This is a genomic window from Burkholderia sp. D-99, assembly GCF_011605345.1.
In the GTDB taxonomy this organism is placed as follows: Bacteria; Pseudomonadota; Gammaproteobacteria; order Burkholderiales; family Burkholderiaceae; genus Burkholderia.
Window position 1 is genome coordinate 115344 of record NZ_JAAOXM010000003.1, and the last position, 56654, is coordinate 171997.

52 protein-coding genes and 1 riboswitch (1 of these 53 only partly in view) are annotated in these 56654 nt (G+C 67.5%); of the genes, 27 read left to right on the forward strand and 25 right to left on the reverse strand.

The window, feature by feature from the left end:
- The 5 genes from tolA to HAV18_RS14490 all read right to left on the reverse strand — a co-directional run.
- Positions 1-1001, reverse strand: the 5' portion of a protein-coding gene (gene tolA / locus HAV18_RS14470) for a cell envelope integrity protein TolA (RefSeq protein WP_166956966.1). It extends 55 nt beyond the left edge of the window; 1001 of the gene's 1056 nt are visible here — the first part of the coding sequence; the start codon lies at positions 999-1001; the stop codon falls past the left edge of the window.
- Entirely contained in the window at positions 998-1447 is a 450-nt protein-coding gene (gene tolR / locus HAV18_RS14475; RefSeq protein WP_031399575.1) for a protein TolR, read from the reverse strand. Before tolR ends, tolA begins: the two co-directional genes overlap by 4 nt.
- A 10-nt stretch (positions 1448-1457) precedes the next feature.
- Positions 1458-2135, reverse strand: a complete 678-nt coding sequence (gene tolQ / locus HAV18_RS14480; RefSeq protein WP_021157170.1) for a protein TolQ — start codon at positions 2133-2135, stop codon at positions 1458-1460.
- Positions 2136-2265: 130 nt separating this feature from the next.
- Positions 2266-2751: a tol-pal system-associated acyl-CoA thioesterase gene (gene ybgC / locus HAV18_RS14485; protein ID WP_166956968.1), complete on the reverse strand. Its 486-nt coding sequence runs from the start codon at positions 2749-2751 to the stop codon at positions 2266-2268.
- 102 nt (positions 2752-2853) lie between these two features.
- Complete coding sequence (locus HAV18_RS14490; RefSeq protein ID WP_166957865.1) at positions 2854-3600, reverse strand: SDR family NAD(P)-dependent oxidoreductase; 747 nt, start codon at positions 3598-3600, stop codon at positions 2854-2856.
- Positions 3601-3780: 180 nt separating this feature from the next.
- Positions 3781-3881, forward strand: a riboswitch (ZMP/ZTP riboswitch).
- A gap of 137 nt (positions 3882-4018) precedes the next feature.
- On the opposite strand from HAV18_RS14490, the gene glyA reads away from it, so the two are divergent.
- The 7 genes from glyA (at position 4019) to HAV18_RS14530 (ending at position 8806) form a co-directional block, all read left to right on the forward strand.
- Positions 4019-5266 (forward strand): serine hydroxymethyltransferase, encoded by a 1248-nt coding sequence (gene glyA, locus HAV18_RS14500; RefSeq protein ID WP_166956970.1) that lies wholly within the window; start codon positions 4019-4021, stop codon positions 5264-5266.
- A gap of 6 nt (positions 5267-5272) precedes the next feature.
- Positions 5273-5752: a transcriptional regulator NrdR gene (gene nrdR / locus HAV18_RS14505; RefSeq protein ID WP_006476792.1), complete on the forward strand. Its 480-nt coding sequence runs from the start codon at positions 5273-5275 to the stop codon at positions 5750-5752.
- Between the two features lie 153 nt (positions 5753-5905).
- Positions 5906-6469, forward strand: coding sequence for a GspH/FimT family pseudopilin (locus HAV18_RS14510; RefSeq protein ID WP_166956972.1), 564 nt, complete (start codon positions 5906-5908; stop codon positions 6467-6469).
- Positions 6466-6876 (forward strand): hypothetical protein, encoded by a 411-nt coding sequence (locus tag HAV18_RS14515; protein ID WP_166956974.1) that lies wholly within the window; start codon positions 6466-6468, stop codon positions 6874-6876. Before HAV18_RS14510 ends, HAV18_RS14515 begins: the two co-directional genes overlap by 4 nt.
- Positions 6866-7699, forward strand: coding sequence for a PilW family protein (locus tag HAV18_RS14520; RefSeq protein WP_166956976.1), 834 nt, complete (start codon positions 6866-6868; stop codon positions 7697-7699). Before HAV18_RS14515 ends, HAV18_RS14520 begins: the two co-directional genes overlap by 11 nt.
- Before the next feature lie 202 nt (positions 7700-7901).
- Positions 7902-8363, forward strand: coding sequence for a hypothetical protein (locus tag HAV18_RS14525; RefSeq protein ID WP_166957867.1), 462 nt, complete (start codon positions 7902-7904; stop codon positions 8361-8363).
- Positions 8360-8806, forward strand: coding sequence for a type IV pilin protein (locus tag HAV18_RS14530; RefSeq protein ID WP_166956978.1), 447 nt, complete (start codon positions 8360-8362; stop codon positions 8804-8806). The genes HAV18_RS14525 and HAV18_RS14530 overlap by 4 nt, the downstream gene beginning before the upstream one ends.
- A 54-nt stretch (positions 8807-8860) precedes the next feature.
- On the opposite strand, the gene HAV18_RS14535 is transcribed toward HAV18_RS14530, so the two are convergent.
- The 3 genes from HAV18_RS14535 to HAV18_RS14545 form a co-directional block, all read right to left on the reverse strand.
- Complete coding sequence (locus tag HAV18_RS14535; RefSeq protein ID WP_166956980.1) at positions 8861-9304, reverse strand: DUF3318 domain-containing protein; 444 nt, start codon at positions 9302-9304, stop codon at positions 8861-8863.
- A gap of 43 nt (positions 9305-9347) precedes the next feature.
- Positions 9348-9737 carry a phage holin family protein gene (locus HAV18_RS14540; RefSeq protein WP_166956982.1) on the reverse strand — a complete coding sequence of 130 codons (390 nt, stop codon included), beginning with the start codon at positions 9735-9737 and terminating at the stop codon, positions 9348-9350.
- Between the two features lie 123 nt (positions 9738-9860).
- Entirely contained in the window at positions 9861-10163 is a 303-nt protein-coding gene (locus HAV18_RS14545) for a YqjD family protein (protein WP_166957869.1), read from the reverse strand.
- A 318-nt stretch (positions 10164-10481) separates the two neighbouring features.
- Between HAV18_RS14545 and HAV18_RS14550 the strand changes: the two genes are divergently transcribed.
- The gene (locus HAV18_RS14550) at positions 10482-11120 is read left to right on the forward strand and encodes a peroxiredoxin (RefSeq protein WP_166956984.1); all 639 of its coding nucleotides are present in this window, start codon (positions 10482-10484) and stop codon (positions 11118-11120) included.
- Positions 11121-11270: 150 nt separating this feature from the next.
- On the opposite strand, the gene HAV18_RS14555 is transcribed toward HAV18_RS14550, so the two are convergent.
- Positions 11271-12458, reverse strand: a complete 1188-nt coding sequence (locus HAV18_RS14555; protein ID WP_021157157.1) for an acyl-CoA dehydrogenase — start codon at positions 12456-12458, stop codon at positions 11271-11273.
- Positions 12459-12573: 115 nt separating this feature from the next.
- On the opposite strand from HAV18_RS14555, the gene HAV18_RS14560 reads away from it, so the two are divergent.
- Together HAV18_RS14560 and HAV18_RS14565 are read left to right on the forward strand one after the other, a co-directional pair.
- On the forward strand, positions 12574-13365 hold the full coding sequence (locus HAV18_RS14560; protein WP_166956986.1) for an IclR family transcriptional regulator: 792 nt from the start codon (positions 12574-12576) through the stop codon (positions 13363-13365).
- A 152-nt stretch (positions 13366-13517) separates the two neighbouring features.
- Positions 13518-13928 carry a GFA family protein gene (locus HAV18_RS14565; protein ID WP_166956988.1) on the forward strand — a complete coding sequence of 137 codons (411 nt, stop codon included), beginning with the start codon at positions 13518-13520 and terminating at the stop codon, positions 13926-13928.
- Between the two features lie 149 nt (positions 13929-14077).
- Here HAV18_RS14565 and HAV18_RS14570 read toward each other — a convergent pair whose 3' ends face one another.
- The gene (locus HAV18_RS14570) at positions 14078-14881 is read right to left on the reverse strand and encodes an EAL domain-containing protein (protein WP_166956990.1); all 804 of its coding nucleotides are present in this window, start codon (positions 14879-14881) and stop codon (positions 14078-14080) included.
- 364 nt (positions 14882-15245) lie between these two features.
- Here HAV18_RS14570 and HAV18_RS14575 point away from each other — a divergent pair, with 364 nt between their 5' ends.
- The 5 genes from HAV18_RS14575 to fahA are packed head-to-tail and all read left to right on the forward strand — an operon-like array spanning position 15246 to position 21175.
- Positions 15246-16907 carry an FAD-dependent oxidoreductase gene (locus HAV18_RS14575; protein WP_166956992.1) on the forward strand — a complete coding sequence of 554 codons (1662 nt, stop codon included), beginning with the start codon at positions 15246-15248 and terminating at the stop codon, positions 16905-16907.
- A 28-nt stretch (positions 16908-16935) separates the two neighbouring features.
- Complete coding sequence (locus HAV18_RS14580; RefSeq protein ID WP_166956994.1) at positions 16936-17166, forward strand: DUF2783 domain-containing protein; 231 nt, start codon at positions 16936-16938, stop codon at positions 17164-17166.
- Positions 17163-18524 (forward strand): MFS transporter, encoded by a 1362-nt coding sequence (locus HAV18_RS14585; protein ID WP_166956996.1) that lies wholly within the window; start codon positions 17163-17165, stop codon positions 18522-18524. Before HAV18_RS14580 ends, HAV18_RS14585 begins: the two co-directional genes overlap by 4 nt.
- Positions 18525-18539: 15 nt before the next feature.
- Complete coding sequence (gene hmgA / locus HAV18_RS14590; RefSeq protein ID WP_166956998.1) at positions 18540-19874, forward strand: homogentisate 1,2-dioxygenase; 1335 nt, start codon at positions 18540-18542, stop codon at positions 19872-19874.
- Positions 19871-21175: a fumarylacetoacetase gene (gene fahA / locus HAV18_RS14595; RefSeq protein ID WP_166957000.1), complete on the forward strand. Its 1305-nt coding sequence runs from the start codon at positions 19871-19873 to the stop codon at positions 21173-21175. Before hmgA ends, fahA begins: the two co-directional genes overlap by 4 nt.
- Positions 21176-21412: 237 nt before the next feature.
- Here fahA and HAV18_RS14600 read toward each other — a convergent pair whose 3' ends face one another.
- Complete coding sequence (locus HAV18_RS14600; RefSeq protein ID WP_166957002.1) at positions 21413-22573, reverse strand: MFS transporter; 1161 nt, start codon at positions 22571-22573, stop codon at positions 21413-21415.
- A gap of 113 nt (positions 22574-22686) precedes the next feature.
- Between HAV18_RS14600 and HAV18_RS14605 the strand changes: the two genes are divergently transcribed.
- Positions 22687-23820 carry an RNA-guided endonuclease TnpB family protein gene (locus tag HAV18_RS14605; protein ID WP_166957004.1) on the forward strand — a complete coding sequence of 378 codons (1134 nt, stop codon included), beginning with the start codon at positions 22687-22689 and terminating at the stop codon, positions 23818-23820.
- A gap of 165 nt (positions 23821-23985) precedes the next feature.
- Here HAV18_RS14605 and HAV18_RS14610 read toward each other — a convergent pair whose 3' ends face one another.
- From HAV18_RS14610 to HAV18_RS14625, 4 genes are all read right to left on the reverse strand, one after another.
- Positions 23986-25155, reverse strand: coding sequence for an MFS transporter (locus HAV18_RS14610; RefSeq protein WP_166957006.1), 1170 nt, complete (start codon positions 25153-25155; stop codon positions 23986-23988).
- A gap of 238 nt (positions 25156-25393) precedes the next feature.
- Positions 25394-26155 carry a 5,6-dimethylbenzimidazole synthase gene (gene bluB / locus HAV18_RS14615; RefSeq protein WP_166957008.1) on the reverse strand — a complete coding sequence of 254 codons (762 nt, stop codon included), beginning with the start codon at positions 26153-26155 and terminating at the stop codon, positions 25394-25396.
- Between the two features lie 180 nt (positions 26156-26335).
- Positions 26336-27334: a 2-hydroxyacid dehydrogenase gene (locus HAV18_RS14620; protein ID WP_166957010.1), complete on the reverse strand. Its 999-nt coding sequence runs from the start codon at positions 27332-27334 to the stop codon at positions 26336-26338.
- A 30-nt stretch (positions 27335-27364) separates the two neighbouring features.
- Positions 27365-28348 (reverse strand): LysR family transcriptional regulator, encoded by a 984-nt coding sequence (locus HAV18_RS14625; RefSeq protein WP_166957012.1) that lies wholly within the window; start codon positions 28346-28348, stop codon positions 27365-27367.
- Positions 28349-29105: 757 nt separating this feature from the next.
- Between HAV18_RS14625 and HAV18_RS14630 the strand changes: the two genes are divergently transcribed.
- Entirely contained in the window at positions 29106-30317 is a 1212-nt protein-coding gene (locus HAV18_RS14630; RefSeq protein ID WP_166957014.1) for an alanine--glyoxylate aminotransferase family protein, read from the forward strand.
- Positions 30318-30344: 27 nt separating this feature from the next.
- Here HAV18_RS14630 and HAV18_RS14635 read toward each other — a convergent pair whose 3' ends face one another.
- Entirely contained in the window at positions 30345-31280 is a 936-nt protein-coding gene (locus HAV18_RS14635; protein ID WP_166957015.1) for an AraC family transcriptional regulator, read from the reverse strand.
- 137 nt (positions 31281-31417) lie between these two features.
- Here HAV18_RS14635 and HAV18_RS14640 point away from each other — a divergent pair, with 137 nt between their 5' ends.
- Positions 31418-32308 (forward strand): DMT family transporter, encoded by an 891-nt coding sequence (locus tag HAV18_RS14640; protein ID WP_166957017.1) that lies wholly within the window; start codon positions 31418-31420, stop codon positions 32306-32308.
- A 121-nt stretch (positions 32309-32429) separates the two neighbouring features.
- Here HAV18_RS14640 and HAV18_RS14645 read toward each other — a convergent pair whose 3' ends face one another.
- Entirely contained in the window at positions 32430-33644 is a 1215-nt protein-coding gene (locus HAV18_RS14645) for an MFS transporter (protein ID WP_059529154.1), read from the reverse strand.
- 344 nt (positions 33645-33988) lie between these two features.
- Here HAV18_RS14645 and xdhA point away from each other — a divergent pair, with 344 nt between their 5' ends.
- The 4 genes from xdhA to HAV18_RS14665 all read left to right on the forward strand — a co-directional run bounded on the left by xdhA (position 33989) and on the right by HAV18_RS14665 (position 39252).
- On the forward strand, positions 33989-35533 hold the full coding sequence (gene xdhA / locus HAV18_RS14650; RefSeq protein WP_166957019.1) for a xanthine dehydrogenase small subunit: 1545 nt from the start codon (positions 33989-33991) through the stop codon (positions 35531-35533).
- Positions 35534-35551: 18 nt separating this feature from the next.
- On the forward strand, positions 35552-37915 hold the full coding sequence (gene xdhB, locus HAV18_RS14655; RefSeq protein ID WP_166957021.1) for a xanthine dehydrogenase molybdopterin binding subunit: 2364 nt from the start codon (positions 35552-35554) through the stop codon (positions 37913-37915).
- 229 nt (positions 37916-38144) lie between these two features.
- Complete coding sequence (xdhC, locus tag HAV18_RS14660; RefSeq protein WP_166957023.1) at positions 38145-38762, forward strand: xanthine dehydrogenase accessory protein XdhC; 618 nt, start codon at positions 38145-38147, stop codon at positions 38760-38762.
- Positions 38763-38850: 88 nt separating this feature from the next.
- The gene (locus HAV18_RS14665; protein ID WP_166957025.1) at positions 38851-39252 is read left to right on the forward strand and encodes a nuclear transport factor 2 family protein; all 402 of its coding nucleotides are present in this window, start codon (positions 38851-38853) and stop codon (positions 39250-39252) included.
- 106 nt (positions 39253-39358) lie between these two features.
- On the opposite strand, the gene HAV18_RS14670 is transcribed toward HAV18_RS14665, so the two are convergent.
- The 3 genes from HAV18_RS14670 to HAV18_RS14680 form a co-directional block, all read right to left on the reverse strand.
- Entirely contained in the window at positions 39359-40306 is a 948-nt protein-coding gene (locus tag HAV18_RS14670) for a LysR family transcriptional regulator (protein WP_166957027.1), read from the reverse strand.
- 70 nt (positions 40307-40376) lie between these two features.
- Positions 40377-41015 carry a DsbA family protein gene (locus HAV18_RS14675; protein WP_166957029.1) on the reverse strand — a complete coding sequence of 213 codons (639 nt, stop codon included), beginning with the start codon at positions 41013-41015 and terminating at the stop codon, positions 40377-40379.
- Between the two features lie 94 nt (positions 41016-41109).
- Complete coding sequence (locus HAV18_RS14680) at positions 41110-42552, reverse strand: TAXI family TRAP transporter solute-binding subunit (RefSeq protein WP_166957031.1); 1443 nt, start codon at positions 42550-42552, stop codon at positions 41110-41112.
- 424 nt (positions 42553-42976) lie between these two features.
- On the opposite strand from HAV18_RS14680, the gene HAV18_RS14685 reads away from it, so the two are divergent.
- From HAV18_RS14685 to HAV18_RS14695, 3 genes are all read left to right on the forward strand, one after another.
- Positions 42977-43342: a BON domain-containing protein gene (locus HAV18_RS14685; RefSeq protein ID WP_011351113.1), complete on the forward strand. Its 366-nt coding sequence runs from the start codon at positions 42977-42979 to the stop codon at positions 43340-43342.
- A gap of 138 nt (positions 43343-43480) precedes the next feature.
- Positions 43481-45571: a D-(-)-3-hydroxybutyrate oligomer hydrolase gene (locus tag HAV18_RS14690; RefSeq protein WP_166957033.1), complete on the forward strand. Its 2091-nt coding sequence runs from the start codon at positions 43481-43483 to the stop codon at positions 45569-45571.
- Positions 45572-46183: 612 nt separating this feature from the next.
- Positions 46184-48019 (forward strand): S10 family peptidase, encoded by a 1836-nt coding sequence (locus HAV18_RS14695; RefSeq protein ID WP_166957035.1) that lies wholly within the window; start codon positions 46184-46186, stop codon positions 48017-48019.
- Between the two features lie 352 nt (positions 48020-48371).
- On the opposite strand, the gene HAV18_RS14700 is transcribed toward HAV18_RS14695, so the two are convergent.
- The 5 genes from HAV18_RS14700 to HAV18_RS14720 all read right to left on the reverse strand — a co-directional run bounded on the left by HAV18_RS14700 (position 48372) and on the right by HAV18_RS14720 (position 53825).
- Positions 48372-49160, reverse strand: coding sequence for a sulfite exporter TauE/SafE family protein (locus tag HAV18_RS14700; protein WP_166957037.1), 789 nt, complete (start codon positions 49158-49160; stop codon positions 48372-48374).
- Positions 49161-49466: 306 nt separating this feature from the next.
- Positions 49467-50906 carry a DHA2 family efflux MFS transporter permease subunit gene (locus HAV18_RS14705; protein WP_166957039.1) on the reverse strand — a complete coding sequence of 480 codons (1440 nt, stop codon included), beginning with the start codon at positions 50904-50906 and terminating at the stop codon, positions 49467-49469.
- Positions 50907-51060: 154 nt separating this feature from the next.
- Positions 51061-51792, reverse strand: a complete 732-nt coding sequence (locus HAV18_RS14710; protein ID WP_166957041.1) for a DsbA family oxidoreductase — start codon at positions 51790-51792, stop codon at positions 51061-51063.
- Positions 51793-52062: 270 nt separating this feature from the next.
- Entirely contained in the window at positions 52063-52866 is an 804-nt protein-coding gene (locus tag HAV18_RS14715) for a transcriptional regulator (RefSeq protein ID WP_166957043.1), read from the reverse strand.
- A complete protein-coding gene (locus tag HAV18_RS14720; RefSeq protein ID WP_166957045.1) occupies positions 52863-53825 on the reverse strand; it encodes an ornithine cyclodeaminase family protein in 963 nt (320 codons plus the stop codon). The genes HAV18_RS14715 and HAV18_RS14720 overlap by 4 nt, the downstream gene beginning before the upstream one ends.
- 378 nt (positions 53826-54203) lie before the next feature.
- On the opposite strand from HAV18_RS14720, the gene HAV18_RS14725 reads away from it, so the two are divergent.
- Positions 54204-54983, forward strand: a complete 780-nt coding sequence (locus tag HAV18_RS14725; protein WP_166957047.1) for an ABC transporter substrate-binding protein — start codon at positions 54204-54206, stop codon at positions 54981-54983.
- Between the two features lie 71 nt (positions 54984-55054).
- A complete protein-coding gene (locus HAV18_RS14730) occupies positions 55055-56299 on the forward strand; it encodes an FAD-binding oxidoreductase (protein ID WP_166957049.1) in 1245 nt (414 codons plus the stop codon).
- Positions 56300-56654: the final 355 nt, after the last annotated feature.

The window sequence follows — 56654 nt, forward strand, 5'->3', positions numbered from 1 at the left end:
TCGGGCGGCAACGGGACCGATGCGTGGATCGCATTGACCACGGCTTGATCCCACCCCGAATTCCCGCTGGAGCGGGAGACCGATGCGCTCAATACGTCACCGGACGGCGTGCACCGAATCTTGACGACGGTAGTCAGGCCTGCTCGCTCGCCGCCCCAAACGATGTTCGGTTTGACGCGGCGGCGCACCTTGTCGGCATAGCCGGGCGTCGCGGCATTGCCGCCGGAACCCGTGCCCGTGCCGCTTTTCGCGAGGCCTTCGCCGCCGCCTTCACCGGCGCCGGACAGGCCCTGCATCTGCGCGAGACGCGCGCTGCGCTCGCGGTCGAGCTTCGCGTTCGCTGCCGCATTGGCCTTCGCGCGCGCCGTGGCTTCGGCCTTCGCCTTGGCCTGGGCTTCCGCCTTTGCCTTCGCGGCCTCGTCGGCCTTCGCTTTCGCCGCCTGCTGCGCTTCGAGCTGCGCCTGCTTCTGCTGCTGGATTTTCTGCTGTTCGAGCTTCTGCTGCTCGGCGAGCTGCTGTTGCTTGAGTTTGTCGGCCTGCTTCTGCCGGTCGCGTTCCGCGGCCTTTTGCGCAGCGAGTGCGGCTGCCTGCTGCGCCGCAAGCTGGGCGCGCCGGGCTTCGTCTTCCTGCTGGGCCTTCAGTTGCTGCGCGCGGCGCTGCTGCTCGAGCAGCGCTTCACGCGCAGCCGCTTCCTGCTGCCGCTTCTTTTGCTGCAGCGCGATGTCGGCCTGCTCATCGCGTACCGGGGGAGGGGGCGGCGCGACCTTCACGGGCGGCGTGGGCGTGACGACGGGCCGCGGCGCGGGCACGTCGGGCACCTCGGTCCACAGCTCGGCTTCGGCGCCGGCCGGCGTGCTGTTCTGCCACTGTACGCCGTGATAGAGGAACAGCGCGAGCAGCACGTGCATCAGCGCGGCGAGCGCGAATGCGCGCCAGGTACCGCGCTCGCGGGGAGGCTGAGGCGGGTAGCCGGTGCTGCGCGTGGATTGCTGCGGGTTCATTGCGATTTGACGAGGAGACCGACGCGCTTGACGCCGCGCGCCTTCAGATCGGACATCACGGTCATGACTGCATCGTACTGCACGGTCTTGTCGGCCGCGATCACGACCGGCTGGTCAGGGTGATCGGCCTGCCGGGCCGCGATGAAGCTGTCGAGCTCGGCCTTCGTCATCGTGTCTTCCTGGGTCGCGCCCGAGTCGCCCTTGTACTTGACGCTCATCGTGCGGTCGGCCTTGATGTTGACGACGACGGGCGGCGTCTGCTCCTGCGGCGCGGCATTGCCGACGGTCGGCAGGTTGATGATCGACGGGGCGACGAGCGGTGCGGTGACCATGAAGATCACGAGCAGCACCAGCATCACGTCGATGTACGGCACGACGTTGATGTCGGCCATCGCACGGCGCGAACGGCCGCCGCGCATGCTGGATCGGATGGGACTTCCTGCCATGGCGCGCTCCTTACTGGGCCTGACGCTGCAGGATGTTCGAGAACTCTTCGATGAAGGTCTCGAAGCGGATCGCGAGCCGGTCGATGTCGTGCGCGTAGCGGTTGTACGCGACCACCGCCGGAATCGCGGCGAACAGGCCGATCGCGGTGGCGACGAGCGCCTCGGCGATGCCTGGCGCGACGTTCGCGAGCGTGGCCTGCTGCACGTTCGCGAGGCCGCGGAACGAGTTCATGATCCCCCAGACCGTGCCGAACAGGCCGATGTACGGACTGACCGAGCCGACCGACGCGAGGAACGCGAGGTTCGCTTCGAGCACGTCCATTTCACGCTGGAACGACGCGCGCATCGCGCGGCGTGCACCGTCGAGCACGAGGCCCGGATCGCTGATGCGCTTTTCCTTCGCCTTCAGGAACTCGCGCATGCCCGATTCGAAGATCCGCTCGAGCGCGCCGATCGTGTGGCGGTTGTTGGCCGCGCTCTGGTACAGCGCTTGCAGGTCGCCGCCCGACCAGAAATCCTTCTCGAAGCGTTCGGTCTGCGCGCGTGCGCGGCGGATCGCGAACCACTTGCGGAAGATGAAGGTCCACGACATCAGCGACAGCAGCAACAGCAGCCCCATCACGGCCTGGGCCAGCACGCTCGCGTTGAGGACGAGGGAAATGATCGACAGGTCTTGAGAAGTGTTCATAGAGGTTTGAGTAACGTCCCTTCGGGGCGCTCGGTATGCGTGCGGCGCGGCGCGCCGGCCATGCCTGGCGCCGAACCTTGCTTAGTATCGAATCAGAAAGGCAAGTTCATAGGCTTTGTCTAAACGGCGCTCATGCGAGCTTCGTTGACAGTGCAGTCTGCTCGTCGTTGATGACGGGCCCGCGCTGCAGCGCGTCGAGCACCGCCGGCGGGATGGCCGCGGGCCGGATGCCGGTACGGTCGACGCAGCCGAGACGGATGTGTCCGGCCACGAGCAGCGTGTCTCCACACCAGGCTTCCTGCGTGAATTCCACCGATGCGCGACCGATGCGTCCTGGCCGGCTCGTGATCGCCAGCGTGTCGTCGAGTCGCGCCGGTGCGCGGTAGTCGAGCGACGTGCTGCGGACCACGAAGATCGCGCCGGTATCGTCGGCGAGCCCACGCTGGTCGATGCCGCATGCGCGCAGCCACTCGGTGCGGGCGCGTTCGAAGAACTTCAGGTAGTTGGCATAGAAGACGATGCCGCCTGCGTCGGTATCCTCGTAGTACACGCGCACCGGCCAGATGAAGCCGGAGGGCGCTTCCGGGGAGCGGGTAGGCTGGGTCATGGCGCGCATTCTACCGGAAGGCAGAAGCCTGATTCGTAACCGATTCGTAACGGAATGTAGTATGCCGTAGCACACTGCGGGCCGGCCCGGAAGGGCCGGGCCCGCAGGGCTTCAGCCGCGGTGGACGGTCGGGCCGCCGGGTGCTTGCGCGATCGGCATCAGCTCGATCGTGTTGACGTTGACATGCGCAGGGCGTGTCGCGATCCAGTAGATCGTGTCGGCGATGTCCTCGGGCATGAGCGGCTGGACATTGTTATAGACGTTCGCCGCTTTTGCGTCGTCGCCACGATAGCGGACGTTCGAGAATTCGGTGCCGCCGCACAGGCCCGGCTCGATGTCGGTGACGCGCAACGGCGTGCCGAGCAGGTCGGCGCGCAGGTTCAGGCTGAATTGTCTGACGAAAGCCTTGGTTGCGCCGTAGACGTTGCCGCCCGCATAAGGGTACGAACCGGCGACCGAGCCAAGATTGAAGACATGGCCGCGGCCGCGCTCGATCATGCCGGGCAGCAGCGCGTGCGTGACCGTGACGAGGCCGGTGCAGTTCGTGTCGATCATCGTGTGCCATTCGTCGAGACTGGCCTTTTGGGCCGGCTCGACGCCGAGCGCGAGGCCGGCGTTGTTGACGAGCACGTCGAGTGCCGCGAATTCGGCGGGAAGGGCGGCCGGTACGGCCTCGACGGCCGCGCGATCGCGTACGTCGAGTTCGAGCGGCAGAAGGGCGTCGCCGAGTTCGGCGGCGAGCGCATCGAGACGATCCTTGCGGCGCGCGGTCGCGACGACGCGGTGGCCTCCGTTGACGAAGGCACGGGCGATGGCGGCGCCGAAGCCGGCGGACGCGCCTGTGACGAACACGATCATTGCTGCTCCTGGTCGATGACAAAATAGCGGGTGGTATCCCGCAAGCCTACTGAGATTGCCGCACCGCGGCAAGGCGGCAAAGCGTTCCGGCACGGGCGCGTAGAGTCTGGCCCCAATTGCTTCCGGCGCACCGCCGTGCGGTTGCCTATTCATGACGCATCCAATACACTAACGCGCTCATCACCCCTGCGTGACTGGCGATAGAACCCTTCGGGTTCAAGGTGGAGCATCCCACCGTGAAGCGCGGGGCGCCGTTTTTGCCGTTCGCCTGGGCAGCCGTTGTGCGCCGTCGCGTGCATCGCCGGTGGCTGTCCTGCCTCGCGTCATACGGATTCTTCCGCCACGTCGAGCTGGTCCCGCCAGCAGCGCACCGTACTCGGCCGCTCCGGTCAACCTGTACACACTTAACGGAAACCGTATGTTTGACAGAGCCCAAAGCACCATTGCGAACGTCGATCCCGAAATCTTTGCCGCGATCGAGCAGGAAAACCGCCGCCAGGAAGATCACATCGAGCTGATCGCGTCGGAAAACTACACGAGCCCGGCCGTGATGGCCGCGCAGGGCTCGCAGCTCACGAACAAGTACGCGGAAGGTTATCCGGGCAAGCGCTACTACGGCGGCTGCGAATACGTGGACGTGGTGGAGCAGCTGGCGATCGACCGCGTGAAGCAGCTGTTCGGCGCGGAAGCCGCGAACGTGCAGCCGAACTCGGGTTCGCAGGCAAACCAGGGCGTGTTCTTCGCGATGCTCAAGCCGGGCGACACGATCATGGGCATGAGCCTCGCGCACGGCGGCCACCTGACGCATGGTTCGCCGGTGAACATGTCGGGCAAGTGGTTCAACGTGGTGAGCTACGGCCTGAACGAGAACGAAGACATCGACTACGAAGCGGCCGAGAAGCTCGCGCAGGAACACAAGCCGAAGCTGATCGTCGCGGGCGCATCCGCGTTCTCGCTGAAGATCGATTTCGAACGTCTGGCGAAGATCGCGAAGTCGGTGGGCGCGTACCTGATGGTCGACATGGCGCACTACGCGGGCCTGATCGCGGCGGGCGTGTACCCGAACCCGGTGCCGCACGCGGACTTCGTGACGACGACGACGCACAAGAGCCTGCGCGGCCCGCGCGGCGGCGTGATCCTGATGAAGGCGGAGTACGAGAAGCCGATCAACTCGGCGATCTTCCCGGGGATCCAGGGCGGCCCGCTGATGCACGTGATCGCCGGCAAGGCGGTGGCGTTCAAGGAAGCGCTGTCGCCGGAGTTCAAGTCGTACCAGGAGAAGGTGGTCGAGAACGCACGCGTACTGGCTGAAACGCTGGTGAAGCGCGGGCTGCGGATCGTGTCGGGTCGTACGGAAAGCCACGTCATGCTGGTGGACCTGCGCGCGAAGAACATCACGGGCAAGGCAGCGGAAGCGGCGCTGGGCGCGGCGCACATCACGGTGAACAAGAACGCGATCCCGAACGACCCGGAAAAGCCGTTCGTGACGAGCGGCGTGCGCCTGGGCTCGCCGGCGATGACGACGCGCGGGTTCGGTCCGGCGGAAGCGGAACAGGTGGGCAACCTGATCGCGGACGTGCTGGACAACCCGGAAGATGCGGCGACGATCGAGCGCGTGCGCGCGCAGGTCGCCGAGCTGACCAAGCGTTTCCCGGTCTATCGCTGATCGACGATGCGCTGCCCGTTCTGCCGGCATGACGACACGCAGGTCGTGGACTCGCGCGTGTCCGAAGATGGCGCCGCGATCCGGCGGCGCCGTCGCTGCTCGGCTTGCGACAAGCGCTTCACGACGTACGAGCGGGTCGAGCTGTCCCTGCCGTTCGTCGTGAAGAAGGACGGCAGCCGCACGGAATTCGACCGTCGCAAGATCGTCGCCAGCATGCAACTCGCGCTGCGCAAGCGGCCGGTTGCTGCCGACGCGATCGACGCGGCGGTCGCCCGCATCGAGTATCAACTGCTCGCGACAGGCGAGCGCGAAGTGCGTAGCGAGAAGCTCGGCGAACTCGTGATGAACGAGTTGCGCGGCCTCGATACGATCGCTTATGTCCGCTTCGCATCGGTGTATCGCCGGTTCGAGGACGTTTCCGAATTTGCCGACGTGATCGAAGAGTTCCGTCGCGCCTCTCCCGCCAAGACTCCGCGTAAGCGCTGACGCGCTGCGTCCGTTCATCGTCTTCTCCGTTGGGTCAGTTCGTGCCGATTGTGTCGGCCGCTATCGCATGCCGCCAGTCGGCCATTCGGCAAATGGCGCGCGTCCGCACGCGTCGCTACAGTCGTCGCATCACCTTGGCGAAGGACGGCTGCGATGGGACTGCACGCTCAACCCCTGAATAATGTGTTGCGACGCTCCGGCGGGTTCACGCTCGTCGAGCTGATGGTCGCCATCTCGCTGGCGGCCGGGCTCGCGCTCCACGCGGCGCCCGCGTTCGACCAGTGGCGCATGCGCGAACGTGTGGATGCACGCTCGCGCGCGTTGCTCGGCGCACTGTCGTTTGCACGGTCCGAGGCGACCCGTCTCGGTGTACGCGTCACGCTGTGCAGAGCCGGGAGCGGCAGCACCTGTCTACGTGCCGGTGAGCGGTGCGATCCGGCCGAATGGTCGTGCGACTGGATCGTCAGCGGGCAGGTCGACGGGCAGTCGCGCGTGCTGAGGCGCTATCCGCGCGATGCCGAAGTGGCCGTCGCGGGTGCGGCGCACGATCTCGCGTTTGCACCGCCGGTCGGTCAGGCAATCGGTGGCATCCGGCGTTTCGAATTGCGTCCGCGACGCGACGTGTCGGGGGCCGATGACGCGCGTGCATCGCGTTGCGTGCTGATCGCGGCAGGCGGCCGGGCGCGGGTTGTCGCCGGCCGCTGCGACGCGGCGTGAGCGCCGTGCGCAACGCAATGCGCGGAACGTCGCTGATCGAAGCGATGCTGGCCATCGCGCTGCTCGCGGCTGTGGTGCTGGCTGTGGCGGGCAGCCAGCTTGCGATGGCGCGTGCACAGCGCGCGACGATCTGGCGTGAGCGCGCGCTGTGGCTGGCCGATGCGCGTATCGAGCGCTTGCACGTAGCCGCGGAGGTTGACGATGGCCTCGCGGCGCGGGCCGCGGCGTCGCTGCCCGGCGGCGCGCTGACGCGTGGTGACGGGCCGGGTGGCGTCCGCTACGCGGTTGTCGGCTGGCGAGGCGGCAATGCGGCTACCGGGCCGCGATGCGAAGCGGTGGGGAGGTCGGCGCAGCCGCCGTCGTGCGTCCGGATTCCGTATCGGGAGACCGACGCCGATGAACGCTGATCGCCGCATGCGCGCGCATACGTTGCTTGAAGTGTTGATCGCGATGACCGTCGGTCTGCTGGTGCTCGCGGCGGCCGGTGCGCTGTACCACGCGCAGCGCGTTGCACAGCGGCGTGCGGATGACGGGTTCCGGATGCGCGATGCGGCCGGTACCGCACTGATGCTGATCGGCCAGCAGATCCAGATGGCAGGATTCCGGCCGCTCGATGTGCGAGGCGTGTCGTCGTTGCCGCCGGTGTTCGGCTGTTCGATGGCACGCGTGAGGGGAAATGGCGCGCAAGTACGGTGCGAGCCCGTGCGCGCTGCGTCGGACGCGTTGCTGATTCGTTATGTCGGCGATGCAGTGTCGACGTGGTCCACCGTTAGCGGCCAGGTGTCGGATTGCCTCGGGCAGGGTGTCGGCGTGTCCGGCGAACGTGCGCCGCTGGAGAACCGCTTCGATGTGCATGTCAGTCCGTCGACGGGCGAACCCGAACTGTATTGCGAAGGAAACGGCCGTCCGGGCACGCCACAGCCGGTCGTGTCGGGAATCGATCAGTTGCGGGTGCGCTATCTGCGTCGCGGCGGCACGCAGTTCGTCGATGCCGATGCAATGCGCGTCGACGACTGGCGCGATGTCGTGGCCGTGCATGTCTGCGTGCGGGCGCGCGGTGAACCGTCGGGCGAGCCGGCGCGGCACGTCGACTGCGACGGCCGCACGGTCGTTGCGCAAGACGGCCGCGCGCGTATGACGCTCGATCGCATCGTCGCGTTGAGGAATTCCGCGGGTGCATTCGACGATACGTCGCGCGATGCAACGAACGAGCGCGAGGTGCTGCGATGAACGGAGCGGGGCAGTACGCGCCGGAGAGCTCACGATGCGTCGCGGCAGGCAACACGCACGAGCATGTCGCGACAAGCGGCGAAGATCCGCGGCAAGCTGCAGGCGCGGAGGCCCTGGCAACGGGCCGGCGAGCGCCGTACATACGCTTGCGGTCAGCCAGCCCGATTGGCATCGCGAAGCGGGCGTTGCATTGCCCGCGGTGATCGCGGTTGGCGCGGCGGTTGCAGCGCTGACAGGCACGTGGTTCGACGCTGCGCTGACGGAATCGCGCCGCACGCGCGCGTTGTCCGATCGGCTGGTCGCATTCCACGCGGCCGATGCCGCGCTTGTTGCGTGCACGACGCGATTGCGCCGGGGCTCGGCGCCCTATGTGAGCGAAGGGGAGTCGCACGCGGAGCCCGACGCGTGGCGGCGCATGCCGGCACTGGCGGTTGCCGAAGCGTTTGCACCGTTCGCCGGATGGCCGATGGCCGTGCAACCGCCGCGATGCCTGATCGAAGCGTGGCGCGGGGCAGGGCCGGCCGGCGGTCGCGCTTACGTCGTCACTGCGCGTGGCGTCGGTGCGCATGCATCGAGCGCCGTCTGGCTGCAGCATCAGGTCGCGATCCGCGACGGACACATCGTCTCCTTGCGCTGGCGTCGCGTCGCGACGGTGCTTCGATGAACGGTCGCATGTCCGTGTACCGTTCGGCGGGCTTCACGCTGATCGAGTTGATGATCGTGCTCGCGATCGTCGCGGTGCTGGCCGGATGGGGCGTCCCGTCGTATCGCGAGCATGTCGTGCGCGTTCATCGCGCGTCGGCGGTCGCTGCGCTGTACCGGGCGGCCCAATATCTCGAAACACTGGAGGGTGTGCCGCCTTCGGCATTGCCGACGGCGCTCACGCAAGCGCCGCCGGACGGGCGCGCGGTCTATCGACTGGCGCTCAGGCGGCCGGACGGCGACGATTCACCGGTGAGCTATGAACTGGAAGCAATCCCGCTCGACACGGGCCCGATGCATGACGATGCATGCGGCGCATTCACGCTGCGCTCGGACGGGACGAAAGGCAATGTGAGAAGCGATGCCGCCGACGGACAGGTCGCGGCGTGCTGGGGTGTGCGTTGAGTTCGGATCGAAGGCGCGCCACGGCGCATGGCCGTGCGCGCAGGATGCCGACGGTCAGTCGTCGTGCGTGTCGAGCCCGCGCTCGTTGCGGGACTGCTTCCAGATCCGGTAGACCTCCCATGCCGCGAAACCGAGGGTGCCCCACTTCAGCGCGGGCCCCGCGCTCGCGCGCAGCAGCGAGCGAACGGGCTTTGCGAGCACGAGCGAGGCGAGCGAACTCAGCATCGGATACTGGTTGACGAGATTGCCGAGGCTCGCGTTCAGGTTCTTGGCGGACTGGCTGAACTTGTTGCTGGACAGGCCGGGGACGAACACCTTGAGCCAGCTGAAGCGCGTGACGGCCTGACGCATTTCGCCGGCGGCTTCCGCGAGTTCGAGCCGCTCGACTTCGGATCGCAGGATCAGCAGTTCCTTGCGGAGCGCGCGATGCTGCGACGCGCTCCAGTTCGATCGCGACGAATGGGAGCGGGGTGAATTGCCCGTGACGTTCTGGCTCATGGCGCGTCGGCGAAGTAGGTGGGAGGGGTGAGCGCGACTGCGTTCACGGCTTGCCGCGGAACAGTTCGCGGTCTTTCTCGAGTTCGGCGAGCGTCGCCTCGAATACGGTCGGCGCGTCGCGCAGGCCCGAGCGGGCCTTCAGTGCGCACACGATCCCGCCTGCGGCATACAGGGCGGTGATCGCCGCGAGCGACTGCCAGCGGTAGGTATCCCAGAACGCGATCGCGACGAGTACGGTCAGGCTGATGAGTGCCATCGTCGCAAGCATCATCGCGGCGAGCCCGAGGAACAGCACGCCCATCAGGCGCTCCTTCTCCTCGGCAAGCTCGATGCCCACGAGTTCGAGGCGCGTTTGCAGCAGGCCGATCGCGGAGCCGACGAGGCGGCGCAGCGGTCCTTGGCCGGACGGCTGCGAGGTGGTGTCTGTCGTCATGGGTGAGGTGCGTGCGCGTGCAGTGTGCAGCTAGAACAAAGCCGGCCGGCGGAAACCGCCGGCTGGCTTCGACGCCCGCAGGCCGCGCGACGCGGCCGACGGGACGAAACGGCGCAGAGCGCGTTACTTGCGGTTGATCAGCAGGCCGATCAGCACGCCGACGCCGGCGGCGACGCCGATCGACGTCCACGGATGCTCGTGCACGTAATCGTCGGTTGCGCGTGCGGCCTTCTTGCCCTTCTCGACCACCACGACCTGGACGTCGGCTGCCTTGTCCTTGGCCTGCTTCAGACGCGACATGGCTTTTTCGCGCAGCTCGGCCGCACGGTCGCCCGTGCTGCTCGCAGCTTGCTTGAGCAGGTCTTCGGCGTCCGACAGAACGGTTTTGATATCCGACATCAGTTTCTCCTTGTTGATTTCCGACATTGCAACTCCCTTCATGCTGTCATGCTGCAGGTTCACATCGTAGCGAAACGCCTGCCTGCTGGCGAGCCGGGAAGACACACGACGGTAGTGCAAGACCGCATGGTAAACGACTTGTAATCATCAACAGAGCGGCAAACGGGGTGAAAAGTTTCCCGGGCAGCCGCCCGCGCTGCATCGACACCAGGCAAAAATGACAAAAAAGTATGAATATCAAACGGAATAATCGTTCGCAGGCCCCATTGCTTCCCGTAAGCTGACAGACTTTCCCGCGCCGACCCGGGCGCGGTTTCAACCAGCATCGTTCGAGGAGGGAACATCATGAGTCTGCGTCTTGGCGACATCGCACCGGATTTCGAGCAGGAATCGAGCCTGGGCCCGATCAAGTTTCACGAGTGGCTGGGCGACAGCTGGGGGGTCCTGTTCTCCCATCCGGCCGACTACACGCCGGTGTGCACGACCGAACTCGGGCTGACCTCGAAGCTGAAGGGCGAATTCGAGAAGCGCAACGTGAAGGTGATCGCGCTGTCGGTCGACGGTGTCGAATCGCACAAGGGCTGGATCAACGACATCAACGACACGCAGTCGACGGTCGTCGGCTTCCCGATCATCGCCGATGCGGACCGCAAGGTTTCGCAGCTGTACGACATGATCCACCCGAACGCGAACGAAACGCTGACGGTGCGTTCGCTGTTCGTGATCGACCCGAACAAGAAGGTGCGGCTCACCATCACGTACCCGGCCAGCACGGGGCGCAACTTCGACGAAGTGCTGCGCGTGATCGACTCGCTGCAACTGACCGACAACTACAAGGTCGCGACGCCCGGTAACTGGAAGGATGGCGACGACGTCGTGATCGTGCCGTCGCTGCAGGATCCGGAAGAGCTGAAGAAGCGCTTCCCGAAGGGCTTCAACGCAGTGCGTCCGTATCTGCGTCTCACGCCGCAGCCGAACAAGTAAGCATCGGCGGCACATGAACGCAATACCGGGCCGCCGGCCCGGAGCGCGGATCCGATGAAAAACGGCCCGCCCGGCAGTGATGCCGGGCGGGCCGTGTCTTTGGCGCGTGCGCGGTGCGGCGTGGCTGCCGGGCGCGCCGCATCCGGACGATCAGAAGAACGCCTGGATGCCCGTCTGCGCGCGACCGAGGATCAGCGCGTGGATGTCGTGCGTGCCTTCGTACGTGTTGACCACTTCGAGGTTCACGAGGTGGCGCGCGACGCCGAATTCGTCGGAGATGCCGTTGCCGCCGAGCATGTCGCGCGCGAGCCGGGCGATGTCGAGCGCCTTGCCGCACGAGTTGCGCTTCATGATCGACGTGATCTCGACGGCCGCCGTGCCTTCATCCTTCATCCGGCCGAGGCGCAGCACGCCTTGCAGGCCGAGCGTGATCTCGGTCTGCATGTCCGCGAGCTTCTTCTGGATCAGCTGGTTCGCGGCGAGCGGCCGGCCGAACTGCTGGCGGTCGAGCACGTACTGGCGCGCGGTGTGCCAGCACGATTCGGCGGCGCCCAGCGCGCCCCATGCGATCCCGTAGCGGGCCGAGTTCAGGCACGTGAACGGGCCGCGCAGGCCGCTCACGTTCGGCATCAGGTTCTCTTCCGGCACGAACACCTCGTCGAGCACGATCTCGCCGGTGATCGATGCGCGCAGCCCGACCTTGCCGTGGATCGCGGGTGCCGACAGGCCCTTCCAGCCCTTCTCCAGGATGAAGCCGCGGATCGCGTCCTTGCCGTTCTCCTCGAGCTTTGCCCACACGACGAACACGTCGGCGATCGGCGAGTTCGTGATCCACATCTTCGCGCCGGACAGCGAGTAGCCGCCGGGCACTTTCTTCGCGCGGGTGACCATGCTGCCCGGGTCGGAGCCGTGGTTCGGCTCGGTCAGCCCGAAGCAGCCGATCCACTCGCCGGTCGCGAGCTTCGGCAGGTATTTCTGCTTCTGCGCGTCGGAGCCGAATTCGTAGATCGGGACCATCACGAGCGACGACTGCACGGACATCATCGACCGGTAGCCTGAATCGACGCGCTCGACTTCGCGGGCGATCAGCCCGTAGCTTACGTAATTGAGGCCGGGGCCGCCGTATTCCTCGGGAATCGTCGGGCCGAGCAGGCCGACTTCGCCCATCTCGCGGAAGATTTCGGCGTCGGTACGCTCGTGGCGGAACGCTTCGGTGACGCGCGGTGCGAGCTTGTCCTGCGCGTACGCCTGCGCTGCGTCGCGCACCATCCGCTCTTCTTCGGTCAGTTGCTGGTCGAGCAGCAGCGGATCGTCCCAATGAAAAGTTGCAGCACTCATCGTCTCATCTCCTGTTGGTCCGGTCTTCCAGCCGGGCCCCATGCCAAAAGTTTGCTTGACTGAGGTTCCGCTGTGCGGAACAATGTTTTGCAAATCGAACCCAGTGTAGCACCAGATGACACTTTCAACCATCGACGAAACCACGATCGACGAGCGCAAGTTCGTCGTAGCGCTCGCGCGCGGGCTCGACCTGCTGCGAGCATTCCGGCCCGGCGAGACGATGCTCGGCAACCGTGACTTCGCGGAGCGCACGGGGCTGCCCAAGGCGACCGTGAACCGGCTCGCGTACACGCTGACCGTGCTCGGCTACCTGCGCTACGACGAGACGCTCGGAAAGTATGCGCTCGACGCCGGCGTGCTGTCGCTCGGCTACGCGCTGCTGTCGGGATCGGGCACGATCGACCTCGCGCGGCCGCACATGCAGGCGCTCGCGCGCGAGATCGGCGCGGCCGTGTCGCTCGGCTGCCGCGACGGGCTCGACATGATCTATCTGGAGACGATCCGCAGCGAGACGGCGCTGACGCTCGGGCTCGCGCCCGGCTCGCGGCTGTCGATGCTGACAAGCTCGATGGGGCGCGCGTACCTGGCCGTGCAGCCGGAGGAAGTGCGCCGCGCGCTCTATGCGGAGCTGCATCGCGCGGCCGGCGGCGCGGCCGACGCCGATGTGCTCGTCGCCGCCGCGCAGCAAGCGGTGGCCGAGTTCTCGGCCGGCGGTTGCTGCTATTCGTTCCGCGCGTGGCACATGGACGTGAACGCGGCGGCCGTGCCGTTTCGCGAGCCGCGCGAGGGGCGCTGGCTGATCCTGAGCTGCAGCGGTCCTGCCTCGTCGATGGACGAGGACGTGTTCCGAACGCAGGTCGGGCCGAAGCTGAAGGCGCTCGCGCAGCGGCTCGGGCAGACGGCCTGAACAAGGCGGCGCGCGGCAATGGTCGCCGCTGTGACCATGTGGCGCCGGCGTTCGCGGGAACAGGAGCGCGAGTTGCCGCCGTCGTCTGTTGCAACCGGAGCGAACCGCGCTCATCATCGTTCGCCAGCTTCCCGACAACGAAGAGGTTTGCGATGTCTCATCCGGAGCCGATGGAAGGCGGATGCGCGTGCGGCGCGATTCGCTACCGTATCGCCCACGTTCCGATCGACGCCGGTTTCTGCCACTGCCGGCTCTGCCAGCGCACGACCGGCGCGGCGGTTGTCGCGTCGGCATCGGTGCCGATCGACGCGTTCGAATACCTGCGGGGCGAGCCGACCGTCTACGCGTCGAGCGCGTGGGGCGAGCGGCGCTTCTGCGGCCGTTGCGGCGCGCAGCTCGAATACCGGCTGATCGACGCGCCGAAGACGGTCGAGATCAATAGCGCGACGCTCGACGAGCCGTCGCGACTACGTTCGGCGTGGCACGTCTGGTACGGGGATCGTTTCCCGGGCGTCGAGATCGGTGACGAGCTGCCCAAGTATGACGAAGGCGGAAGGGCATAAGCGGTAACCATCGGCACTGACGGGCAGGTGTCGAGCAGCGGGGCACGCCTGGCGGCCCGATTCCCACATCCCATAAGCACCAAAAGACCCACGACCGGCACCCGCCACCCTGCGCGCCGCACCTCGCGCGCGCAGGTTTTCTCATCCGCTCAGGCCGTCACGACCTTCGCGAACACCGGCCCCTGCATGAACCGCACGTCGTGCTGACGCAGCAGCTCGCATTGTGTTTCGTCGACGACGCCGTCGAAGATCAGCGGAATCCGCACGCGCTGCGCATACGCGACCAGCGCCTTGACCATCCCGTCGCGCAACGCGATGCCTGCATCCATCTTGATGTAGTCGGGGCGCGCCATCTCCGATTCGACCGCGAGGATGCGGCCCGGGTCGGGCAGCTTGTCCGCGACCTTGAAGCCGTGATGCTGGTAACTGCGCGTCAGGTAGCCGAGGAAGGTCTTGTGCGCGACCGCGACCGCCGGCAGCTCGATCACGATCCGCTCGGTCGGCAGCCCGAAGCGCTGCAGCACCGACGAGAAATGCTTGCCGTGGTCGTACTTCACGCTCTTCAGCAGGCGTTCGTGCACGCGCAGGAACAACAGCCCGTGGCGCTGCGCGCCGAAGAAGTTGATCGCGTGCAGCGCGCGCGACAGGCGGTCGATCGCGACGAGCGTCTGGTCGTCGACGGCGGAGTCGACCGGATCGTGCACCGCACCGGTAACGAGCGTGACGGCCTGGAAGCCGAGCTCGTCGCCGTAGCGCTCGATCGTATCGGCGAACGACGTCGATTGCGGCGCGCCGGGCATCGTCACGTCGTAGATCGGTTCGTAAGCGCTGCCGAGCGTGCGCTCCGGCAGATTCGCGCTCGCGACGCCGCCTTCGGCAAGCGCGAGGTGATCCCGCAGATACGGCAGTTGCCCGGCACGGGCGACCAGCTCGGGAATGGTGGGCGGAATCATCGGCGTAAGAAGGAAAAACGGCGGCCGAACGGGCCGCCTCGTAGCTTGATATTAGCAGCGCCGGCCAAGCTCGGCTTGGCGTTTCGCTCATATGTTTATCCCGTTCTCGCAGCTTCGCCTAGGGTTTACGTTGATTTCACTATTCGTAATTGGTTTTACTATTCGTAAATCCAGGATTTGTCGCCGATCAAGAAATGCGGCAGGCGGGCGCCGCGAAACGGCGCCGTTCACGAATCAACAGGAAGCAAGGAGCGAGACGTGGCGGTTGACAGGCATTGCACGCGGGACAGCGGCGCGGCGCGCCGGCAGGCGACGGGCGGGATGACGGGCGTGCCGGCGCGCGCCCGGCAGGATTGAGGGGCGGATGGCGACCATGAGCATCGATTACCAGACGCTGAAGTTCGAATACCGTCCGCGTGCGCAGGACGCGACCGTTCACCCGGTGATCGTCGTCGGCGCGGGCCCGGTGGGCCTCGCGGCCGCGATCGACCTCGCGCAGCAGGGCGTGCCCGTCGTGCTGCTCGACGACGACGACACGCTGTCGACCGGCTCGCGCGCGATCTGCTTCGCGAAGCGCACGCTCGAGATCTTCGACCGGCTCGGCTGCGGCGAGCGCTTCGTCGACAAGGGCGTGAGCTGGCACGTCGGCAAGGTGTTCCTGCAGGACGAGCAGCTCTACGCGTTCGACCTGCTGCCCGAGGAAGGGCATGCGCGCCCGGCGTTCATCAACCTGCAGCAGTACTACGTCGAAGGCTATCTGGCCGACCGCGCGTTCGAGCTGCCGAACATCGACATCCGCTGGAAGCACAAGGTGACGGGCATCGAGCAGTCGGCCGAGCACGCGGCGCTGACGATCGAGACGCCGGAAGGCATCGCGACGCTGCGCGCGCAGTACGTGATCGCGGCCGACGGCTCGCGCAGCCTGATGCGCACGATGATGGGCCTCGAAAGCCACGGCCGGACGTTCAAGGACCGTTTCCTGATCGCCGACGTGAAGATGAAGGCGGAGTTTCCGACCGAGCGCTGGTTCTGGTTCGACCCGCCGTTCCACCCCAATCAGTCGGTGCTGCTGCATCGCCAGCCCGACAACGTGTGGCGCATCGACTTCCAGCTCGGCTGGGATGCCGATCCGGTCGCCGAGAAGCAGCCGGAGCGCGTGATCCCGCGCGTGCGCGCGCTGCTCGGGCCGGATGTCGAATTCGAGCTCGAATGGGTGAGCGTCTATACGTTCCGCTGCCAGCGGATGGAGTCGTTCCGTCACGGCCGCGTGCTGTTCGCGGGTGACTCCGCGCACGGCGTGTCGCCGTTCGGCGCGCGCGGCGCGAACAGCGGCGTGCAGGACGCCGACAACCTCGCATGGAAGCTGAAGCTCGTGCTCGACGGCCGTTCGGCCGACAGCCTGCTCGATACGTATGCGAGCGAGCGCGAGTTCGCGGCCGACGAGAACATCCGCAACTCGACGCGCTCGACCGACTTCATCACGCCGAAGAGCCCGGTGTCGCGCGTGTTCCGCGACGCGACGCTGAAGCTTGCGCGCGACTGCGAGTTCGCGCGCAAGCTCGTGAACAGCGGCCGCCTGTCGGTGCCGGCGGTGCTGGCCGATTCGCCGCTGAACACGCCGGATCGCAACGGCGACGCATTCGCGGGCGCGATGCGCCCGGGTGCCGCGGCGGCCGATGCGCCGGTGCGTGCGCAGGGCGCGCCGGGCTGGCTGCTGCAGCATCTGGGCAGCGGCTTCACCGGCGTGCTGTTCGGGCTGCCGGGCGATGCGGCCGCGCTCGCGCAGGCGCTCGACGGCCTCGCGCTGCCGGTGCGGCCCGTGCTCGTCGTGCCGGCCGGGCACGCGCAGCCGGTCGCGGGTGTCGACGTCGTGGAGGACGTCGACGGCTTTGTCGCGCAACGCTACGACGCGAAGCCCGGCACGTTCTATCTGCTGCGCCCGGACCAGCATGTCTGCGCCCGCACGCGCACGCTCGAGCGTCAAGCGCTTGCCGACGCACTGGCGCGCGCGACCTGCGCACGCTGAATACGATAAAGAAACCGGAGACCCCGTCATGCCCTCACTCGACACCCGCCCGCGCCTGGCTGACCCGGACGCGTTCTACGAAGCGCTGATCGACATGCATCGCGACCTGTCCGACGCCGACAGCCAGCTCGTCAACGCGAAGCTGATCCTGCTGCTCGCGAACCAGATCGGCGACGCTGACGTGCTGCGCGACGCGATGGCGCTCGCGCGCCAGGGCGTGACGCCGCCCGTGCATCCGGCCACCGGGGGCGCGCAATGAGCGCGGCGCTGGCCGACGCACGCGTGCTCGAAGTCGAGCGCGTGATCGACGAGACCCGCAACCCGGGCTTTCACTGGATGCTGCTCGTGTTGTGCGGGCTGTGCCTCGTGATCGACGGGTTCGATGCGCAGGCGATGGGTTATGTCGCGCCGAGCGTGATCGCGGAATGGGGCGTGCCGAAGCAGGCGCTCGGTCCGGTATTCAGCGCGAGCCTGTTCGGCATGCTGCTCGGCGCGCTCGGGCTGTCGGTGCTGGCCGACCGGATCGGGCGGCGCCCGGTGCTGATCGGCTCGACGCTGTTCTTCGCGGTAACGATGCTCGCGACGCCGTTCGCGGATTCGATCCCGGTGCTGATGGCGCTGCGCTTCGTCACGGGCCTCGGCCTCGGCTGCATCATGCCGAACGCGATGGCGCTGGTCGGCGAGTTCAGCCCGGCCACGCATCGCGTGAAGCGGATGATGATCGTGTCGTGCGGCTTCACGCTCGGCGCAGCGATCGGCGGCTTCATCAGTGCCGCGCTGATTCCGGCGCTCGGCTGGCGTTCGGTGTTCTTCGTCGGCGGCGCGGTGCCGCTCGTGCTCACGATCGCGATGGTCGCGCGGCTGCCCGAATCGCTGCAGTTCCTGGTGCTGAAAGGGCGCGTCGCGCAGGCACGCGACTGGCTCGTGCGCTTCGCGCCGCAGGCGGGCATCGATGCGAACACGCGGCTCGTCGTGCGCGAACGGGCCGCGACCGGCGCGCCGGTCGCCGAGCTGTTCAGTCATGGCCGCCTGCCGGTCACGCTGCTGCTGTGGGCGATCAGCTTCATGAACCTGATCGATCTGTACTTCCTGTCGAACTGGCTGCCGACCGTGATGCGCGATGCCGGTTATTCGCCGGGCACGGCGGTGATTGTCGGCACGGTGCTGCAGACGGGCGGCGTGATCGGCACGCTGTCGCTCGGCTGGTTCATCGAACGCTACGGCTTCGTGCGCGTGCTGTTCGTGTGCTTCGCGTGCGCAGCCGTGTCGGTGGGGCTGATCGGCTCGGTTGCGCATGCGCTGCCGTGGCTGCTGGTGGTCGTGTTCGCGGGCGGGTTCTGCGTGGTCGGCGGGCAGCCGGCCGTGAACGCGCTGGCGGGCCAGTATTACCCGACGTCGCTGCGCTCGACGGGCATTGGCTGGAGCCTCGGCATCGGCCGGATCGGCTCGGTGCTCGGGCCGCTCGTCGGCGGGCAGCTGATTGCGCTCAACTGGTCGAACGGCGCGCTGTTCCACGCGGCCGCGGTGCCCGTGCTGTGCTCGGCGCTGTTCGTCCTTGGTCTGGCGGGCGTAACGCGACGCAGCGGCGCGCAGGCGCCGAACGCCGCCTTGAATTGATGGAGAAAGGAAACGATGACGCTTGACCTGTCGAAACCGGCAACCGCCGGCTACCTGAGCGGTTTCGCGAACGAATTCGCGACCGAGGTGCTGCCCGGCGCGCTGCCGCACGGTCGCAACTCGCCGCAGCGCGCACCGTACGGGCTGTATGCGGAGCAACTGTCGGGCACCGCGTTTACCGCGCCGCGTGGCCACAACCGCCGCTCGTGGCTGTACCGCATCCGCCCGGCGGCGGTGCACCGGCCGTTCGAACCGTACGCGGGCCCGCAGCGGCTCGTGTCGGAATTCGGCGACTCGGCCGACGTGCCGCCGACGCCGCCGAACCAGCTGCGCTGGGATCCGCTGCCGATGCCGGTCGAGCCGACCGATTTCGTTGACGGGCTGGTGACGATGGCCGGCAACGGCTCGGCGGCCGCGATGAACGGCTGCGCGATCCACCTGTACGCGGCGAACCGCTCGATGCAGGACCGCTTCTTCTACAGCGCGGACGGCGAACTGCTGATCGTGCCGCGGCAGGGGCGCCTGTTCATCGCGACCGAATTCGGCCGACTCGACGTCGAGCCGTTCGAGATCGCGGTAATCCCGCGCGGCGTGCGGTTTGCCGTCGCGCTGCCGGACGGCGACGCGCGCGGCTACATCTGCGAAAACTTCGGCGCGCAGTTGCGCCTGCCGGATCTCGGCCCGATCGGCTCGAACGGTCTCGCGAACCCGCGCGACTTCCTGACGCCGCAGGCCGCATACGAAGACCGCGAAGGCGCGTTCGAGCTGATCGCGAAGCTGAACGGCCGGCTGTGGCGCGCGGACATCGGCCATTCGCCGCTCGACGTCGTCGCGTGGCATGGCAACTACGCACCGTACAAATACGACCTGCGCCTGTTCAACACGATCGGCTCGATCAGCTACGACCATCCCGATCCGTCGATTTTCCTCGTGCTGCAGTCGCAGAGCGACACGCCGGGCGTCGACACGATCGACTTCGTGATCTTCCCGCCGCGCTGGCTCGCGGCCGAGGACACGTTCCGCCCGCCCTGGTTCCACCGTAACGTCGCGAGCGAGTTCATGGGGCTCGTGCACGGCGCGTACGACGCGAAGGCCGAAGGCTTCGTGCCGGGCGGCGCGAGCCTGCACAACTGCATGTCGGGCCACGGGCCCGACGCGGACACGTTCGAGAAGGCGTCCGCGAGCGATACGACGAAGCCGCACAAGGTCGACGCGACGATGGCGTTCATGTTCGAAACCCGCACGCTGATCCGGCCGACGCGCTACGCGCTCGACACCGCGCAGCTGCAGGCGGACTACTTCGAATGCTGGCAAGGCATCAAGAAACACTTCAATCCGGAGCAAAAATGAGCGACATCCAAGACTGGCGCGCGACGCTCGACCCGGCCCGCAAGAGCTGGGTCGAGACGGCAAACGATCCCGCCTGCGATTTCCCGATCCAGAACCTGCCGTTCGGGATCTTCAGCGATGCGAAGCAGACGGCGCACCGCGCAGGCGTGGCGCTCGGCGACCAGATCGTCGATCTCGCGGCGCTCGCGCGCGCGGGCCTCGTGACGCTGCCGGCGGGCGTCGACGTGTTCGCCGCGCCGACGCTCAACGCGTTCATCGCGCTCGGCCGCGACGCATGGCGCAGCGTGCGTGTGCAGTTGTCGAACCTGTTCTCGCGGGACAACGCACGGTTGCGTGACGACGCGGCGCTGCGCGCGCAAGTGCTCGTTGCGCAGCGCGACGCGACGCTGCACCTGCCGGTCGAGATTCCCGGCTATACCGATTTCTATTCGTCGAAGGAGCATGCGACCAACGTCGGTTCGATGTTCCGTGATCCGAAGAATGCACTGCTGCCGAACTGGTCGGAGATGCCGATCGGCTACAACGGCCGCGCGTCGTCGGTAGTCGTGAGCGGCACGCCGGTGCGGCGCCCGAACGGCCAGTTGAAGCTGCCCGACCAGGAGCGTCCGGTGTTCGGCGCGTGCCGCAAGCTCGACATCGAACTGGAGACGGGCTTCATCGTCGGCCGTGGCAACGCGCTCGGCGAGCCGATCGCGTGCGAGGACGCGGAAGCGCATATCTTCGGGATGGTGCTGCTGAACGACTGGAGCGCGCGCGACATCCAGCAGTGGGAATACGTGCCGCTCGGCCCGTTCAACGCGAAGACCTTCGCGACGACGATCTCGCCGTGGATCGTCACGCTCGACGCGCTCGAACCGTTCCGCACCGCGCAGCCCGAGCAATCGCCGCAGCCGCTCGCGTATCTGCAGCACGCGGGCAAGCATGCGTTCGACATCGCGCTCGAAGTGACGCTGCGCGCGGAAGGGGCGGAGCAGGCGACGTCGATCTGCCGCACGAACTTCAAGCACATGTACTGGACGATGGCGCAGCAGCTCGCGCATCACACGGTCGCCGGGTGCAATACGCGCGTGGGCGACCTGATGGGTTCGGGCACGATCAGCGGGCCGACGAAGGATTCGTTCGGCAGCCTGCTCGAACTGACGTGGAACGGCAAGGAACCGGTTGCGCTGAATGGTGGCGGCAGCCGCACGTTCATCGAGGACGGCGATGAGCTCACCCTCGCGGGCTGGTGCCAGGGCGACGGCTATCGTGTCGGCTTCGGCGCGTGTGCCGGCAAGATCCTGCCGGCGCGGAGCGCGTGACGGATCGCAGCGCGACGCGTAACACGTAGTCAGGAAGGACTGGGCGGCCCGCATTGAGCGGGCCGTTTTTGTTTGGCCGGCCGGGGGCGGCAGCGCGGGTGTGCAGATGTGTGACGCGGTGTACGATTTTTAATGTCTGCGTCTGCGTCTGCGTCTGCGTCTGCGTCTGCGTCTGCGTCTGCGTCATCGACATCGACATCGACATCGACATCGACATCGACATCGACAGCGCCGATGTCAGACCGCGCGTTGCAACGCGGCGCGTCGTTCCCACAGCGCGGCCGCGACGAACGCGGCGACACAGACGACCAGCACGCCGACCAGCGCGTTGCTGCCCAGTTGCTCCATCAACGCACCGGCGACCAGCGGGCCGCCGAAGCTCGCGGCGCTCCACGACGCCGACACGAGCGAGCTCGCGGTGACGAGCGCCGCACCGCGGAAGCGTTCGCCGCACGCGACGAGCGACAGCGTGTAGATGCTGCCGGCCGCCGCGCCGAGCACGAACAGCAGCGGCCAGCACAACCACGGGTTCGCGATCACGAACGGCAGCAGCGGCAGGCCGGCCAGCACGATCCAGCCCGCGCCGAGGTGCACGCGCTCTCGGCCGAGCTTGTCCGCGAGCCAGCCGATCGGGAACTGCATCGCGGTATCGCCGAACAGCATGATCGATGCGAGCAGCACGGCGGTCGCGCTCGCGACGCCGTGATCCATCGCGTAGAGAGGCAGCAGCGACAGCGCGAGCGTATCGAACAGCGCGAAGAACCCGGTGCCGATGATCAGCGCAGGCATGCGCGGCAGGATATCGAGCCAGCGGCCGTGCGCTTCGTGATGCGCGTCGTCGCCGGCGAGCGGCGCGCGCCGGATCGTCGCGAGCGTCGGCAGCGCGAGCAGGAACAGCGCGCCGCACAGCGCGAAGCGGATGCTCGTCGCACCGGCGATCTGGCTCACGAGCACGGGGCCCGCCATCTGGAACAGCGTGAAATTGGTCGCGTAGATCGCGACGACGCGGCCGCGGGTCGAATCGTCGGCGAGCTGGTTGACCCACGCCTCGCCGATCGTGAACAGCAGCATCAGCGCGGCGCCGCACAGCACGCGCAGCACGCCCCACAGGATCAGGTCCGACGTGAACTGCATCAGTGCGGTGGCGGCCGCGAGCAGCACGACCGATACGACGATCGCGCGGCGCGAGCCGATGTGGCGCGCGAGCGCGGTGACGAACGGGACGATTGCGAGGCCGCCGAGGGCTTGCGCGGCCGTCAGCATGCCGACGACGTTGGTGCCGTGGCCGGCCTCGGTCAGCGCGAGCGCGGTGAGCGGCAGCGTGGCGCCGGTTCCGAGGCCGACGACCGCGACGCTCAGGATCAACGCGAGGAAATCACGATTGAGAATTGCTTTCATCGGACATGTTTCATGAAACCTGGAGCTTCATTGCGGAGAGCGAAAGGAGTCTGGCCGCACAGCCGCTTCTCCGAGGCTTGAGGGGAACACAAGCATGTGCCATGGTGTGACCCATGGACATCAAACGCGCCTACCGATTCCGGTTCTATCCGACACCCGAGCAAGCAGCGATTCTTGCCCGGACGTTTGGGTGTGCGCGCTTTGTGTATAACCACATGCTGCGCATGCGGACCGATGCGTGGCAGCAGCGTCAGGTACGCGTCGGCTATCACGAAACATCCGCCGCACTTACCGCGCTGAAGAGGAAGCCCGAACATGCGTGGCTGAACGAAGTCAGTTCTGTTCCACTCCAGCAAGCGCTACGCCACCTGCAGACGGCGTTTGCGAACTTCTTCGCCAAGCGTGCGAAGTACCCGAGCTTTCGACGCAAGGACGGCGCGCAATCCGCCGAGTACACGGCGAGCGCTTTCAGATGGGATGGCACGTCGCTGAAGCTGGCGAAGATGGGTGTGCCGCTTCCTATCCGTTGGTCGCGCTCGATTCCGAAAGACGCGAGGGTAACGACCGTCACGGTGTCGAAAGACACGGCCGGTCGATACCACGTATCGATGCTTTGCGACGACATGGTTTCTGCAAAACCGGAAGTAACCGCCGTGGTCGGCATCGATTTCGGGTTGACAGATTTTGTCGTTCTTTCGACAGGCGAAAAGATCGCTGCACCGAATACATTTCGCAAAAACGAAACCAAACTCGCCAAATTGCAACGGAGGTTGGCGAGGAAGCAAAAGGGTTCCGCCACCCGCCGGAAGGCAAGACTCAAAGTCGCACGCATGCTTGCCCGGATAGCAGATTGCCGCAGGGATTTCCTGCACAAGCTTTCGGCACGGTTGATCAACGAAAACCAAGTGATCGCCATCGAGAGCCTTGCCGTGAGGCACATGCTGAAGAACCGGAAGCTCGCAAAATCGATCAGCGACGCCAGTTGGTCGGAATTCGTTCGGCAACTGACGTACAAGGCCGAGTGGTACGGCCGCACGTTGATCCGCATCGATCGCTGGTATCCGTCCAGCAAGCGATGTAGCAATTGCGGACTCACCGTAACCACGCTGCCGTTGAAAGTGCGCGCTTGGGTCTGTCCATCATGCGCAGCGTCCCATGACCGAGATATCAACGCAGCTCGTAATGTTTTGGCCGCCGGACTGGTGGTGTCAGCCCATGGAGAAAGCGTAAATCCCATGTCTCTTTGAGGCGATGTCGGGTTGCATTCAGCGAAGTGGGAATACTCCTCCTTTCGGGATGAGAGTAGTCAACGGCCGGGATGCTACACCGCGGACCTTGAAAGGTCCATGAAGGCCATCAGGTCCGAGTGAGGTTGCTCGAGTTGCGCGCGCAACGAATGCGCGCGGGGGGCGTTACACGTATTCGGTCGGTGCGGCCACGGGGCGGCGTTCGAGCGACGCCGACCACAGCGTGAGCGCCAGCGCGGCGACGGCCATCGCGACGCCGACCCACGGCAGGTTCACGAGCGACACGCCGGAGCCGATCGCCATCCCGCCGAGCCACGCACCGGTTGCGTTGCCGAGGTTGAACGCGCCCTGGTTCAGCGTCGAGGCGAGGTTCGGCGCGTCGCTTGCGCGGTCGACGATCAGGATCTGCAGCGGCGGCACGATCGCGAACGCGAGGATGCCCCACACGAAGATCGTGGCGAGCGCGGCGAACGGCAGGTGCATCGTGCCCGCGAACAGCGCGAGGACCACGCCGATCAGCGCGAGCGTCGCGATCAGCGACGGCATCCGGCGCCAATCGGCGAGCTTGCCGCCGAGCGTGCCGCCGACCGTCAGCCCGAGGCCGAACAGCAGCAGGACATAGGTGACCTGGCGTGGGGAGAAACCGGTTACGTCCTCGAGGATCGGCGTGATGTACGTGAACACGCTGAACAGGCTGGCCGATGCGAGCACGCTGATGCCGAGCACCATCAGCACCTGCGGGTGCTTCAGCACGCTGAATTCGCGCGTGATGCTGGTGTCGGGCATCGCGAGATTCTTCGGCAGGCAGACGGCGAGCGCGGCGGCCGCGGCGATGCCGATGCCGGTGACGGCCCAGAACGTCGCGCGCCAGCCGAACGCCTGGCCGAGCGCGGTGCCGAGCGGCACGCCGAGCACATTCGCGAGGGTGAGGCCGGTGAACATCAGTGCGATCGCCTGCGCGCGACGGTTCGGCGCGACGAGATTGCTCGCGACCACCGAGCCGATCCCGAAGAACGCGCCGTGGCAGAACGCGGTGACGACGCGCGCGGCCATCAGCACCGCATAACCCGGTGCGATCGCGCAGAACAGGTTGCCCGCGATGAACAGCCCGATCAGGCCCATCAGCGCGCGCTTGCGCGGCATCTTCGCGGTGACGATCGCAAGGATCGGCGCACCGATCGTCACGCCGAGCGCGTAACCCGACACGAGCATCCCGGCGGCCGGGATCGACACGCCGAGATCGCGCGCGACATTGGGCAGCAGCCCCATGATCACGAATTCGGTGGTACCGATTCCAAATGCGGCGACGGCGAGGGCGAAAAGAGGTAAGGGCATCGCGGTAGGCTCGGGAAAAGCCGCCGCTCGGGCTGGCGCAGGATGCGCGGGACGGGCGGACGGTAAGGCGAACGACAGCCGCGATTCTACTTCAGTGAAAACCCCTACGCTTGGGGCCAAAACGGATGTTGCCGGCGTGCGACGGGGCCGCACGCGTGAAGCTCACAGTGTGGGATTCGACGGGGTTTGCGCGGGTGAATTCACCGGGGCCGGAACGATGCCGGCGACGGCGTGCGCGTCAGGCGATGCGTTCGGGGGAGCCGTCGACGCCGGTGGTCGACGTGCTTGCCGCGTCGGCATCAGCGCCGGTGTCCGCTGCCGCGTCCGCGCGCGACGAAGGCGCGCCGGCGGCATCGATCGAAGCCGGATCGTCCCAGCCGTTCTCGGACAGGCATGCCTCGATCGGCATCCGCGCGGCCCAGCGCTCCTGCTCCAGCATCGGCTTCGCATAGAACGCGTCGACGTGCCCGACGCACAGCACGGCGATTGGCTTCGCGCCGTCGGGCATCCGCAGCAGCGTGCGCAGCGCATCGACGTCGAACAACGATACCCAGCCCATCCCGAGCCCTTCCGCGCGGGCCGCGAGCCACATGTTCTGGATCGCGCACGCGGCGGACGCGAGATCCATTTCCGGCAGCGTGCGGCGGCCGAACACGTGGCGCTCGCGGCCGTCGGCGAGCGCCACGACCAGCAGCTCACCGCATTCGCGTACGCCTTCGACCTTCAGCCGCATGAATTCGTCCTGGCGCTCGCCGAGCGCGTCGGCGGTTGCGCGGCGCTCCGCCTCGACCAGCGCGTGGATCGCGGTGCGCAGCGCGGGATCGGTGATGCGGATGAAGCGCCACGGCTGCATGAAGCCGACGCTCGGCGCGTGATGCGCCGCGCGCAGCAGGCGCGCGAGCACGGCAGGATCGACGGGCGCCGGCGTGAAGTGGCGCATGTCGCGCCGTTCGAAAATGGCACGGTAGACGGCGGCGATGTCGGAGTCGTCGAAACGCATGAACGGAAGGGGGCGGGGTAACGTCGGCGCAACGATAGCAGACGGCGCGCGGGAATCGTTACATCAGTCGAAACAAAGAACGAAATTGTTGATTAAACAGACTCGAATGGCAGCGATTACCAAAAGCAAACGATTGCGGTCGCGTCGGAAACCGTCAAATGACCCGTTTTCGTCGATTTTTCAGCGATTCGCCGTCACGACGTTCTGCGGTGCGCCCGCATGCCATGCCTCGATGTTCAGCAGCGTCGTGTGCGCGATCTCGGCCAGCGCTTCGCGCGTGAAGAACGCCTGGTGCGACGTGACGATCACGTTCGGGAACGTCAGCAGGCGCGCGAGCACGTCGTCCTGCAGCGGCAGGTCGGAGTGATCCTCGAAGAAGAGCCCGCTTTCCTCTTCGTACACGTCGAGCCCGAGATGGCCGAGCTGGCCGCTCTTGAGCGCATCGACCAGCGCCTGCGCATCGACGAGGCCGCCGCGCCCGGTGTTGATCAGCATCGCGCCGTGCTTCATCCGTGCGAGCGTCCGTTCGTTGATCAGATGGTGCGTCGACGGCAGCAGCGGGCAGTGCAGGCTGACGATGTCGGCGTGGTGCAGCAGCTCGTCCAGCTCGACATAGCGTGCGCCGAACGCGATCAGCTCGTCGTTGTGCGGCGGCAGCGAGTGCGCGAGCACATGCATCCCGAAGCCCATCATGATCTTCGCGAACACGCTGCCGATGATGCCGGTGCCGATCACGCCGACGGTCTTGCCGTGCAGGTCGAAGCCGAGCAGGCCGTTCAGCGAGAAGTCGCCTTCGCGGGTGCGCGCGACGGCGCGCGGCAGCCGGCGATTGAGCGCGAGGATCAGCGCGACCGCGTGCTCGGCGACCGCGTGCGGCGAATACGCGGGCACGCGCACGACCGTGATGCCGAGCCGTTCGGCGGCGGCGAGGTCGACGTGGTTGAAGCCCGCCGAGCGCAGCGCGATCAGGCGCGTGCCGCCGTCCGCCAGCCGTTCGAGCACCGCCGCATCGACGGTGTCGTTGACGAACGGGCAGACGACGTCATAGCCATGCGCGAGGATCGCGGTTTCCGCGTCGAGGTGCGATGGCTGGAAGTGCAGCCGATAGCCGAACTGCCGGTTGGCGGCTGCAAACGAATCGTCGTCGTACTGCCGGCTGCTGAACAGGATCACGCGCACGCTGCACCTCCGAAGGCTGACGCGCGCAGTTTACTGCAGGCCGGTGACGATGTCGGAGCGGTCGGGCCCGCGCGACGGCCGCAGGAAGCCGTAGTCGGTCCGTTCGCGGGCCGGCTGCGCACTGAAGTGGTCGAGGGCGTGCTCGACGAAGCTGCGCGTCCGGGCCGGCACGTACTGGCGATTCGGGTAGACGAGCGACAGTTGCGTGTCGGGATCGTCGATCCGGTAGCCGGCCATCAGCCGTACGAGCGTGCCTCGGGCGAGCGCGTCGGCGACGCACGGCTCGGGCAGCACCGCGATGCCGGCGCCGGAGACGGCGGCCGCCTGGACGAGCGCGAGCTGGTTGACCGTGCAGGCCGAGCGCACCGTGACGGAATGCGCGACGCCGTCGTGGCCCACCAGTTGCCACGCGGGCGCATGCTGGTGCGGGGCGAGCGTGACCCAGTCGTGGCCCGGCAGGTCGTCGGGCTCGCGCGGCTCGCCGCGTCGCTCGAGATAGGCCGGCGCCGCGCACGCGACGAACGGGTTCGGCGCGAGCGCGTGGCCGATCAGTGCCGGGTTGCCGTCGAGCCGGTTGCCCGTGACGATGCCGACGTCGTAACCGGAATCGAGCACGTCGATCGGCCCCTCGGCGACGGTCAGCTGCACGCGCAACTCGGGGTAGCGGTGCCGGAAGCTGCTGACGAGCGGCGTCAGCGCAAGCGGCGACAGCAGGCCCGACGCGACGACGCGCAGTGTGCCGGCCGGTTCGCGCACGGCATGCGCGACGGACGATTCGAGGTGGTCGAATTCCTCGAGCAGCGCGCGACACCCGTCGAGGTAGCGTACGCCGGCCTCGGTGAGCGACAGGTTGCGCGTGGTGCGGTGGATCAGCCGTGTGTTCAGGTGGCCCTCGAGCATCGCGATCGAACGCGTGACGAGTGCATTGGACACGCCGAGATGGTGCGCCGCGCGCCGGAAGCTCTGCTGCTCGGCGACGCAGACGAATACACGCATGGTCTGAATCTGGTTCATGGCTTGCGTATTTCTGGCCCGGTTGATTGATTATGGTTGTGTTTTTTCGCCGCGCAACACCGAAAGCGCATCACGCGGCACCCAGTTTTCCCTCGTATCGAAAATTCGTTTTTTTCGATTCCGCAGATGATTGTTCAATACAGAAGCGATATCCGTCAACCTGAGAAAAGGGGCGGGTTGCGGAAAATCGAAATCGGGAGTAACGCGTTAAACGCTACGTTGTCTCGCATGCCTGCCGTTCAAAGACGGCAGGGTATTCTGGCAAGTATGGTGGATTTGAGTATTTCCTATACTAATCAATAGGTTGTTAGCTATTCGAGCGAGCCTGTTCCGGTATTTGCAGGAAGCGTACCCTAATACATGCAAAAATAATGGATGTTTTTTTGACGGCGCGCGAATATTGCGTGCCGGATTCCATGCCGTGATTTATATCGCCGATCCGGTCTATTTCGTTCGATGCAGAAGCCGGGTTGAACCGGCGGTGTCGACGAATCGCGGTGTTATTGACGGAGAAAATCGTGCGCTTGACGCACGAATGGAACCGTTTCACAACCTGGACCGCAATCGTTTTCCAATCCGGATGACTGGCGTGCGGCCCGCGCACCGCTGGCTGGCCCGGTCAGGCGACCGGGCCACCGTTGCGCTGTCCGGCCGCGCGTGCCTCTTGCGCGAGGCGGCGGAACGCGGAATGATCGATCAGTTCGCCATGCAGCGCGGCGGGCGTCCGTGCACCTCCTTTCCTCACCTTTTACCAGCCATGTCCATCGATTACTCGCCGATTCCCTGTCCCGTCGTCGTGCCGCTCGACGCGATCCTGCCCGAAGAACCGCTGCTGATGATGGGGGCCGGCCCGGTTCCGATCCCGGCCGCCGTCGCGAAGGCGAACACGATCGTGATCAACCACCTCGGCGCGACGATGGCGAAGATCATCGAGCAGGTGAAGGAGATGGCGCGCTACGTGTTCCAGACCCGCACGAAGTGGGTGCTCGGCGTCGCGGGCCCCGGTTCGGCCGCGATGGAAATGGCGATCTCGAACCTCGCGTGGCGCGGTACGCGCGTGCTGTCGATCCGCAATGGCTTCTTCAGCGCGCGGATGGCCGAGATGGCCACGCGTGTCGGCGCCGACGTCGCGACGCTCGAAGTCGCCGACCGCGCGGTCGCGAGTCTCGACGAGATCGCGGACGCGATCGCGCGCGAGCGTCCCGAGATCGTCACGATCGTGCAGGGCGAGACGTCGAACACGGTGTGGAACCGCGATTTGCGCGACATCGCGGCGCTCGCGAAGGCGGCCGGTGCGCTGGTTGTGGTCGACGCGGTGTGCACGCTGTCGACGATGCCGCTCGAGATGGACGCGTGGGGCATCGACGCGGTGATCACCGGCGGCCAGAAGGGGCTGTCGTCGATCCCGGGCGTGTCGCTGATCGCGTTCTCCGACGCCGCGTGGGAGCGGATGAAGCATCGCGCCGAACCGAACACGCACTGGTGCCTCGATATGGCGCTGGCGGAAAACTTCTGGCACAACGCGGGCTATCACTACACGGCGCCCGTGTCCGGTGTGCTCGCGCTGCACGAGGCGCTGCGGCTCGTCTGCGCGGAGACGCTCGAAAGCCGCTTCGCGCGCCATCTGCGCTGTTCGCTCGCGCTGCAGGCGGGCGTCGAGTCGATGGGGCTCAAGCTCTATGCGCCGAAAGACTGCCGGCTGAATTCGGTGGTCGGGATCGAGACGCCGGAAGGGCTCACGCCGGGGATGGTCTGCGGCCATATCTCGAAGCAGTACCAGGTCGAGATCTCGGGCTCGTTCGGGTTGCCGATCGTGCGGATCGGCCAGATGGGCGAGCAGTGCCGCGAACACAACCTGTTCCGCACGCTGCATGCGTTCGGCCGCACGATGGTCGACCTGAAGGTGCCGGTCGACCTGCCGGCCGGTGTCGCGGCGCTTGAACAGGAACTGTCGCAACGCGGCGCGTAAGCGGGAAAGCGAGGAAAGGGGCCGCGCTCAGCGGCCCTGCATCGCGCGCCGGTACGTATTCGGCGTCGTGCCGTGCGCGTCGCGAAAGCGATGGCTGAAGTGGCCGGCGTTCGCGTAGCCGCAGTCGGCTGCAATCTGCGCGAGCGGTAGCGCCGTCGTGCGCAGCAGTTCGCGCGCCCGCGCAAGCCGCTGCTCGGCCACCCACGCGTGCGGCGCCCGGCCGAACGACAGCCGGAACATCCGCGAGAAGTGGTATTCCGACAGCGCGGCGACGTCGGCAAGCTCGCCGAGCGTCAGCGGCTGTGTCAGGTACGTGTCGATGTAGTCGCGCACGCGGCGGCGCACGGCCGGCGCGAGCCCGCCGCGGAACGACGTGTCGGTGCGGGTCGTGCTCTGCCCGCGCAGCAGCAGGCTCAGCACCTCGTGTGCGGTCTCGTTCACGCGCAGCCGCTCGTCGGCATCGTCCCAGCCGTCCAGCGCGAGCGAGCGCAGCAGTGAGGCGACGCGCGCATCCTCGAAGTAAGTGCGGTCGGCGAGTTTCAGCTCGCGCGGCTCGCGGTCGAGTTCGCGGATCGCGCGCTGCGTGAAGTGCTCGGGCAGGAAATACAGGTGGATGAAGTGCATCTCGCCGCGCACCCACCAGCGCGATTCATGGTCGCCGGGCAGCGCGCACAGCAGGCTCGGCGCGCCGTAGCGCGGCACGCGCTGGCGTTCCGTCCGGTAGCCGCCGTCGAGGTAGCACGACAGCGTGTGGTGGCCCGGCTGCTCGTAGACCGTCTCGCTTTCGTCGGTGATCCGCGTCCATTCGGCGATTGCGAGATGGTCGCCGAGCCACGCGAAGCGCTCGAGCGTCGCGTTCGCGTCGGCGAGCGTGCGGCAGACCGACTGCAGGCCGAACGGCAGGTCGCCTCCGGCCAGGGCGGCGGGGTGGTCGACGGGGGGAGCGGAAAGGGAGCGGCTCATGATGGGCCGAGTATAAGCGGGGGCGCGGCGCCGCGTGCGGTGGCCCGAAAAAGACCGCAATTCCGGACAATCGGCGCGCGCCGGACGGCGGCATAGTCGGGATCCCGTTTCACCCGTTTTTCCGGATCGTTGCCGCCATGAACCTGTCGCTTTATTTCGTCACCGTGCTGATTTGGGGCACCACCTGGATCGCGATCAAGTGGCAGCTCGGCTCGGTGCCGCCGCCCGTGTCGATCGCATGGCGTTTCTGGCTCGCGGCCGCCGTGCTGTTCGCGCTGCTGCGCGTGATGCGCCGGCCGGTGCGCCCGCCGCGCGAAGCGTGGCGCTTTCTCCTGGCGCAGGGCTTCGCGCTGTTCTGCCTGAACTTCCTGTGCTTCTACTACGCGGAGCAGGTCGTGCCGAGCGGCCTTGTCGCGGTGATCTTCTCGACCGCGCCGCTGTTGAACTCGATCAACGGCCGGCTGTTCATGGGCCGTCCGCTGCGGCCGTCGGCGATCGCCGGTGCGCTGCTCGGCCTGACCGGCATCGCGTGCCTGTTCTGGCAGCAGATGGCCGGCCATCTCGACGATCACGCGACCTGGACAGGGCTCGCGATCGCGTTCGCGGGCACGATGTGCTTTTCGATCGGCAACCTGCTGTCGAGCCGGATGCAGTCGATGGGGCTGCATCCGCTCGCGACCAACGGCTGGGCGATGCTGATCGGCGCGACGATCCTGACCGTCGGCAGCGCAGTGGCCGGATTGCCGTTCACGCTCGACACGAACCCGCGCTATCTCGGTGCGCTCGTCTACCTGGCCGTGCCGGGCTCGGTGATCGCTTTTACCGCCTACCTGACCCTCGTCGGCCGGATCGGGCCGGAGCGTGCCGCGTACTGCACGGTGCTGTTCCCGATCGTCGCGCTGGCGGTGTCGACGGTGTTCGAGGGCTACCAGTGGTCGCCGCTCGCGGTGATCGGGCTGCTGCTGGTGGTGGCCGGGAATCTGGTCGCGTTCGACCTGACGCGCCGGTTGTTTCCGCGGACTGCCTGATTGATGCCCGCGGCCGCCGTACCGGCCAGCGAATAAAAAAACGCCCGCGATGCGGGCGTTTTCCTTTGGGCCCCCGGCGGCGCGATGGGCGCGATCGGCTGCCGTGCGATGTGCAGCGCGTTCAGGCCGCCGCGCCGCTCCCCGCAACCCGCGCCTGCCGCTGGTACAGCACCATCGACAGCGCGACGCCCGCGGCGGCGGCCACCGCCGCGAACAGGAACACCTGCGGATAGCCGAACGCACCGGCGACATAGCCGGCGAGCGGGCCCGTGATGCCGAGCGACAGGTCGAGGAACACCGAGTACGCGGACAGCGCCGCGCCGCGGCTCGCGGGCGGCACGAGCGCGACGGCCTCGACGCCGAGCGCCGGGAAGATCAGCGCGAAGCCGAACCCCGTCAGCGCGGCGCCGACGAGCGCGACGTGCGGCACGGGCGCGAGCCACAGCAGCACGAGGCCCGAGCATTCGAACGCGAACGACACGATCGCCACGCGGAAGCCGCCGTAGGTCTTGATCGTGTTCGCGAACAGCAGGCGCGCGCCGATGAACAGCGTGCCGAACACGGTCAGCGACAGTGCGGCGTTCGGCCAGTGGCGCGCCGCGTAGTACAGCGTGACGAAGGTCGCGATCGAACCGAAGCCGGCGGAGCCGAGCGCGAGGCCGAGGCCGTGCGGCAGCACGCGCGTGAACACGCTCGCATACGACATCCGTTCGCCGTGCACGAGCGGCACGGAATCGATCAGGCGCGCGAGATAGAAGCCGGTCGCGGCGAGTGCGATCACGATCACGCCGATCAGCGCCGGATTCAGCGTGTGCGCGATCGCGACGCCGACCGGCGCGCCGAGCGCGAGCGCGCCGTAGGTTGCGATGCCGTTCCACGAGATCACCTTCGCGTTGTGCGTGACGCCGACTTTGCCGATACCCCACAGGATCGCGCCGGTGCCGCACAGGCTCTCGCCGACGCCGAGCACGAGCCGGCTCGCGACCAGCAGCACGAGGCTCGCGACCGGCCAGTGCGCGAGCAGCAGCGCGACGAGCAGCAGCACGCCCGACACCCCGCAACCGACCAGCCCGCGCAGCACCGTCTGCTTCGGCCCGAGCGTATCGGCGAAGCGCCCGGCGAGCGGCCGCGACGCGAGCGTCGCGAAATACTGGACGCTGATCGCGCCGCCCGCGACGATCGCGGAAAAGCCGAGGTCGTCATGGACGAAGCCCGGCAGCACCGCGAGCGGCAGGCCGATGGTCAGGTAGCAGATGAACGTGAAGCAGACGACGGACACGATTTGCAGCGTGACCGCGAACCCGCTGCGCGGCGGTGTGGCGGAATCGGTGGACATGGGGTCGGAACGAAAGAGCGGAACGTTACGGAACGAACGGCGGCGAAAAACGGAATCGGGATTTTCCCATGGAACCGGTTTTCACGCAGGTACCATTTAGTTAATCGCGACCCGTTTTCGAGGATGACGAACGATGGCGGGGCGCACGGTAGGGCCCGGGGGGCGCCGTGTGGAAAGGCCGCCGGGCGGCCCCGGCGCTCATATCGCGGCAGTTATATGGGCCCCATGCGTGATGGGCTATGGGTTGCGGAATTTGATGGTGATAGCGTGCAAACTGTCAGAAAAACGTCGGTCGAGCGCACTGCGCAGGCCGCCTTGCCCCCCATTTGAAGAATCATCGAGACATGAGTGAGCCGATCCGCTTCTACCATCGTCACGCGATCCGCGAAGTCAGCGGCGCGGACGTTACCCGCACCGTGCTGCAGTACCTGCGCGAGGACGCGCATTGCACCGGCACCAAGGAAGGCTGCGCGGAAGGCGACTGTGGCGCGTGCACGGTCGTCGTCGGCGAGCTGACCGACACCGGCGCGGTCGAGTTCAAGGCCGTCAACGCATGCATCCAGTTCCTGCCGACGCTCGACGGCAAGGCGCTGCTGACGGTCGAGGACCTGCGCCAGCCGGACGGCGCGCTGCACCCGGTGCAGCAGGCGATGGTCGACTGCCACGGTTCGCAATGCGGGTTCTGCACGCCGGGCTTCGTGATGTCGATGTGGGCGCTGTACGAGAAGCACGGCCACGAAGGTTGCGGCAGCGCGTGCGCGAAGGCGAAGGACGTGCCGACGCGTACCGAGATCGCCGACGCGCTGACGGGCAACCTGTGCCGCTGCACCGGTTATCGTCCGATCGTCGATGCGGCCGTGCAGATGTTCGATGCGCCGGCGCCGTCCGCGCCGGTCGACACGGCCGCGCTGGCCCGCACGCTCGCGTCGCTCAAGCGCGACGATACGTTCGATTACGCGACGATCAACGGCGCGCGCTTCGCGGCGCCGCGCACGCTCGACGTGCTGGCCGCGCTGAAGGTCGAGCGGCCTGACGCGCGCATTCTGGCAGGCAGCACCGACATCGGCCTGTGGGTCACCAAGCAGATGCGCCGGCTCGACGACCTGATCTACGTCGGCCAGATCGCCGAACTGCAGCGCCTCGCCGAGCGCGGCGACTGGATCGAGATCGGCGCGGGCGTGACGGTCGAGAAGGCGTATGCGGCGCTGGCCGGCACGTATCCGGAACTGACCGAAATGTGGAAGCGCTTCGCGTCGCTGCCGATCCGCAACGCCGGCACGATCGGCGGCAACGTCGCGAACGGCTCGCCGATCGGCGATTCGATGCCGGGCCTGATCGCGCTCGGTGCGCGCGTCGTGCTGCGCGGCGGCGACACGGTGCGCGAACTGCCGCTCGAGGCGCTGTACACGGGCTACCAGCAGAAGGACATGGCGCCGCACGAATTCGTCGTCGGCGTGAAGGTGCCGACCCGCACCGGCGCGCGCGAAAAGCTGCAGTTCCGCACCTACAAGCTGTCGAAGCGGTTCGACTCCGACATCTCGGCCGTGTGCGCGGCGTTCGCGTTCATCGCGGACGGCGACACGATCCGTGAGCCGCGCATCGCGTTCGGCGGGATGGCCGCGACGCCGAAGCGCGCGACGCAGACGGAAGCCGTGCTCGACGGCGCGACGTGGCACGAAGCCACCGCGCAGGCCGCGATGCAGGCGCTCGAGCGCGACTACCAGCCGCTATCCGACATGCGCGCGACGAGCACGTACCGCCTCGATACCGCGAAGAACCTGATGTACCGATTCTGGCTGGAGACGCGCCCGCACGACCCGCTGCCGCCGCAAGCCCTGAATGTGCGTGAAGTGGCCGCCGAACTCGGCACCGACGCGGCGCGCGTCTGAAGACGGAGAACCCCGAACATGAACCAGCAAGCAGAACCGTTCCTGAGCACCCTCGACCCGCAAGCCGACGCCGCGCAGGTCCACGTATCGCGCGCGCACGAATCCGCGCACCTGCACGTCAGCGGGCGTGCCACCTACACCGACGACATCCCGATCGTCGCGGGCACGCTGCACGCGGCGCTCGGCCTGTCGGCGAAGCCGCACGCGAGGATCGTGTCGATGAACTTCGACGCGGTGCGCGCGACGCCGGGCGTGGTCGCCGTGTTCACGGCCGACGACATCCCGGGCGTCAACGATTGCGGCCCGATCATCCACGACGACCCGGTGCTCGCGAAGGGCATCGTGCAGTTCGTCGGCCAGCCGATGTTCATCGTCGTCGCGACGTCGCACGAAACCGCGCGGCTCGCCGCGCGCCGCGCACAGGTCGACTACGAGGAATTGCCGGCGATCCTCACCGCGCAGGAAGCGCGTGCGGCCGAAACCTACGTGATCCCGCCGCTGAAGCTCGCGCGCGGCGACGCGGCCGCACGGCTCGCCGTCGCGCCGCACCGCGAGTCGGGCGAAATGCTGCTCGGCGGCCAGGAGCAGTTCTACCTCGAAGGACAGATTTCGTACGCGGTGCCGAAGGACGACGACGGGATGCACGTGTACTGCTCGACGCAGCACCCGAGCGAGATGCAGCACCTCGTCGCGCACGTGCTCGGCGTCGCGTCGCACAACGTGCTCGTCGAATGCCGCCGGATGGGCGGCGGGTTCGGCGGCAAGGAATCGCAGTCGGGCCTGTTCGCGTGCTGCGCGGCGCTCGCCGCATGGAAGCTCCTGTGCCCGGTGAAGCTGCGTCCCGACCGCGACGACGACATGATGATCACCGGCAAGCGGCACGACTTCCATTACCGCTTCGACGTCGGCTACGACGACGACGGCCGCATCGATGGCGTGGCGCTCGACATGACGTCGCGCTGCGGTTTCTCGGCCGACCTGTCGGGCCCGGTGATGACGCGCGCGGTGTGCCACTTCGACAACGCGTACTGGCTCGGCGACGTCGACATCGCCGGCTACTGCGGCAAGACCAACACGCAGTCGAACACGGCGTTCCGCGGCTTCGGCGGCCCGCAGGGCGCGTTCGCGATCGAGTACATCCTCGACGACGTCGCGCGTTCGCTTGACCGCGATCCGCTCGACGTCCGCTACGCGAACCTGTACGGCAAGACCGAACGCAACGTGACGCCGTACGGGCAGACCGTCGAGGACAACGTGCTGCAGGAACTGCTCGGCGAACTCGAGGCGACGAGCGACTACCGCGCCCGGCGCGCGGGCGTGCGCGAATTCAACGCGCGCAACACGGTGCTGAAGAAGGGCATCGCGATCACGCCGGTGAAGTTCGGCATTGCGTTCAACGTCACGCACTTCAACCAGGCCGGCGCGCTGGTGCACATCTATACCGACGGTTCGGTGCTCGTGAACCACGGCGGCACGGAGATGGGGCAGGGGCTCAACACGAAGGTCGCGCAGGTCGTCGCGCACGAACTCGGCATCCGCTTCGGCCGGATCCGCGTGACGGCGACCGACACCAGCAAGGTCGCGAACACGTCCGCGACGGCTGCGTCGACCGGCTCCGACCTGAACGGCAAGGCCGCGCAGGATGCGGCGCGCCAGCTGCGCGAGCGGCTCGCGGTGTTCGCGGCGAAGCAGTACGGCGACGGCAAGGTCGATGCGGCCGACGTGAAGTTCGGCAACGACTTCGTGTGGGTCGGCGGCAATGGCGTGCCGTTCGGCGAAGTGATCGCGAAGGCTTACCTCGCGCGCGTGCAGTTGTGGTCCGACGGTTTCTACGCGACGCCCAAGCTGTACTGGGATCAGTCGAAGCTGCAGGGCCGGCCGTTCTACTACTACTCGTACGGCGCGGCTGTGTCGGAAGTCGTGATCGACACGCTGACGGGCGAGATGCGCACGCTGCGCGTCGATGCGCTGCACGACGTGGGTGCGTCGCTGAACCCGGCGCTCGACATCGGCCAGGTCGAAGGCGCGTTCATCCAGGGGATGGGCTGGCTCACGACCGAGGAGCTGTGGTGGAACAAGGGCGGCAAGCTGATGACGCATGCGCCGTCGACGTACAAGATCCCGACGGTGAACGACACGCCGCCTGAATTCAACGTGCAGCTGTTCAAGAACCGCAACGTCGAGGACAGCATTCACCGTTCGAAGGCCGTCGGCGAGCCGCCGCTGTTGCTGCCGTTCTCGGTGTTCTTCGCGGTGCGCGACGCAGTCGCGGCAGTGGGCGATTACCAGGTGAACCCGCCGCTCGACGCGCCGGCCACCGGCGAGTCGATCCTGCGCGCGGTGAGCGCGGTGCGGGCGGCGCGCGCCGGTCAGGCAGGCTGAGATGAAACGGCTCACGCGCTCACTTCGTTCGCTGCTTCCGGTGACGGCCCGGCGGAGGCTGACATGAAACGACCCCCACGCTCTCGTGGTCCGCTGCTCCCCGTGGGGGCGGTCAGCCTCCTTGGGGCGGCCCGGCGGAGGCTGACATGAAACGACCCCCACGCTCGCTTCGTTCGCTGCCCCCCGTGGGGGCGGTCAGCTTCCTTGGGGCGGCCCGGCGGAGGCTGACATGAACGGGCCCGCACGCTCGCTTCGCACCGCGTCGACCCAGGCGTTCGCGCAGGGCACCGGCCAGCGCAATCGCGCGACCGGCACGCCGGCGCCGATGCACATCGTGCTGTTCGGCGCCGGGCACGTCGGCCACGCGCTCGTCACGCTGCTCGGCGCGCTGCCGTGCGTCGTGCAGTGGGTCGACACGCGCGACGAGCTGTTCCCGGACGAATGTCCGCCGAACGTGCAGCCGGAGCCGACCGACACGCCGGAGGCCGTCGTCGATGCGGCGCCGCCCGGCGCGTACTTCCTCGTGATGACGCACAACCACGCGCTCGACTTCTCGCTCGCCGCGCAGATCATGCGGCGGCGCGACTATGCGTACTTCGGGATGATCGGCTCGCGCACCAAGCGCGTGAAGTTCGAGCGCCGGCTTGCCGCGCGCGGCGTCGATCCGGCGCGGCTCGTGGAGATGGTGTGCCCGATCGGCGTCGCGGGCATCGTCGACAAGGCGCCGGGCGCGATTGCGGTGGCCGTGTGCGCGGAGCTGCTGCAGGCGCGCTCGGGCATGCCGGTGGCCGACGCGAAGGCGGCCGCATCGGGGCGTGCGCGCGACGACGTGTCCTGCACGCGGTAGCACCGCGCGGCCAGCGCATGGCCGCGCGTTTTTGCATACACTGCACGACGACGCGCGGCATCGGGCCGCGCCTTACCGTGCACGCACCATGTCCGATCACCAGGTTTATCTCGACATGCTCGCGGCGAGCCTCGTCGCCATCGAGCGCTGGCTGTCCGGCGCCGATACCGGGCCCGAGGCGCTCGACGCGCTGCTCGCATCGTTCTCCGCCGATTTCACGATGATCCTGACCGACGGCCGCGAGGTCGACCACGACGGTACGCGCGCGCTGTTCGCGAAGCTCGCCGGCGCGAAGCCGGGGCTGCGCATCACGCTGTCGGAAACCCGCGTGCTCACGGCCGACGCGTCGCATGCGACGCTCACCTATCTCGAAGCGCAGCACGCGGCCTCGGGCGAGCTGCCCGCGCGACGCGCGACCGCCGTGTTCGAACGCGACGCGGCGGGCGTCGTGCGCTGGACCCATCTGCAGGAAACTTTCTGCACGGCCTGAGCGACCAGAGCGACCAGAGCGACCAGAGCGACCAGAGCGACCAGAGCGACCAGAGCGACCAGAGCGACCAGAGCGATTTGAGCGATTTGAGCGGCCGCGCCGCGGCTCAGCGCTTGCGGCCGCGGGCCACCGTCAGCTCGTCGGACACGCTTTGCATCAGCGCGCACAGCCACGCGATGTCGGTCGGGCGGTCGGGCTGCGGATGCGTGAGCAGGTAGCTCTTGATGCGCGGGAACGGCACGGGCGGCGTGACGACGACGAGCGGCAGCAACTGCGCATAGTGCGTCGCGAAGCGGCGCGTCGTCGTGAAGATCAGGTCCGACTGCAGCAGCACCTGCGGCACGATTCCGAAGTAAGGCAGCGTCGTCACGATGCGCCGCGTGAGGCGCGCGCGGGCAAGGCCGATCTCGATCGCATTGCGCTTGTCGCCGGTGTACGGCGTCGGCGCGACGTGCGCGGCCGACGCGTACGCTTCGCGCGTGAGCGGCACGCGCGCGAGCGGGTGCGCCTCGCGCATCAGGCACACGATCGTGTCGGAGAACAGGTCCTGGCGCGCGAACTGCGGGTCGGGCTTCGGCCAGTTGCCGATCACGAGATCGAGTGCGCCCGATTCGAGCGCGCCCGCGTGATCGAGCGCGGGATTCAGCGAATCGATTTCCAGGTGCGCATGCGGCGCCGCGTCGCGAAAGCGCTCGATCAGCGTCGGCATGAAGAAATCGTTCAGGTAATCGGGCGCGGCGACGCGGAACGTGCGCCGTGCGGACGACGGATCGAAGTCGCCGTGCGGCGTCGCGATGAAGTCGACCTCGCGCAGCGCACGCTGCGCGGCTTCGAGCAGCGATGCGCCGTATTCGGTCGGCACCATGCCGGATTTGCCGCGCACGAGGATCGGGTCGTTCAGCGTCTCGCGCAGCTTGCGCAGCGCGGTGCTGATCGCGGGCTGGGTCTGGTTCAGCCGCAGCGCGGCCTGCGTGACGCTGCGCTCGAGCAGCAGCGTGCGCAGCACGCGCACGAGCCAGATATCGAGCGAGGCGGTACGGTCGTCGTCTTCCATCGGTGGGGGGGTGATTCGGGTGACGCGTAACGTTACCCGAATCGCGCGTTGGCGTGCGTGATACCGGCCATCACGCACGGCCCTTCGGCAGCGCGCTGATCCGCTTGACCTCGCGCGATTCGAGCCAGTTCGGCGTGCGCGCGCAGTACAGCACCATCGGCAGCGCATCCTCGCCCCAGAACAGCTGCTGGTTCATCCAGAACGTCGGCACGCCGAACACGCCGAGCGCGATCGCGTCGGCGTTGTTGCGGGCCAGTTGCGCGGTGGTCTCCTCGAATTCGATCAGCTCGTCGCCGTGACCGACGCCGACACGCTCGCACAGCGCCGCGAAACCTTCCGGCGTCGACGGATCGTTGCCGTCGCGCCAGATGAAGCGGAACATCTCCAGCACCGTCGCGATATCGGCGCGCAGCGCGATCGCGAGGCGCAGCACCTTGTCGGACTCGAACGGGTGCGCGGGCGGCATCTTGAAGCGAATGCCGAGCTGTTCGGCGCGGAACAGCGCGTGACGGTACGTGAACACGCGCTTGGCCGGCACGTCGGCGCTCGGGCGCTGCCCCCAGTGGCGCTGCAGGTCGAGCAGCGACACGGCGACGGGTTCGAACGGCACGTCCGGCCATTTGTCGTGCTGTTCGAGCAGCAGATACGAGAACGGCGACACGAAGTCGAAGAACCAGGCAGGCTGGGCGGTATCGAGGCCGGTTGTCATGTCGTTCTCCAGAGGGTGGGGCGTGCGGCGCCTGGCGGCGGCCTCCATGTTACGCGGCGGCACGCGCGTGCAGCAATGATCGCGGATCGTCCGCTTACGCGGAACCGGGAGTCGCCCGAGGGGGCGTGCCGGCCGGCGGCGCGGCTTCGGCACGTGCCTGCGGCGGGCCGCCGGCGCCCGGCGGGCTGGCCGGCGTGTCCTGGTCGTGCGCGGTGAGCCGTTCGCGCACGAAGCCGATGTGCTCGCGCAGCACGTAGAACTGCCCGGCATAGGCGAGCGGCATCTTCATCCGGTTCACGGCTTCCTCGATGTCGTCGAGTTCGTCGAGCAACTGCACGCGCTCCTCGGCCGTGTGCTCGCCGAGCGCGCTGCGCTCGAGCGCGATCAGCGCGCCGTACCAGCGGTAGATGCGCGAGCGCACGCGCCAGCCGTACAGCGACGGCACGAGCCGCAGCCCGGGGATCAGCACGACGATCAGCGGCACGACCACGACGAGCAGCCGGTCGACCAGGCTCGCGACCCAGAACGGCAGCCGCCGGTACAGGAAGGTCTTGCCCGACTTGTAGTAGCGCGCGGCGTCGTCGGACAGCTGGAACCCGCGCGTGACGGGCGACGGGAATTCGCCCGCGTGCTGCAGGATCGTCGCGTGGCCGTGCACCTCGCGCGCGGCCTCGATCAGCAGGTCGGACAGCGCGGGGTGCAGCGAGTCGCGTGCAACCAGCTCGATGGTCGGCGCGACGGTGTGGATGTCGGCGGGTGGCAGGTTCTGGCCGAGATCGTAGACGCCCATCGGCAGCGTGATCGCGGTCAGGTACGGGAAGCGCCGCGCGTACGCCTCGGCCTGCGTGAACGAATACACGTGCACGCCCGGTGCGCGGAACAGTTTCGCCATCACCGGAATCTGCGTCGAGTCGCCGGACAGGAATGCCGCGTCGATCTTGCCGTCGAGCAGCGCGGTGGCCGCATCCTCGCCGGCGGTCGGCAGCAGCTCGGTCGAACCGCCCGGCACGATGCCGTTCATCTTCAGCAACGCGAGGCTCAGTTCGCGTGCGCCGCTGCCTTCCGCGCCGAGCGCGAGCCGCTTGCCCTTGAAGTCGGACAGGCGCGCGACGACCGGGCCGCGATACATGATCGCGAGCGGCACGTAGCCGATGCTGCCGAGCGACACGAGGTGTTCGTCGCGCTCCTTCGGGCCGATGCCGCTCTGCACGAAGCCGACGTCGACCGGCGCGTCCGGGTTCGACAGCCGCGCGAGGTTCTGGGCGGACCCTTCGGACGACTGGACGTCGAGCGTGACGCCGTTCTTCGCGAGGATCGTCTTGTATTTCTGCGCGGCGTTCCAGTACGTGCTGCCGGGCGGCCCGGACGAGATCACGAGCGTGGACGGCGGGGCCGGCTGGATCAGCTTGACCGCGAACCAGACGGCCGCGGCGGCGAGCAGCACCGTGGGGCCGATCGACAGCGCGAGGTCGCGCCACGACACCGCGACAAAGCGGGCGAGGATGCGGCGAGGCGGGCGAGGGCGGTCTGGCTTCATGGGGGCGGTGGATGACGCTGGCGTGACGTATCGGTGACGTATCGGCGCGGACGATGTGGATGCTCGCGGCGATGGTACCCGGTTTCGTCGTGCGTGCGCGAGTGGGGCGCGGCTGCGCGGCGACAGCGGCGGGGGCCGCCGCGTCAAAAGCTTTGCGCTTCCGCGGGCGCTGGATTACATTGTGCGACGCAGCCGCGCCCGATTCGCGCGCGACCCGGCACGCAATCAGACCGGGCGCGTCCGGCCGGCGGCTGTCCGGCCCGGCCGGCCCGCTTTTCGCGTGCGCCGGCCGCCAGCCCGTCTCGCCTCTCTCGTATCGCCGTGGAAAACACCGGCTGTCCCGCCCGTTCGCGCGTGGGCCGGCTGTTTTTGGGGGTATCCGGCCGTACTGTGCACGGCCGTTCCGGAGTGATAAGGAGATAGCATGAAGTCGATCGTGTTGAGAGCGTTGGGCGTCGCCGCCGTGGCGGCCTGTCTGTCGGGCAGCGTGTATGCGCAGTCGAGCGACGCAGCGGCAACGGAAGCGCCCGCGGCCGCGACCAGCGCGCCGAAGGCCGCCGCGAAAACCGCGAAGAAGGCGAACCGCAAGCTCGGCTACGCGGTGCGCAAGGCGATTTCGAAGGAATCGGGCGAGAACGTGTCGAACCTCGTCGTGCGCTCGAAGGGCGGCGCGATCACGCTGGAAGGCACGATGCCGGCCCAGGACCAGATCGACAAGGCTGAAGCCGCGGCGAAGGGCGTGAAGGGCGTGACGTCGGTCACGAACAAGCTGACGGTTCAGCAGCAGTGATGCCGGGCGGCGGCGCGCGAGCGCCGCGTGCGCCCGTTTCCAGGCGGGCCCCGGCATGCCGGGGCCCGTTTGCGCTTCAGAGGCCGCAAGCCGCGCGCGACGCGGCGGCGGACCGATAACGAAATCGAGAGGGCGGCGATGACGAGGCTCGGGTGGGGCAGGCGGATGGTTTTCGGCGCGGCGCTGGCCGCGGTCGCGATACTCGGCGCCTGCAACGGCGACGATTCGGCCGAGCGCAACCGGTTGCCCGGTTTCGTGTCCGGCAGCGTGCGCACGACGGCCTATGACGGCGCGAGCGACGACCTGCTGACAGCCGGCCTCGGCAAGACGGGCCTGGGCTCGGCAACCGCCCCCGGCTTTGCGAATGCCGCCCGGCCGACGAGCGCCGAGCTGCGCCGCCTCGCGATCTGGTCGAACTACCGCGCGCTCGTCGACATGAGCGCGAACGGCGGCTACGGCCGCTTCTGGGGGCCGAACGTCGACCTCGACGGCAACGATACGCTCGGCGAAGGCAAGATCCCCGGCACCGAATATCTCGCGTACTCCGACGACGGCAGCGGCAGCAAGAACGTGACGCTGCTCGTGCAGGTGCCCGCCAGCTTCAATCCCGCGCAGCCGTGCATCGTCACCGCGACGTCGTCGGGCTCGCGCGGCGTGTACGGCGCGATTTCCGCGGCCGGCGAATGGGCGCTCAAGCGCGGCTGCGCGGTGGCCTACAACGACAAGGGCGGCGGCAACGGCGCGCACGAACTCATGTCGGATACCGTCACGCTGATCGACGGCACGCTCGCCAACGCGGTGCTGGCCGGCACCGCGAGCCTGTTCACCGCGAACGTGACGAGCGGCGATCTCGCCACGTTCAACTCCCGCTTCCCGAACCGCTATGCGTTCAAGCACGCGCATTCGCAGCAGAATCCCGAGCAGGACTGGGGGCGCGTGACGCTGCAGTCGGTCGAGTTCGCGTACTGGGCGCTCAACGAGCAGTTCGGACCGCTGATCGACAGCTCGCATCACGGCGTGCGCTATCGCGCGGGCGACATCACGACAATCGCCGCGTCGGTCAGCAACGGCGGCGGCGCGTCGCTCGCGGCGGCCGAGCAGGACAGCCGCGGCTGGATCACCGCGGTCGTGGTCGGCGAACCGCAGGTCAACGTGCGGATGGCGCCGAACGCGGTCGTGCGCTCGGGCGGGCAGCCCGTGCCGTCGTTCGGCCGGCCGCTGGCCGACTACGCGACGCTCGCGAACCTGCTTCAGCCGTGCGCGGCCGCGTCGGCGTCGCTGGCCGGTGCGCCGTACCTGAGCGCGCTGCCGGTGGCGACCACGCAGTCGATCCGCACGCAGCGCTGCGCGACGCTCGCCGCGGCCGGGCTCGTATCGGGTGCCGATACGCAAAGCCAGGCCGCCGACGCGCTCGCGCAGCTCCATGCGGCCGGCTACCTCGCCGATTCCGACCTGTTGCAAGCACCGATGTGGGATTCGCAGGCGATTCCGGCGATCGCGGTTACGTATGCGAACGCGTACACGCGCTCGCGCGTCACCGACAACCTGTGCAACTTCAGCTTTGCGACGACTAATCCGGCGACGGGCGCGGTCGCGGCTCCGGCCACGTCGCCGATGCCGGCCGTGTTCGGCGTCGGCAACGGCGTGCCGCCGACGGCCGGCATCGACCTCGTGTTCAACAATGGCGCGGGTGTCGACCACCGGCTCGCGACACCCGATGCGAGCTTCGCGGGCGCGCTGTGCCTGCGCCAGCTCTGGACGAACGGGATGCTCGGAATGCCCGCGAACGTCGACGCGGTGCGGGTGAACGCGAACCTGCAGGGCAAGCCGGCGATCATCGTGCAGGGCCGTAGCGATGCGCTCGTGCCGGTGAACCACGCCTCGCGCGCGTACGTCGCGCAGAACGGCATCAGCGAAGGCGGGCGCAGCCAGCTCGTGTTCTACGAGGTGACGAACGGCCAGCACTTCGACGCGTTCCTGCCGGTGCCGGGCTTCGACACGCGTTTCGTGCCGGTTCACTACTACAACCTGCAGGCGCTGAACCTGATGTGGCAGCACCTGAAGAACGGCGCGCCGCTGCCGCCGTCGCAGGTGATCCGCACGGTGCCGCGCGGCGGCACGCCGGGCGCCGCGCCCGCGCTGACGAGCGCGAACCTGCCGCCGATCTCGCCCGCGCCAGGGGCGAACGCGATCACGACTGGGGCCGGCACGATCGACGTGCCGCTCTGACGGCGCCCGCCGCACCGCCCGCACGAAGCCGGACACCCGTCCGGCTTTTTCTTTTGAGTCGAATGGAATCGGTCCCGGATTGGCTTTTGTCCGAATGGCGAGCTCTGTAACAAATTCTTACTTTACGGCGGTAAATCAGAACCCTAATATGCGCCGGTATTTTCACTTAATTTAATAAATTCCAGATACGAGGCATTTCTTTCCGTTTAGTTAATCGATCCTTTCGATTTTATTAAATCGGCTTGAGTTGTGATTGATCGCCGTTCGGCGATTAATCGGCATCTCGCCGAGGGGGATTGTTCGTCTGTTCGAAGCGAGGCGCCCTTGTTGGGCGGGCCTGGCGGGGTATGTTTTTGCCGTCGATTTTGTGCATGCGCAAAATCGTGAAATGAATTCGCATTGCTGCGAATTATTGAATTGTCGTTCGCAATGGAATTGATTCCATTGTGCAGTCGCAAAAATATGGGTGGGGTAAATCATGCCGGTCGGTATTTGCTGATCCGGTAAAAAACTCGGAGTGCGTCGCATAACGAATGCATTCCCGGTGCGGAGCGCCGGCGCAAATGATCCTTTGCGACCGGCGGTATTTATCGTTCTGTTCGAGAGGCAATAATGACGACACGGAAGTCCTTGAAAGACGGTTTCGCGCTATTCGGAACGACACTGAGCGTGCCGCTCGCCGCAGCGGCGGCCGCAGCGCTGCTCGTCACGGGGTGCGGCGGCGACGACGGGTCGAGCCCGGCTGCTTCGGCTGCCGCCGCGGCCGCGACGTCGGCCGGTGCCAGCACGTCGGCCAACACCAACGCAACAGCCGCCGCGGCCGACCAGCCGTACGTCGACACCGACGTGTACGGCACCGGGCCGAACGACGCGGTTACGGATTCGACGGAAGGCGCGGCCGTCGTGCACCGCCAGATCACGATCGGCGGCAAGACCATCAAGTACACGGCCACCACGGGCCACCTGACGACGATCGATCCGACCACGTCGGCGCCGAACGCGAAGATGTTCTACGTCGCGTACACGCAGGACAACCCGGACCCGTCGAAGCCGCGCCCGGTCACGTTCTTCTACAACGGCGGCCCCGGCTCGTCGTCGGTCTACCTGCTGCTCGGCTCGTACGGGCCGAAGCGCCTGCAGTCGTCGTTCCCGAACTTCACGCCGCCCGCGCCGTACAAGCTGCTCGACAACCCGGACAGCCTGCTCGACCGCACCGACGTCGTGTTCATCAACCCGGTCGGCACCGGTTACTCGACGGCGATCGCCCCGGCGAAGAACAAGGACTTCTGGGGCACCGACCAGGACGCGCGCTCGATCGACCGCTTCATCCAGCGCTACCTGACCAAGTACTCGCGCTGGAATTCGCCGAAGTTCCTGTACGGCGAGTCGTACGGCACGGCCCGCAGCGCGGTCGTGTCGTGGGTGCTGCATGAGGACGGCATCGACCTGAACGGGATCACGCTGCAGTCGTCGATCCTCGACTACGCGAACGCGCTGTCCGCGCCGGGCATCTTCCCGACGCTCGCGGCCGACGCGTTCTACTGGAAGAAGACGACGCTCAACCCGACGCCGACCGATCTCGACGCGTACATGGTCCAGGCCCGCAACTACGCGGACAACACGCTCTCGCCGCTGGTGCAGAAGCCGAACCCGCAGGACGGCGGCTTCGTGAACGTGCGTCTGAACCTGAACCTGCAGACCGCGCAGCAGATGGGCTCGTACATCGGCACGGATCCGACGTCGCTGATCCAGACGTTCGGCAACCCGGCCGCGCTCGGCAACGTGCCGTCGTCGGACGACAACCCGCCGTACACGTTCTTCCTGACGCTCGTGCCGGGCACGCAGATCGGCCAGTACGACGGTCGCGCGAACTTCACGGGCAAGGGCATCGCGCCGTACATCCTGCCGAACTCGGGCAGCAACGATCCGTCGATCACGAACGTCGGCGGCGCGTACACGGTGCTGTGGAACAGCTACATCAACACCGACCTCAAGTACACGTCGACGTCGTTGTTCGTGGACCTGAACGACCAGGTCTTCAACAACTGGGACTTCAGCCACACGGACCCGACCGGCGCGAACAAGGGCGGTGGCAATACGCTGTACACGGCCGGCGACCTGGCGTCGACGATGAGCGTGAACCCGGACCTGAAGGTGCTGTCGGCAAACGGCTATTTCGACGCCGTCACGCCGTTCCACCAGACGGAGCTGACGCTCGCGCAGATGCCGCTCGACCCGACGATCAAGGCGCAGAACCTGACGATCAAGAACTACCCGTCGGGCCACATGATCTACCTGAACGACGCGTCGCGGACCGCGCTGAAGGGCGATCTCGCCAACTTCTACGACGGCATCCTCGCGAACCGCACCGCACTGCAGCGGGTGCTGAAGCTGCAGGCGCGCACGCAGCAGCTCAAGCAGCAGAAACTGCAGCAGCAGGGGCAGTAAGCGCCGCGGGCGGCTTGCGCCGCCCCGGATGGACGACAGCCCGATCGGCGCAGGCCGGTCGGGCTGTTTTTTTTGCGGTGGGGCAAGCCGGCGCATCGTGCGCCGGCCGGTCGTGCATCACGTCGCGCATGCGGATCGCGATGCTGTCATCTTCCACGGTGCCCGTGAGTCGTCGACTGACGGGGCATTGTCGTGTCTGCGTGAGATTCGCAGCGGCTTGATCCTCGAAAGGGGGATGCATGTCCCTGTATTGAGGATTTGCCAGAAAATCCCGCCGACAAATCGAGCCGATCTCACTCGTCAGGGGCGGGAAGACGCCGATGCCTGCCGTAGCGGGCGGCAGTCGCGCCGCCTACGCGAGCACGAGCCGCACGCCGACCGCGACGAGCGTCGCGGCGAGCAGGTTGCGCAGCAGCCGCTCGGGCGCGCGTGCCGACAGCAGGCTGCCGAGCACGATGCCCGGCAGCGAGCCGAGCAGCAGCGACAGCAGCATTGACCAGTCGACCGAGCCGAGCAGCCAGTGGCCCATGCCGGCGACCAGCGTGAGCGGCACCGCGTGCGCGATGTCGGAGCCGACGATGCGGGTCGTCGCGAGCATCGGATACAGCAGCAGGAGCACGGTCACGCCGATCGCGCCGGCGCCGACCGACGTCATCGACACCAGCACGCCGAGCACGGCGCCCGTCAGCACGGTCGACCACAGCGTGCGCGCGGGGCTCGGCGCGAGCGGGTTGCGTGCGGCGAACGCCGTGAGCTGCGGACGGAAGATCAGCGCGAGCGACGTGAGCAGCAGCGCGACGCCGAGCACGAGCTGGATCATCCGCGCGGTGCCCGGCGTATTCATCCCGTGCGTGTGCAGCCACCACAGCGTGAGCGCCGCGGCCGGCACGCTGCCTGCCGCGAGCCGGCCCGTGATGCGCCAGTCGATCGAACCCTTCAGGCCGTGGACCAGTGTGCCGGTCGCCTTGGTGGCGGCCGCGTACAGCAGGTCGGTGCCGACCGCCGTCGCAGGATGGACGCCGAATAGCAGCACGAGGATCGGCGTCATCAGCGAACCGCCGCCGACGCCCGTCAGGCCGACGAGGATGCCGACGAACAGGCCGGACAACGAGTACAGCAGATCGATATGGGGAAGCGACATCGGAAGCAGGCGGTTATGCGGCGTTCGGCGGCGGCGCGTGGGTCAAAGTCCGCCATTGTCGCAAAAGTGGCCGGTCAATGTACGACTGCGTTAAAAATCGGCCGGGAGGGGCCGTGCGGCGGTGGGGCGGGCGGGTGCGAAACGCGTGTTTGAACGACGGCGGGGCCGATGGCGTCGATCGGTCCAAAGGTACGACGAACCCGAAGCGCGTGCCGTGCCCGGTACGCACAACCCGGCAGACATAAAAAAGGGCGCGACGATGCGCGCCCGGGTTCGATGCCGGCAACCGGCTTCGTCCGGCGGCCGTCAGTGCATCGCGGGGCCGACGCCTTCGACGCCGTTCTGCGGCCGGATGCGCAGCGCGAGGCCGATCAGCGCGGCGGCGGCCGCGAATGCCGCGCCGAACGCGAAGGCCGCATGGTAGCCGCCGTTCAGTGCGTCGAGCGGCGCGGCGTTCGCGGCCGCGAGCGCGTCGGTGCGGGCGGCCGCGAGGCTCGCGAGCACAGCGAGGCCGAGTGCGCCGCCCATCATGAACGCGGTGTTGACGATCCCCGACGCGAGCCCGGAATCGGCCGGATCGACGTCGTTCATCGCGGCGAGCAGCATCGGGTTGAACGCGACGCCCGCGCCGATGCCGAGCAGCGTCATGCCGGGCAGCACGTGCCAGACGAAACCGCCGTCCACCGGCGCGCGCGAGAACAGCGCAAGGCCGCAGGCCGCGATCAGCAGGCCGGCCGCGATCGGGCCGCGGATCCCGAAGCGCATCACGATGCGCGCGGACAGCCCGAGCGAGAACGCGGCCATGATCAGGTTCGCCGGCAGGAACGCGAGACCGACCTGCAGCGGCCCGTAGCCGAGCACACGCTGCATGTACAGCGCGGACAGGAAGAACCATGCGAACATCGCGGCCGCCCACAGCACGCCGATCACGTTCGCGAGCGCGACGTTGCGCGCGGCGAACAGCGTGAGCGGCATCAGCGGATGCGCGGCGCGCGCCTCGATCGCGATGAACAGCGCGAGCAGCGCGACGGCCGCGCCGATCAGCACGACGGTCTGCGTCGACAGCCAGCCGGCTTCGTTGCCGCCGACGATCCCGTAGACGGCCAGCATCAGCGACGCGGTCACGGTGACCGCGCCCGCGACGTCGAGCCGCGCGGTGCCGGCCGGCGCGCGCAGGCGCGGCAGCAGCGTGGCGCACATTGCATAGACCGCGATGCCGATCGGCAGGTTGACGAGGAAGATCCAGTGCCACGACAGCGAGCTCGTCAGCAATCCGCCGAGCAGCACGCCGATGCTGCCGCCGCCTGCGCAGACGAAGCCGTACACGCCCATCGCGCGCGCGCGTTCGCCGGGCTCGGTGAAGAGATTCATGATCAGCGACAGCGAGACGGCCGACACGACCGCGCCGCCGAGCCCCTGCACCGCGCGCGCGGCGATCAGCATCGTCTGCGATTGGGCGAGACCGCACGCGAGCGACGCGAGCGTGAAGACGACGAGGCCGGCGAGGAACATGCGCCGCTGGCCGTACAGGTCGCCGAGCCGGCCGCCGAGCAGCAGGCAGCCGCCGAACGTCAGCAGGTACGCGTTGACGACCCACACGAGGGCCGTCTCGGTGAAATGGAGGTCGGTGCTGATCGACGGCAGTGCAACGTTCACGATCGTGCTGTCGAGCACGATCATCAGCACGCCGAGGCAGAGAACGATCAGCGCGTACCAGCGCTTCTCGCCGTGGATCCCGTGGGTCATGGGCTTGCAGCCTTCTGATAGTTATTTGAAAGGATGCATTCTAGACCCCATCGGCGCGGGCTTCCTGCCGGTTTGTGGCAGGAGCGATGCGTAGTCGCGCGTCCGGGCGGGACGCGCGTGACGGATGCGACGGATGCGACGGATGTGCCAGGCGTTACGAGCGCGCCGGCAGTTCGCAGCCGTCGGGGCCGCATGCGGCCGCGTCGTTGCCGTCGAGTTCGACGATGCCGTCGCGCCAGGCCTGGTCGAGCGCCTGCGCGAACGCGTCGGCCGGCTGCGCGCCCGACACCGCGTAGCGGCCGCCGAACACGAACAGCGGCACGCCGCGCCCGCCGATCTGCGCGGCGCGTGCGATGTCGGCTTCGACTTCGTCGCGGTACAGGTCGCTGCGCAGCACGTCTTCGACGGCCGCGCGCTCGAGCCCCGCTTCGACCGCGAATTCGGCCAGTTCTGCATGATCGAACAGCGAGCCGTGCTCGCAAAAATACGCGCGGTACAGCCGCTCGGTCAGCGCGTGCGCGCGGCCCGTCGCTTCCGCGAGCTTCACGAGCCGGTGGCCGTCGAGCGTGTCGCCGACGAGCGTGCCGGGCAGGTCGTAGCGCAGCCCGACGCTCGCGGCCGCATCGGTCACCTGGCGCAGCATCTGGTCGACCTGTGCGGGCGACATCCGGTACTTGCCCGCGAGCATCGCCTCGACCGGCTCCACGGGCTGGCCCGGCATCAGCCGGTACGCGCGCAGCGCGACGTCGACGCGGTCGGCGTGCGCGAACGCGGCGAGCGCCTCGTCGAAGCGGCGCTTGCCGATCCAGCACCAAGGGCAGATCAGGTCGGACCAGATTTCGACGGTCAGGGTCGGGCGGGCAGTCAGGGCGGGAGCGGTCGTCATGGGCGGTTCCGGGCAGCAAAAAAGTGTAACCGGGACTATATCATTTTGTGCTTCGACGCTTCGTCTTGGCCGGGCGGCCGTGTGAAACGCTCGCCCGGCGTATCACGAAGCATAGACACGGAAGCGGCGCACCGATAGCGATTGCCGATACCGGTCGCCGCCGCGCGTCCGGGCGAACTGGCGTCTCGGCGTCCCGGCAAAGCGGCAAAGCGGCAAAGCGGCAAACCGGCAAACCGGCAAACCGGCCCGCGGCGCGTTTCGCTTATTCGCTTACGCGTCGCCCTGCGTTTCCTTCAGGTGCTTGAGGTGCTTGAGGTGCTTGTAGACCGTCGCGCGGCCCATCCCCAGCACATTCGCGACGTAGTTCGCCGCGCTCTTGCCGCGGAACGCGCCTTCCGCGTAAAGCGCTTCGACGAGCTCGCGCCGGTGCTCGCGCGTGAGCCCGTTCAGCCCGACCTGCCGCTCGCGCAGCCAGCCGTGCAGGAACGTGTTGATGCGCTCCTGCCAGTCGTCGCGGAACAACTCGTCCGGTTGCGCGACGACGCCCGCACCCTTGATGAACAGGTCAAGCGTCGCGCGCACCTCGTCGAACACCGCGATGTTGAAGTTGATGCACATCATCCCGGCCGGGTGGCCTTCGTCGTCGAACAGCACGTTGCTCACGCAGCGCATCCGCCGGCCGTCCCAGTTCAGCTTCTCGTACGGGCCGATCACGCGCTCGCGCGCGGAATGGTCGATTTCCTCGAGCGCGGAATCGTCGCCGACCTCGCGCTTCGACAGGTTGTTCGCGAGATACAGCACGGTCTGGTCGTGCAGGTCGTGGATCACGACTTCCGCGTACGGGAAGAACAGCGCGGCGACACCGTCGGCGATCGGCGCATAGCGGGTGAGCAGCAGCTCTTTGACGGGGGATTTCTTCTTGCGCATCGGTGTCGCCATCTCGGGTGGGCGGGGGCCGGGCGGCCCATCGGGCCGGCGTGGCGGCGCGCCGCTGGCCGGCATGCCCGTGCGCCCGCGCGCGGCCGCCGCGGCGGTTGCGCCATTGTATCGGCCCCGCGCTCGCGTGCCGCTCATGCGCGCGTCAGGTGCGTGTACAGCGCGTGCGCGATCGCGATGTCCTCGAGCCCGAGACCGATCGAGCGGAAGAATGCGTGACGGGTGTACGACGGCGCCGGGCAGGTGCCGGCGACGAGCGCGGACAGGTCGCCGGCGATCCGAGCGGCTTCCCAGCCGTGCTCGGCCGTCGCGATCTGCATCTCGCCCGCGCTCGCGGGCGTCGTATGCCGGTAGTCGCAGTACACGTCCATGTCGGGCAGCCAGGCGGGCGGGATCTCGTGCGCGCGCGCGACGTTCGTGCTGATCGACGTGACGAGCGCGGGGCGCGTGAGCATCCCGTCGCCGAGCACGGGCGTGCCCGACGACGTGCACAGCATCACGACGTCCGCGTCGCGCACGCAGGCTTCGACGCTCGCAGCGGCGCGTGCACGCGGATCGAGCTGCGCGAGCGCCGCCTGCTGCGCCGCGTCGCCGGCGAGCGCGGGCGAGTACACGCGGATCGTCTGCCAGTCGCGCAATCCCGCCGTGTGCCGCAGGTGCGCGAGGCCGACCGCGCCCGCGCCGACGATCGCGAGATGGCGCGCGTCGCGCGGCGCGAGGCAGTCGACCGCGAGCGCGGTCGTGCCGGCCGTGCGCTCGACGGTCAGCAGGCCGGCGTCGCACCACATCAGCGGCTGGCCCGTGCGCATCGACATCAGCGCGGTCCATGCGGTGACGATGGGCTTGCCGCCCGTCACGACATACGGCGACAGCTTCGCGCCGAACACCTGCGCGTCGGCGAGCGCGCCGAGATACGTGATGAAGTCGCCGGCCTGCTCGGGAAACAGCGTGAGCGTTTGCGGCGGCTGCACCGCGCGCGCCGCGGCGAGCGACGCGAACATGCTGCGCAGCGTGCCGAGCACGTCGAGCGACGGCAGGGCCGTGCGCACCGCGGCTTCGTCGACGGTCAGCGGCAGGGTCGGGGCGGTTTGCGTCATGGGGACATCTCCGGTCTGGGCCGGACAGGACGGTCTCGATCGACGGTGTCCGGCAGTGTTCGTGATGGACGAAAAGTCTAATATAGACAAACAAAATCTGGAGAATTTTTCTTTTCGAGACTTTGTGTCGTGGCTTGGTTCGGAAAAAACATCGGTAAATCAAAGGCATTCCGGATCGTCGACGAATTTTCGATGCCGTGTCTCGAGGCGCGATTCTCGTATCCCCTATAGTCTATAGTAGACTTTGAGTCTATATTTCGCGTGCAGGACACGACGTGTCGCCGCGTGGCGGCCGCCTGCTTCGAGTGCCGATCCGGCGCCTGGCCGAGCCGTCGTGTACCGATCTTCATCGCCTCAATCCAGAACGGAAGGACCGTCATGAACTGGAAGCTCTCCCTCTGCGCCGCTGCGGCGCTCGCCTGCGCGGCCGTCACGGCTCACGCGGAACAGACCACGTTGCGCTTCGGGATCGAAGCCGCCTATCCGCCGTTCGAGAGCAAGACGCCGGCCGGTCAGTTGCAGGGTTTCGACGTCGACATCGGCAACGCGGTGTGCGCGAAGCTGAACATGAAATGCGTGTGGGTCGAGAATTCGTTCGACGGCCTGATTCCGGCGCTGCAGGCGCGCAAGTTCGACGCGATCAACTCGGCAATGAACATCACCGCGAAGCGCCGGCAGAGCATCGATTTCACGCCGGCGATCTACGTGGTGCCGATCGTGATGGTCGCGAAGCACGGCTCGCCGTTGCGGGCTAACGTCGCGAGCCTGCGCGGCAAGCACGTCGGCGTGCTGCAGGGCTCGTCGCAGGAGGATTTCCTGAAGGCGCACTGGGCCAATGCGGGCGTGGCCGTCGTGTCGTACCAGGATCAGGACCAGATCTACGCCGATCTCGTCGCGGGTCGTCTCGACGCGGCCGTTCAGGAAGCGCAGACCGCTCAGGACGGTTTCCTCGACAAGCCGGCCGGCCGCGACTACCAGATCGTCGGCGAGCCGCTGAAGGATCCTGCGACGCTCGGCGAAGGCACGGGCTTCGGGATGCGCAAGAACGACAAGGCGCTGCAGGCGAAGATCGTCGGCGCGCTCGACGCGCTGAAGAAGGACGGCACGCTCGGCGCGCTGTCGCAGAAGTACTTCAAGCGCGACATCGTCGCGAAGTAAAACTATCTCGTCGTGCGCCGGCCACCGGGCCGGCGCGTGTCGCATCGAATCTCGACGCAGTACGGGGAACCATGGATTTCGACGTCATCGTTCTGGGGGCCGGCATCGTCGGCGTGTCGTCGGCGCTGCATCTGCAGGATCGCGGGTTGCGCGTCGCGCTCGTCGACCGGCGCGCGCCCGGCGAGGAAACGAGCCACGGCAATGCGGGGCTGATCGAACGCTCGTCGGTCGTGCCGTACGCATTTCCGCGCCGGCTCGGCACGCTGCTGCGTTATGCGCGCAACCGCTCGGTCGATCTCTACTGGGACTACCGCGCGCTGCCCGCTTACGCGGGCTGGCTCGCGCGCTTCTGGCGCGAATCGTCGCCGCAGCGGCTCGCGGCCGCCGCGCGCGACCTGCTGCCGCTCGTCGCGGCGAGCGTGGTCGAGCACGACGCGCTGCTCGCGCGTACCGATGCACAGCCGCTCGTGCACGACGGCGGATGGATCGAAGCGTTCCGTTCGCCCGCGCTGTTCGACGCGGAAACGCGCGCGCAGCAGCGCGTGGCCGACGCGCACGGGCTGCGGATGACCGTGCTCGACGCACGGGCGTTGCGCGCGAGGGAGCCGGGCGTCAGCGACGCGTTCTGCGGCGCATTCCACTGGCAGGACCCGAAGACCGTGTCGAGCCCGGGCGGGCTGACCAAGGCCTACGCACGGTTGTTCGAGCGCGACGGCGGCACGTTCGCGCTTGGCGATGCAAGGACGCTCGTGCAGGTGGGTGACGGCTGGCAGGTCGACACCGAACACGGGCCGATCTCGGCACGCTCGGTCGTGGTCGCGCTCGGGCCGTGGTCCGATCACGTGTTCGCGCCGCTCGGCTACCGGATTCCGCTGCGCGCTAAGCGCGGCTACCACATGCACTACCGGCCGACGCGCGCGCCGTTGAACGTGCCCGTGTGCGATACCGAGGAAGGTTTCGTCGTCGCGCCGATGGAAGGGGGCCGCCTGCGGCTCACGACCGGCGTCGAGATCGCGCTGCGCGGCGCACCGCCGACCGGCGTGCAGCTCGCGCGTGCGGAGCCGCTGGCGCGCGACGCGTTCGGCATCGGCGAGCGGCTCGATCCCGAGCCGTGGCTCGGGATGCGGCCGTGCACGCCCGACATGCGCCCGGTGATCGGGCCCGCGCCGCGCCATCGCCACCTGTGGTTCGCGTTCGGCCATTGTCACCACGGGCTCACGCTCGGCCCCGCGACCGGGCGCCTGCTCGCCGAAATGATGACGGGCGCGCCGACCTATATCGATCCCCATCCGTACCGGCCCACGCGCTTCGGCTGATCCGGCGGCGCGCGCTGCCTCGCGCGCGCCGGTTGCGACGCGGCCTTCACAATGTTTCATTCTGCTATCCGAATTATCGGAGATCGCGCGATCGGAAATGATCTGCGTAATCAGCAAGAAAGATAATCGCGAAATAAAGAAAATAAGCAAATCGGCGATTTATCAATACATTTTCATTGTTCTGAAATGCGTAATCGGCAGCCGGTCACGACGGTATGTTCCGGTGTTACGTGGAATGTACCGGAACACGTTACCACGGGGCTCGCAAACGTTACGTTACATCCGTGTTCCGTCGACCTTTTTCGTCGGATGATTGCGGCGCCGGGGCCGTGAATTTCGTCGGAAATCGATTAAA

Bases quoted from the DNA above. Each gene is read 5' to 3' on its own strand.
- tolR (WP_031399575.1), bottom strand. From the start codon at position 1,447: ATGGCAGGAAGTCCCATCCGATCCAGCATGCGCGGCGGCCGTTCGCGC.
- tolQ (WP_021157170.1), bottom strand. From the start codon at position 2,135: ATGAACACTTCTCAAGACCTGTCGATCATTTCCCTCGTCCTCAACGCG.
- ybgC (WP_166956968.1), bottom strand. From the start codon at position 2,751: ATGCGCGCCATGACCCAGCCTACCCGCTCCCCGGAAGCGCCCTCCGGC.
- HAV18_RS14490 (WP_166957865.1), bottom strand. From the start codon at position 3,600: ATGATCGTGTTCGTCACAGGCGCGTCCGCCGGCTTCGGCGCCGCCATC.
- glyA (WP_166956970.1), top strand. From the start codon at position 4,019: ATGTTTGACAGAGCCCAAAGCACCATTGCGAACGTCGATCCCGAAATC.
- nrdR (WP_006476792.1), top strand. From the start codon at position 5,273: ATGCGCTGCCCGTTCTGCCGGCATGACGACACGCAGGTCGTGGACTCG.
- HAV18_RS14510 (WP_166956972.1), top strand. From the start codon at position 5,906: ATGGGACTGCACGCTCAACCCCTGAATAATGTGTTGCGACGCTCCGGC.
- HAV18_RS14520 (WP_166956976.1), top strand. From the start codon at position 6,866: ATGAACGCTGATCGCCGCATGCGCGCGCATACGTTGCTTGAAGTGTTG.
- HAV18_RS14530 (WP_166956978.1), top strand. From the start codon at position 8,360: ATGAACGGTCGCATGTCCGTGTACCGTTCGGCGGGCTTCACGCTGATC.
- HAV18_RS14535 (WP_166956980.1), bottom strand. From the start codon at position 9,304: ATGAGCCAGAACGTCACGGGCAATTCACCCCGCTCCCATTCGTCGCGA.
- HAV18_RS14540 (WP_166956982.1), bottom strand. From the start codon at position 9,737: ATGACGACAGACACCACCTCGCAGCCGTCCGGCCAAGGACCGCTGCGC.
- HAV18_RS14545 (WP_166957869.1), bottom strand. From the start codon at position 10,163: ATGTCGGAAATCAACAAGGAGAAACTGATGTCGGATATCAAAACCGTT.
- HAV18_RS14550 (WP_166956984.1), top strand. From the start codon at position 10,482: ATGAGTCTGCGTCTTGGCGACATCGCACCGGATTTCGAGCAGGAATCG.
- HAV18_RS14555 (WP_021157157.1), bottom strand. From the start codon at position 12,458: ATGAGTGCTGCAACTTTTCATTGGGACGATCCGCTGCTGCTCGACCAG.
- HAV18_RS14560 (WP_166956986.1), top strand. From the start codon at position 12,574: ATGACACTTTCAACCATCGACGAAACCACGATCGACGAGCGCAAGTTC.
- HAV18_RS14565 (WP_166956988.1), top strand. From the start codon at position 13,518: ATGTCTCATCCGGAGCCGATGGAAGGCGGATGCGCGTGCGGCGCGATT.
- HAV18_RS14570 (WP_166956990.1), bottom strand. From the start codon at position 14,881: ATGATTCCGCCCACCATTCCCGAGCTGGTCGCCCGTGCCGGGCAACTG.
- HAV18_RS14575 (WP_166956992.1), top strand. From the start codon at position 15,246: ATGGCGACCATGAGCATCGATTACCAGACGCTGAAGTTCGAATACCGT.
- HAV18_RS14580 (WP_166956994.1), top strand. From the start codon at position 16,936: ATGCCCTCACTCGACACCCGCCCGCGCCTGGCTGACCCGGACGCGTTC.
- HAV18_RS14585 (WP_166956996.1), top strand. From the start codon at position 17,163: ATGAGCGCGGCGCTGGCCGACGCACGCGTGCTCGAAGTCGAGCGCGTG.
- hmgA (WP_166956998.1), top strand. From the start codon at position 18,540: ATGACGCTTGACCTGTCGAAACCGGCAACCGCCGGCTACCTGAGCGGT.
- fahA (WP_166957000.1), top strand. From the start codon at position 19,871: ATGAGCGACATCCAAGACTGGCGCGCGACGCTCGACCCGGCCCGCAAG.
- HAV18_RS14600 (WP_166957002.1), bottom strand. From the start codon at position 22,573: ATGAAAGCAATTCTCAATCGTGATTTCCTCGCGTTGATCCTGAGCGTC.
- HAV18_RS14605 (WP_166957004.1), top strand. From the start codon at position 22,687: ATGGACATCAAACGCGCCTACCGATTCCGGTTCTATCCGACACCCGAG.
- HAV18_RS14610 (WP_166957006.1), bottom strand. From the start codon at position 25,155: ATGCCCTTACCTCTTTTCGCCCTCGCCGTCGCCGCATTTGGAATCGGT.
- bluB (WP_166957008.1), bottom strand. From the start codon at position 26,155: ATGCGTTTCGACGACTCCGACATCGCCGCCGTCTACCGTGCCATTTTC.
- HAV18_RS14625 (WP_166957012.1), bottom strand. From the start codon at position 28,348: ATGAACCAGATTCAGACCATGCGTGTATTCGTCTGCGTCGCCGAGCAG.
- HAV18_RS14630 (WP_166957014.1), top strand. From the start codon at position 29,106: ATGTCCATCGATTACTCGCCGATTCCCTGTCCCGTCGTCGTGCCGCTC.
- HAV18_RS14635 (WP_166957015.1), bottom strand. From the start codon at position 31,280: ATGAGCCGCTCCCTTTCCGCTCCCCCCGTCGACCACCCCGCCGCCCTG.
- HAV18_RS14640 (WP_166957017.1), top strand. From the start codon at position 31,418: ATGAACCTGTCGCTTTATTTCGTCACCGTGCTGATTTGGGGCACCACC.
- HAV18_RS14645 (WP_059529154.1), bottom strand. From the start codon at position 33,644: ATGTCCACCGATTCCGCCACACCGCCGCGCAGCGGGTTCGCGGTCACG.
- xdhA (WP_166957019.1), top strand. From the start codon at position 33,989: ATGAGTGAGCCGATCCGCTTCTACCATCGTCACGCGATCCGCGAAGTC.
- xdhB (WP_166957021.1), top strand. From the start codon at position 35,552: ATGAACCAGCAAGCAGAACCGTTCCTGAGCACCCTCGACCCGCAAGCC.
- xdhC (WP_166957023.1), top strand. From the start codon at position 38,145: ATGAACGGGCCCGCACGCTCGCTTCGCACCGCGTCGACCCAGGCGTTC.
- HAV18_RS14665 (WP_166957025.1), top strand. From the start codon at position 38,851: ATGTCCGATCACCAGGTTTATCTCGACATGCTCGCGGCGAGCCTCGTC.
- HAV18_RS14670 (WP_166957027.1), bottom strand. From the start codon at position 40,306: ATGGAAGACGACGACCGTACCGCCTCGCTCGATATCTGGCTCGTGCGC.
- HAV18_RS14675 (WP_166957029.1), bottom strand. From the start codon at position 41,015: ATGACAACCGGCCTCGATACCGCCCAGCCTGCCTGGTTCTTCGACTTC.
- HAV18_RS14680 (WP_166957031.1), bottom strand. From the start codon at position 42,552: ATGAAGCCAGACCGCCCTCGCCCGCCTCGCCGCATCCTCGCCCGCTTT.
- HAV18_RS14685 (WP_011351113.1), top strand. From the start codon at position 42,977: ATGAAGTCGATCGTGTTGAGAGCGTTGGGCGTCGCCGCCGTGGCGGCC.
- HAV18_RS14690 (WP_166957033.1), top strand. From the start codon at position 43,481: ATGACGAGGCTCGGGTGGGGCAGGCGGATGGTTTTCGGCGCGGCGCTG.
- HAV18_RS14695 (WP_166957035.1), top strand. From the start codon at position 46,184: ATGACGACACGGAAGTCCTTGAAAGACGGTTTCGCGCTATTCGGAACG.
- HAV18_RS14700 (WP_166957037.1), bottom strand. From the start codon at position 49,160: ATGTCGCTTCCCCATATCGATCTGCTGTACTCGTTGTCCGGCCTGTTC.
- HAV18_RS14705 (WP_166957039.1), bottom strand. From the start codon at position 50,906: ATGACCCACGGGATCCACGGCGAGAAGCGCTGGTACGCGCTGATCGTT.
- HAV18_RS14710 (WP_166957041.1), bottom strand. From the start codon at position 51,792: ATGACGACCGCTCCCGCCCTGACTGCCCGCCCGACCCTGACCGTCGAA.
- HAV18_RS14715 (WP_166957043.1), bottom strand. From the start codon at position 52,866: ATGAGCGGCACGCGAGCGCGGGGCCGATACAATGGCGCAACCGCCGCG.
- HAV18_RS14720 (WP_166957045.1), bottom strand. From the start codon at position 53,825: ATGACGCAAACCGCCCCGACCCTGCCGCTGACCGTCGACGAAGCCGCG.
- HAV18_RS14725 (WP_166957047.1), top strand. From the start codon at position 54,204: ATGAACTGGAAGCTCTCCCTCTGCGCCGCTGCGGCGCTCGCCTGCGCG.
- HAV18_RS14730 (WP_166957049.1), top strand. From the start codon at position 55,055: ATGGATTTCGACGTCATCGTTCTGGGGGCCGGCATCGTCGGCGTGTCG.